The sequence below is a fragment of the Leifsonia sp. Leaf336 genome (assembly GCF_001423695.1).
Classification (GTDB): Bacteria; Actinomycetota; Actinomycetes; order Actinomycetales; family Microbacteriaceae; genus Leifsonia.
In genome coordinates this window covers 108709-164089 of record NZ_LMOZ01000003.1, presented here as the reverse complement: position 1 = coordinate 164089, position 55381 = coordinate 108709, and the positions used below count along the sequence as shown (strand labels likewise).

Sequence of the window (55381 nt, the reverse complement as noted above, 5' to 3'; positions counted from 1 at the left end):
ATTCGCATGCATTCGACTTGATCGTCCGGCGAAGAGGCATCTTCACGTATTTCCGGACGGATCAGGCAACCGCACAGCTGTGTGCGGCTGAAATTGCTTCGAGCCGGCCAGCAACTCACGAATCCTGAAGGCCTTTTCCCGTGACGAGCGACTACGACATGAACGCGAGCATGCGCCGAAAGTCCGAGCGTCGCAGTTGTGCTGTGCGAAGGAACGTTCGCATTACGAATAGTCCGGTAGATATGAACATTGATACATGGGATTCGGACCGTCGGTCGTCGCGCGTAGTCTCCCCGCATGAGCGACGACGACGTGCGGCTCCAGCCGTGGACCGACGACGATCTGGCCGTCGAGCTGCGCAACAACGCGCCGGAGATGACCACGTACCTGGGCGGCCCGCTGGATGAGGAGGTCGTGCGCCGGCGTCACGAGCGCTTCCTTCGGGGCCAGGCCGACGGGACCGTGTCGCCGTTCACGGTGTGGACGGACAGCGTGGCCGAGCCGGTCGGCACGGCCGGCTACTGGCAGATCGAGCACCACGGCCTCCCGGTGCTCGAGTGCGGGTGGTTCGTGTTCGTGCCGTACCAGCACCGCGGGTACGCGCGACGTGCGATCCGGTTGCTGCTCGAAGAGGCCGCCGCGCACGGAGGTCGCGACACGATGTTGGCCTTCCCGCGCGTGGACAACCCCGCGTCGAACGCGCTCGCGCGCTCGGTCGGCTTCGTGAACACCGGCGAGGAGGACGGCGAGTACCCGAAGGGCGTCCCGATCCGGGTGAACGCCTGGGCGTTCGACCTGCGGACACTCCGGTGAGGGGCGCCGAAGGGTCCGGTGCGACCGCAGCCTCCGTGTAGCGTTGCCCCATGTTCTCGACCACCCTCCCGTCCGGCGCGACCCTCCGACCCTTGGAGCCGTGGCGGGCGGAGGAGTTCGCGGCGCATCTCGACCGCGCCCGGGAGCACATCCGCCCGTGGGTGGGGCCGTCGTTCGTCACCACCGACGTCGATGGTGCGCGCGCCACGCTCGGCCGCTACGCCGAGCGCGCGGCTCGGGAGGGTGCGGGCATCTACGGCATCTGGGCTAGCGACGTGCTCGTCGGCGGCGTCATGTTCGTCGAGTTCTCGACGGCGACAGGCTCGTTCGAGGTCGGCTGCTGGCTCGAGCCCGGCGCCGAGGGGCACGGCCACATCACGGGCGCCGTCCGCGAGCTGCTCGCCTACGCCTTCGACGAGCGCGGCATGCACCGGGCCGAGTGGAGGTGCCGCGCCGACAACGAACGCAGCTCCGCCGTCGCCCGGCGCCTCGGGATGACGCTCGACGGCGTCCTCCGGGAAGCGTGGCCGGTCGGCGGCGTGTTCCACGACAAGCAGGTGTGGTCGCTGCTGGCGGAGGAGTGGGCGGCGAGCCGCAGCTGACGCGCGCCCCGCGGCCCTACCTCCCGACCCGGCTGTCGCTCGCGAGCCGGCCGTCCACCACGGTCACGATCTCGTCGAGGGTCGGCGAGTGGACGAGGTCGTGCGTCACGAGCAGCGTCGCGGTCTCCTGCGTGTGCGTGAGCCGGGCGATCAGGTCCATGATCGCCGCACCGCGTTCCTGATCGAGCGCGCTGGTGGGCTCGTCGACCAGGAGGACGGACGGCTGCCGCACGAGCGCGCGAGCGATCGCCACCCGCTGGCGCTGACCTCCCGAGAGCTGGGCCGGCCGCTTGTCGGCGTGGCCGGTGAGCCCGACCGCGTCGAGGAGGTCGTCGACCCGGTCGCGGACGGCGGTGCGCACGGGACTCCGCCGGGCGCCACCGAGCTCGCCCATCACCTGCAACTGCTCGCGGGCCGTCAGCGAGGGCAGCAGGTTCGACTGCTGGAAGACGATGCCGATCTTCTCGCGGCGCAGGCGGGTGGCCTGCTCGGCGGACAGCCGGGTGGCGTCCTCCCCGTCGATCAGCACCCGCCCGGAGTCCGGACGGATCAGGGTCGCGGCGAGGGCGAGGATGCTCGACTTGCCGGAGCCGGACGGCCCGGTGATGCCGGTGACCACGCCGGGGCGGCCGTGGAGGGTGACCTGGTCGACCGCGGTGATGCGGCCGGCGCCGTCGGGAAAGGTCAGAGTTACGTCGTCGAGGGTGATCATCGGTTGCTCCCGAGTGCGGTGAGAGGGTCGGCATGGGTGACGGTGCGGAGGGCGACGGCGGCGCCGGCGAGCCCGAGGACGGTCATGGCCGCCGCGGGCACCAGGGTGGTGATCGGCGCGACGAGGAACGGCAGGGCGCCTCCGGCGAGGGCGCCGAGCCCGAGGACGATCAGCATCCCGAGCCCGATGCCGCCGACCAACACGACGAGCGCCTGGCCGAGCGCGTCGAGCACGAGCGATCGCTGCGTCGCGCCGAGCGCCTTCAGCACAGCGATGTCGGCGGAGCGCTGCATCGTCCAGACGGTGAAGAACGCGCCGACGACGAGGGCGGAGATCCCGAACAGCATCGCGACCATGAGGCCGAGCGACCCGATCTCGCTCTTGAAGGCCTCCAGGGCCGTCAGGCTGAGCAGGGTCGGCTGCGCGCTCGTGCTGGTCGCCGCGGCGACGGCGTCCCAGTCGGGCGTGCCGGTCACCGCGAGCACCGTCGGGCGGCCGTCGCCGCCCATCCGCTCGTCCGCCTGCGCCCAGGCGGCGGGTGTCAGCGCGACGACCGGGGTGTGGCTGTACCAGGCGTCGCCGCCGACGGTCGCCACCCGGTAGTCGCCGCCGAGGATCGTGACGGTGTCACCGGCGGAGGCGTGCAGCTCTTTGGCGGCACCGGCCGAGAGGCCGACGGTGTCGTCGGCGCGGGGCGCGAGGGCGGTCAGGTCGGTGTCCGTCGACGCGCCGGCATCGGGGAGGCCGAAGAGCGCGACGCCGGTCGAGCTCGAGCCGGACTGGGCGCGCGTCTGGGCGATGCCGACAGGCAGGACCGTGTCGACGCCGGTGGCGTCACGCCAGTGTTCGACGGTCGAGGGTGACAGCGACGACTCGCTGAAGCTCGCGGCTCCGTCGGCCGGCTTCTCGAGCACGAGGCGGTCGCCCGGCAGCCCGAGCACGGCGGAGATGTTCTGGGCGGCGAGGCCGCCGGTGAGGCCGGACAAGAAGCCGACCAGCACGGTGATGAGGGCGACGACGGTCCCGATGAGGAGGAACCGGCCGCGGGCGTGACGCAGATCCCGCCAGGCGACGAACACGAGGAGTCCTTTCCGGGGCGAAGCGGTTCCGCCTCCGTTCCTCCAGCCTTCTCGGGTCGCGCGACTGTCACATCGTCAGCACGATCCAACCTCCTCTCCGACTTTCCATTGATGCCGCCGCCGCGATCGGTCCCTAGGCTGGAGGCGTCATGTCCCACAGCGCCCTCACCCCGGTCTTCGTCGGACTGCGCGTCGGGCTGCACGCGCTCATCGCCGCGCTGCTCGTCCTGGTGGTCGTCCGGCTGCCCGGGCTCGGGCAGGGCGCGGCCCTCGCGGGGCTGATCCTCGTGGTGCTGTTCGCGCTGGTGTACGTGGCGAGCCTGTTCATCCGGGTCGTCCCTCCGCAGAGCAGGAGGTGGGCGGGCATCCTCTGGATGTGCGCGCTCGGGCTGGTCTGGGTGGGGCTGGTGATCGTCGTCCCTGAGGCCGCCTACCTGGCGTTCCCGCTGTTCTTCCTGTGCCTCCACCTGCTGCCGCGGTGGGTCGGCCCCGTCGCGGTCGTGCTGCTCACGGTCGTCGCGATCGTCGCCCTCAGCCTGCACCAGGGCTTCTCGGCGGGCGTCGTGATCGGGCCAGTGATCGGTGCGGCGGTCGCGATCCTCCTCGGGCTCGGCTACCGCGCGCTGGCCCGGGAGGCGGTGGAGCGGGAGGCCCTGCTCACCGAGCTGATGGCGACCCGCGACCGGCTCGCCGCGACCGAGCGGGAGCAAGGCGCCCTGGCCGAGCGCGGCCGGCTCGCCCGCGACATCCACGACACCGTCGCGCAAGGGCTCTCCAGCATCCAGCTGCTCCTCCACGCCGCCGAGCGCGCCGACCCGAACGGTCCCGGCATCGAGCAGATCCGGCTGGCCCGGTCGACCGCGGCCGACAGCCTCGCCGAGACCCGGCACATCATCCGGGAGCTGACGCCTCCGTCGCTCGACGGCGGCCTCGGCGAGGCCCTCCGGCGTCTCGGCGCAGCGCAGGCCGTGCCCGGATCGCTGCGCGTCGACGTCGAGACGCCGCAGGCGATCGACCTGCCGATGGACGTCCAGACGGCCTTCCTGCGGATTGCGCAGGGAGCGATGGCGAACGTCCGCACGCACTCCGGGGCGACCCACGCGCGCATTCTGCTGCGGCAGGGCGACGACGAGACGGTGCTGCGCATCGCCGACGACGGGGTGGGGTTCGACCCCGGCTCCGTCGCAGCCGGCGCCGGCGGCAGCGACTCGTTCGGGCTCCGCGCCATCGCCGAGCGCGTGGCCCAGCTGGGTGGCGACCTCGCCGTCGAGAGCGCGCCGGGGGAGGGGGCCTCCGTGACGGTGACGCTTCGGGCGCGCAAGGAGGCCTCGTGATCCGCATCCTCATCGCCGACGACCATCCTGTGGTCCGCGCGGGCATCCGCGCCCTCCTCGACGGGGAGGCCGACCTCGAGGTCGTCGGAGAGGCACCGACCGCCGACGATGCGGTCGCCCTCGCGACGGCAGCCGCCCCCGACCTCGTGCTGATGGACCTCCAGTTCGCCGACGGCCCGCGCGGCGTGGAGGCCACCCGCCGCATCCGCGCCCTCCCGTCGGCGCCGCACGTGCTCGTGCTGACGAACTACGACACCGACACCGACATCCTGTCGGCGATCGAGGCGGGCGCGAGCGGCTACCTCCTCAAGGACGCGCCCCCCGACGAGCTCGTCGCCGCCGTGCGGGCCGCAGCCGCCGGCGAGAGCGCGCTCGCGCCGGTGATCGCGAGCCGGTTGATGGCCCGGATGCGCTCGCCGCAGGTGACCCTCTCGGCCCGTGAGCTCGAAGTGCTGGAGCTGGTGGCGCGGGGGGCAGGCAACGCCGAGATCGCGCGCCGGCTGCATATCGCGGACGCGACGGTGAAGTCGCACCTGGTGCACGTGTTCACGAAGCTCGGGGTGGCCTCCCGCACCGCCGCCGTCAACGCGGCGCGGTCGCAGGGGATGCTGCGCTAGCGCCCTGCGACCGCGAGCCGAGATTCGTCACGAATCCCGACATTCGTGCCACGAAACACGACATTCGTGACGAAGGTCGTGCCTCCCGCACGCTCACCGCCGCCGCATCGGCCTCACGGTGAGCGACTCCACGGTGCCCGTGCTCGGGAGGTCGACGGCGACACGCACGGTCGCGGCGACCATCTCCGGGGTGATCGTGTACGCCGCGTCGTAGTCGTGCCCTTCGCGGGCGACGAGAGCGCGCTGCATGTCCGTGTCGACGCGGCCCGGGTGGATGCTGGTGACGCGTACGCCGTGGGGACGCTCCTCCTCGCGCAGCGCGTCGGTGAGGGCGCGCAGCGCGAACTTGGAACCGGAGTACACGCCGCCGCCCGCTCCGCTCGTCAGGCCCGAGCCGCTGTTGATCGCGACGACGAGACCCTGCGCGGCCCGCAGCGCGGGAAGAGCCTGCCGGAGCAGCGCCGCGATCGAGAACACGTTCACCTCGAACACATGCCGCCAGGTCGCGTCGTCGGTGTCGGCGATGGTGCCGCCGTCCTCCACGCCGGCCGAGAGCACGATCGCGTCGAGGCGGTCGGGCAGGGGAGGGAGGTCATGCCCGGTCAAGTCGCCGACGAACGGCTCGGCGGAGGGCAGCGCGGCGACCACGCCGGCGACCGCGTCGGCGGCGCGGCCGCCGACCAGCACATGGTGCGTGCGGCCGAGCTCCTCCGCGATGGCGCGCCCGATGCCGCGGGAGGCTCCGGTGACGAGGACGACGGGGCGAGGGGAGGGATCACTGCTGGCCATACTCCGACCCTACGACCCGCACGGCTTGACGCCGACGCCCCCGCCGCGCGGTCCCCCGCTACTTCAGCGCCTGCCTGATCGTCTTCGCGTCCGACGCTGCCTTCTTGGCGGCGGTCCGGGCGGACTCCAGCGACGACTTCACCGACGACAGCGCGGAGTGGTTCGAGTCGTACGCGCTGGGTGTCACAGCGAGAGCCGCCGACGCCTGCCCGCTCGCGTCGCGGGAGGCCGTCGCTATCTGCGCGCTCATGTCGCTCAGGTCGGACTGCAGCGCCGCGGTCGACGTGGCCTTGTCCTTTCCGGAGAGCAGCCCGGCCAGCGTCGAGTGCTCCTTCGTGAGCTTCGGGAGGGCCGTGCCGGTCAACCGGTCGGCGTCGGCGGCGAGCCGGGCCTGAGGGAGGGCGACGGCGTAGACCCGGTACTTCGAGTAGACGGCCTTCAGGTCGGTCGTGGCCTGGGTGATCGTGCTGTCGGCGGCGATGGCCGAGGCCGACGACTTCATCGCGGCGAGGTCGGCGTTCAACGTGCCGAGGATCGTGGAGCGGTCGTTCGACGTGAGGGACTTGTCGCCGGTGACCTTCGTGATCGCGGCGCTGAGCTTGGTCTCGCGGTCGCTGGTCGCCTTCGCGCCTGCTGCCTGGACCTCCGCGAGCGTGTGTGGCGCGTGCGCCTTCGCGGTCGAGCTCGGGGTGGGCGAGGGCGTCGGCGTCGGCGTGGTGTCCGCGAACGCGGGCGACCCGATCAGGGCAAGGCCGGTGACTCCCGCGGCCGCGGCGACGACGAGGCCGGTGATGCGTGTGGGCATGATTCTCCCGTTCAGAGGTGAGCGCCGGAGGTTCTTCCCCGGTCTCCCTCAGCGTCGCTCCCGAATGTTCGGGCCCTGTAAAGGGACCGTTCGGGGCGGGTATCGCGCGGCGCATGCGGCGTGGCGAGCCGGGGCACTAGGCTGCTTCCGCCATCCGGTCCGCCGAGTTCGCCGTGACCCTGACGCCATGGAGGACCTCGCATGCTGCTGACCCTCTCCTACCGGGGAGCCGATTCGGGCGATCTCGGCTACCTCCTGCACAAGCATCCCGGGCGCGTCCACGATTTCGACCTGCCGGTCGGGCAGGCGCATGTGTTCTACCCCGAGCTCGACGAACAGACCTGCACGGCCGCGCTGCTGCTGGAGGTCGACCCGGTCGAGCTGGTCCGCAGCAAGCGGTTCCGCGGTGACGCCGGGACGCTCGGTCACTACGTCAACGATCGTCCGTACGCATCGGGCTCGATGCTCGCGGTCGCGCTCGGCGCGGTGTTCCGCACGGCGATGACGGGCCGCTGCGATGCGCGACCCGAGCTGGCAGCGGCTGCGCTCGACCTTCGGATCGGCCTCCACGCGGTGCCGTTGCGCGGTGGGGCGGATCTCGCTCACCGTCTCTTCGAACCGCTGGGGTGGCGGCTGGAGGTCGCGACCGGGCTCCTCGACGAGCGGTTCCCCGAATGGGGAGCGGCGCCGTACGCAGCGATCACGCTCAGCGGCACGATGCGGCTCGGCGAGGCCCTGCGGCAGCTCTACGTGCTCCTCCCGGTGCTCGACGACGCCAAGCACTACTGGGTCGCCGACGCCGAGGTCGACAAGCTGCTGCGCAACGGGGAGGGCTGGCTTGCGCAGCATCCCGAGCGGGAGCTGATCTCGCGGCGGTACCTCGCGCACCAGCGCGAGTACGTCGACGCCGCGACGGCACGGCTCGCCGAACTCGACCAGGGCACCGCCGCGGCGGCCGCCGCCGCAGAGGGTCAGGAGCAGGAGGACGGTACGGAGGAGAAGGCGCGCCCGCTCAACCGACTGCGCGCCGACGCCGTCCTGGCCGCCCTCGACGACGTCGGCGCCCGCTCCGTCGCGGACGTCGGGTGCGGACCGGGAGCGCTCCTCGTCCGCCTTGCGGTCGACCCGCGCTACACCCGGATCGTCGGGACGGACGTCTCGCCCGCCGCCCTCGTGACCGCGGCCAAGCGACTCGACCTCGCGGAGCGCAGCGACGCCCAGCGCGAGCGCATCACCCTGCATCCCTCGTCCGTCACGTACCAGGACGACCGCATCGCCGGGCTCGACGCGATCGTGCTGATGGAGGTCGTCGAGCACGTCGAGCCGGAGCGCCTCGACGCCCTCGCCCGCTCGGTGTTCGGACTGGCGAAGCCCGGGTCCGTCGTGCTGACCACGCCGAACGCCGAGTACAACGTGCTGTACCCGACGCTCGCGGCCGGCGCTTTCCGGCATCCGGATCACCGCTTCGAGTGGACCAGGGCCGAGCTCCACGCGTGGGCCGGCGCGATCGCCGACCGCTACGGCTACCGGGTGGAGTTCCGCGCCGTGGGCGAGCCCGACCCCGTGCTCGGGCCGCCGACCCAACTGGCCCTGTTCACGAAGGAGGTCGCCGCATGACCGAGCTCACCGTCCCCGCCACCTCCCTCGTCGTGCTCGTCGGAGTCAGCGGATCCGGCAAGTCGACGTTCGCGCGGACCAAGTTCGGAGCGTGGGAGACGCTGTCCAGCGACGCCTTCCGCGGCCTGGTCTCCAACGACGAGAACAGCCAGAGCGCGACCGGCGACGCCTTCGACGCGCTGCGCTACATCGCCGCCACCCGGCTGCGCAACGGGCTGCTCACCGTCATCGACGCGACCAACGTGCAGCCGGCCGCGCGCAAGTCGATGGTCGCGCTGGCCAAGGAACACGACGTGCTGCCCGTCGCGATCGTGCTCGATGTGCCGGAGCGAGTCGCTGTCGAGCGCACGGAGGCCCGCGCCGACCGCGGCTTCGGCGCCGACGTCATCCGCCGGCAGGCCAAGCAACTGCGCAGCGGTCTGTCGAGCCTGCGCCGCGAGGGCTTCCGGACGGTGCACGTCCTCCGTGACCAGGCCGAGATCGACGCGGCGACGATCGTGCGCACCCGGCTGCTCAACGACCGCACGGACGAGCACGGACCGTTCGACGTCATCGGAGACGTGCACGGCTGCCGCTCCGAACTCGAGACCCTCCTCGAACGGCTCGGCTACGACCTCCGCCGCGACGCGCAGGGACGCCCGGTCGACGCCGTGCACCCGGAGGGCCGCCGTGCGCTCTTCCTCGGCGACCTGGTCGACCGCGGCCCGGACACCCCCGGTGTCCTGCGGCTGGCGATGGGCATGGTGGGCGCCGGGCACGCCATCGCCGTCCCCGGCAACCACGAGGACAAGCTCGCTCGTGCCCTGCGCGGCGACAAGGTGACGGTGGCGAACGGCCTGGAGGTGTCGCTCGCGCAGTTGGCGGCCGAGACGCCGGAGTTCCGCGACGAGGTGCAGACGTTCTGCCGCGAGCTGGTCTCGCACCTGGTCCTCGACGACGGAAGGCTGGTCGTGGCGCACGCCGGCCTCCCGGAGCACTACCACGGGAGGGCCTCGGGACGCGTCCGGGCGTTCGCGCTGTACGGTGACGTCACCGGCGAGAAGGACGAGTACGGCCTCCCGGTGCGTCTCGACTGGGCGCGCGACTACCGCGGTGCGGCCACCGTCCTGTACGGCCACACACCGGTCCCGCGGGCCGAATGGGTCAACAACACGATGTGCCTCGACACGGGATGCGTCTTCGGAGGAGCGCTGACCGCGCTGCGGTATCCGGAGAACGAGGTGGTGTCCGTGCCGGCGGAGCAGCTCTGGAGCGAGCCGGCGCGCCCGTTCGCGCTCGCCGTGGATACGTCGGCGGAGCGCGAGGACGACGTCCTCCGGATCGAGGACGTGCTGGAGACTCCGATCGTCGAGACGCGCACCTCCGGAGGGATCCGGCTGCGCCCGGAGTTCGCCCTCGGGGCGCTGGAGACCATGAGTCGCTGGGCCGTGGACCCGCGCTGGCTGCTGTACCTGCCGCCCACGATGTCGCCTCCCGCGCCGTCGTCGCGGCCCGGGATGCTGGAGCATCCCGACGAGGCGTTCGAGGCGTACCGCAAGAGCGGAGTGACCCGGCTCATCGCCGAGGAGAAGCACATGGGCTCGCGGGCGGTCGCTCTCGTGACGCGCGACGGATCCCGTTTCGGTGCGGAGGCGGAGTGGCGGGGCATCGTCCACACCCGCACCGGGCGGCGGTTCTTCCCGTCCCGCGACGATGAGGCCCGCTTCCTTTCGCGCCTGCACGACGCGGTCTCGCGCGCCGGGCTCTGGGACGAGCTGACGACCGACTGGCTGCTGCTCGATGGCGAGATCCTGCCCTGGTCTCTGAAGGCCGGCGCGCTCATCCGGGAGCAGTACGCGGCGGTCGGCGCGGCAGCCGCGTCGGCGCTTCCCGCGGCGGTGGCGACGCTGGAGCAGGCGGCCGCCCGCGGACTCGACGTCGCGTCGGTCCTGGAGCGGACACGCCGGCGGGAGGCCGACGCGGCGCTCTACACCGACGCGTACCGGCGCTACGTCCAGCGCACGGACGGAATCGACGGCGTCCAGCTCGCGCCGTTCCAGGTGCTCGCCGGGGAGGGCGGCGTGTACGCCGAGCGCGAGCACGCCTGGCATCTGGCGCTCGCCGACCGCCTCGTCGAGGCAGATCCGGCTCTCGTCCGCGCGACGCAGCGCATGGACATCGACCTCGACGACTCCGATTCGGTCGCCGCCGCGGTCGACTGGTGGACGACGCTCACGGATGCCGGCGGCGAGGGGATGGTCGTCAAACCCGCCGCCGGGCTGGTGCGGAACGAGCGCGGCCTGGCCCAGCCGGGCATCAAGGTGCGCGGGCGCGAGTACCTGCGCATCATCTACGGACCGGATTACACCGAGGAGTCCAGCCTGGAGCGGCTGCGCGACCGCAACGTCGGCCACAAGAGGTCGATGGCGTTGCGCGAGTACGCGCTCGGGCTCGAGTCGCTGCACCGGTTCGTGGAGGGCGACCCGTTGTGGCGTGTGCACGAAGCCGTATTCGCGGTGCTCGCGATGGAGTCCGAACCGGTCGACCCGCGGTTGTGAGCGCGGCCGCGGCGGGCCGCGGCAAGTATCCCTACCCCGCCCGGTACAGATCCGCCTCGAACCGGTAGGCGTCGCCGCGGTACGTGTTCAGCCCGAGCAGCACCGGGCCTCCACTGCGGTCGTAGGCGATCTCCCGGCCGACCAGTACGGGGCTTCCCGCCGAGATGTGCAGGAGGCCGGCCAGCTCGGTGGTGGCCGCGTCGGCCTGCACGCTGTAGGCGCTGCGGTAGATGTCGACCGCGCAGAGCGTCTGCAGCGACTCGTAGAGCGAAGCGTCGGTGAGGTCGGCCTCCACCAGTGCGGAGGCGACCGACACCGGGATGACGTTGGTGTCGACGCAGATCGGTGTCGAGTTCATGCCGCGCAGCCGCACGAGCACCAGCACGTCGGCGCCCGGGGCGATCCCGAGCCGTTCGGCCTCGTCGATCGTCGCCGAGCGGATGCTCTTCTCGAGCACCTGCGCGGTCGGCCGGTGTCCGCGCAGTCGCGCCATCTCGGTGAAGCTCTGCAGCGTGCTCGGCGGCTCGCCGACGGTGGGGCTCGGCACGAACCACCCGCGCTGGGCGGAGCGGGCGATGCGGCCCTGGCGCTCCAGGTCTTCGAGCGCGGTGCGGATGGTGCTCCGGCTGACATGGAGGCTCTCGGCGAGCTGCCGTTCGCCCGGCAGCCGCGTGCCGGGCGGGTACACGCCGTGATTGAGGGACGTGTTCAGGTCGCGGATGACGCGCTCTGCGATCGTCGGAGTCTTCACAGCAGTGACCATACCAGTTCGACCGTTGGCTGTTAATTCGTTCTCGAATGGACTATCTGGTTTGGTTATGGTTACGGTTGGTTCCGCGCCGGTCATCGGCGCCACCCTGGCTCACGAGTTAAAGGAGACTCGCATGAAAAAGAGGCACCTCGCCGGAGCGCTCGCGCTCACCGCTGGACTGGCCCTCGGCCTGACAGCGTGCGCCCCCGGAGGCTCCACTGCTGCGGGCACCTCGCACGCTGTCTCGAAAGACGTGTCCGGCAAGGCCGTCACCCTCAAGATCCTCGACTTCTGGCAGGGCGAAGAGGGCAAGTGGATGGACGCGGTCGTCAAGGACTTCGAGAAGCAGCACTCGAACATCACCATCAAGCGCACCACGCAGGACTGGGGTCAGGTGATGAACACCCTCAACCTGCGGCTCGCCGACCCGAACGGTCCTGACATCGCGCTCGTCAACAACGGCTGGCAGTCGATGGGCACCCTCGCCAAGGGCGGCCGCATCCTCAACCTGGACGCCTACTCCAACCTGTACGGCTGGAACAAGGAGATCCCCGACACCATCGCCCGCCAGCTGGAGTTCACGCCGGATGGCAAGCAGATGGGCACCGGCTCGCTCTATGCGACCCCCGCCGCACGTTCGTCGCTGATCGGCCTGTATTACAACAAGGCCATCCTCGACAAGCTCGGCCTCCCCGTGCCGAAGACGCTGGCCGACTTCGAGAAGGACGCCGCCGCGGTCAAGGCCGCCGGCATCACCCCGATCTCGTACGGCTCGCAAGACAAGGGCTCGGCGACCTCCATCCTGTTCGCGACGCAGGACTTGTACGCGTCGTCGAAGTCCATCGGCGACTTCGTCTACTCCAGCGGCAACGTCCCGATCACCTCCACCGGAATCGTCGACGCCGCCAAGGACGTCAAGAAGTGGGCGGACGCCGGCTGGTTCACGCCGAACTACGCGGGCATCCAGTACGCCGACGCCCAGAACGAGTTCCTGAGCGGCAAGTCGGCGTTCCGGTTCGAGTACACCGGCTCGCTCGGCTTCTCCGACGCGCAGAAGCAGACGTACGGCTACGTGCAGCTGCCGCAGGCGCAGGGCGACAAGGTGGTCGGCACCGGCTCCACCGCCGCCAACCTGTCCATCTCGGCCAAGTCGAAGAACCCGGACGCCGCGGCGGCCTTCCTCGACTTCATGGCGTCGAAGACGACGGCCCAGCTGGCGGTCGACCACGGCTTCCTCCCGCTGCTGCACTCCGACGTGACCGTGCCGGGAGGCAACCCCGAGCTCGCGAGCGAGATCACCGCGCAGCAGAAGCTCGACAAGGGCAACGGCTACGTGCCGTACTTCGACTGGTCGACGCCGACGATGATCGACACCATCGGCGGCCAGCTGCAGCAGCTCTACGCCGGCCAGGTCACGCCCGACCAGCTCGCGGCGGCCGGCCAGAAGGACTACGACGCCTTCCAGGCCCAGCGGAAGCAGGGCTGACGGGATGACCTCGTCCCAGGTGGTGCAGCGGCCGGCGACCCCGGCCGCTGCACCGGAGGCCGGCGGCGGTGGCCGTGGCCGCGTCAAGCGGCCGCGCGCCCCGCGGCGCACGCTCTCGCCACGGGCCCGGCGCCGACGCTGGCTCGGGCTGGCGTTCGCGGCCCCGGCCCTCCTGTTCTACGGCTTCGTGGTGATCGTCCCGATCCTGCAGAGCGTGAACTACTCGTTCTACAGCTGGGACGGCGTGAGCGCCGCCCGCTGGGTGGGCGTCAACAACTACGTCTCGTTCTTCACCGACCCGGCGCTGCTGGAGTCGCTCTGGCACGTGCTCGTGCTGGTCGTCTTCTTCGCGCTCCTGCCGATCGCACTCGGACTGCTCTCCGCCGCTCTGCTCGGCCGCGGCAAGCTCCGCGGCGGCGGGGTCTACCGCTGGCTGCTCTTCCTCCCGCAGGTGCTGACCAGCGTCGTCGTCGCGGTGATCTGGAAGCGCATCTACGGCCCCGACGGGCCGCTCAACTCGGCGCTCCGCGCTGTCGGTCTGGGCGACCTGGCCAAGAACTGGCTCGGCGACTTCACCTGGGCGCTTCCGGCGCTCGGCGTGATCGGAACCTGGACCGCCCTCGGTCTCTGCATGGTGCTGTTCGTCGCCGGTGTCGCGGCCATCCCGACCGAGCTCTACGAGCAGGCCCGCATCGACGGAGCCGGCCCGATCCGGGAGTTCTTCTCGATCACCCTCCCGAGCCTCAAGGGCCAGGTGGCAGTCGCGCTGACGCTCACGGTGACGGGAGCGCTGCGAGCCTTCGACCTGGTCTGGATCACCACACAGGGTGGCCCGGGAACCTCAACGACCACGCCGGCGCTGCTGCTGTACCGCAAGGCGTTCCTCAACCCGGACGTCGGCATGGCCGCCGCCATCGGCATCATCATCGCGGTCGTCTGCCTCGGCGTCGCGCTCATCATCACCCGGCTCTCCGAGGAGAAGGACGCATGATCTCGCGCACCGAGCGCCTCCTCAACCACACCATCCTGGCTTTCGTCACGATCCTCGTGCTGTTCCCGGTGGTCTGGTTCCTGTTCACCGCGCTCAGCCCGAGCCGGAGCGGCCAGCTCGACCTCCTGAACCCGCACTTCGACAACTTCATCACGGCGTGGAACGAGGGCAACTTCGGGTCGGCGATGCTCGCGTCGGCCGTCATCACGATCGGCGCCGTCCTCGGCCAGACCGTGCTGGCCATCCTCTCCGGGTTCGCGTTCGGCGTGCTCGGGGTGGCGGGTCAGAAAGTCATCTTCCCGCTGATCCTGTTCGGGCTGATGATCTCGGCCGAGGTCTTCATCATCCCGCTGTACTACACGTTCCAGTCGATCGGGCTGACGAACTCGTGGCTCGGCCTGATCATCATCCAGATCGGCATGGGCGTGCCGTTCGGCGCGTTCTGGATGCGCGCCACCTTCCGCGCGGTGCCTCCGTCGCTGATCGAGGCGGCAGAGATGGACGGCGCGCGCAGCTGGAGAGTGCTCTTCCAGATCCTCCTGCCGATCTCCCGCCCGGCCGTGCTCACGCTCGCGCTGCTGTCGTTCATGTGGACCTGGAACGACTTCTTCCTCTCGCTGGTCTTCATCGCCGACCCGTCGATCCAGCCCGCGACCCTCGCCCTCGGCGTCTTCCAGGGCCAGCACACGCTCGACGTGAACCTGCTCGCCGCAGGCTCCCTGATCGTCGCGCTGCCGGTGCTGATCCTCTATGCGTTCTTCCAGCGTCACTTCATCCGTGGCGTGCTCAACGGCGCCCTCAAGGAGTGATCCCGCGCCCACCGCCATTTTTCGCACCACCAGAAGCACCCTAAGGAGTCACCCATGCGCATCGCGCCCGAAATCCTCGACACGGCCGACGACGTCGGGCGGGAGGCCGCTGCGGAGATCGCCGACGCGATCGCCGAGGCGGCGGCGCACGGACGCACGTTCGTCCTCGGCTGCCCGAGCGGACGCAGCCCGATCGCCACGTACGCCCACCTCGCCGCGCTGGTGGCCGAGCGCGACCTCGACCTCAGCCGCGTCGTCGTAGCGCTGATGGACGAGTACGTGGAGGAGGCCGAAGGCGGCTTCCGCGCGATCGACCCCGACCTCCCGCACAGCTGCGTCGGTTTCGGGAGGCGTGAGATCCTCGGTCTGCTGAACGCCGCTGCGACGCCGGAGCACCGGATCCCGGAGGAGAACCTCTGGTATCCGGACGCGGCCGCTCCGGCCGGACAGTACGACCGCGCGCTCGCCGAGGCCGGCGGGATCGACGTCTTCCTGCTCGCCTCCGGCGCGTCCGACGGGCACGTCGCGCTGAACCCGGTGGGCGCCGGCGCCGACACCGTCACCCGCGTCGTGCCGCTGGGCGAGGACACCCGCCGGGACAACCTGGGCACCTTCCCCACGCTGCGCAGCCTCGACGAGGCGCCCCGGTTCGGCGTGACCGTCGGGATCGCGACGATCCGCGAGCTGTCGCGGCGCGCTCTCATGGTCGTCACCGGCGAGCACAAGCGCGAGACCGTCCAGCGGCTCGCGGCGGCCGACGCCTACGAGCCCGACTGGCCGGCCACCGTGCTCTCCGAGTGCTCCGACGCGCGCTTCCTCGTCGACCGCAGCGCCGCTGGCCTCCTCCAGACCACCCGCTGACCAGACCATCCTCCGAGCCCAGCCGGACCCCGACAGAAAGGCAACACCCACACCCATGGCTTCCATCAAGCTCGTCTACATCGGCGGGGGATCGTCCCGCGGCGCCGGGACCATCGCGTCCATCCTCGAACACGGCGAAGAGTTCGACGGTTCGGAGATCGTGATCCAGGACGTCGACCCGGCCCGGCTGGAGGCCGTTGAGACGATCGGCGCGAAGATCGCGCGGGCGAAGGGGCTGGACATCCGCATCACGTCCACGACCGACCGCCGTGCGGCGCTGAAGGATGCCGACGCCGTGCTCTCGAGCTTCCGTCCCGGCAACTTCGCGGCTCGCGCGCTCGACGAGCGCATCCCGCTGAAGCACGGCGTGATCGGCCAGGAGACGCAGGGACCCGGCGGGTTCTTCATGTCGCTGCGTTCCATCCACATCTACGAGGACATCATCCGCGACCTCGACGCCGTGGCGCCGAACGCGATCCTCTTCAACTACACCAACCCCGTCAACATCGTCTCGCAGGCGGTCACCCGCTTCACCGACCGCACGATCTGGTCGATGTGCGAGGGGCCGATCGTCTTCCCGAAGACGGTGCTGCGTGCCGCCGGGCTCGACCCGGAGCGGGCGAACGTGGTCATGGCCGGCGTCAACCACAACTGCTGGTCGACCGAGCACACCTACGACGGCCAGGACCTGATGCCGCTCCTCGACGCCGCCTGGGAGGCCCGCAAGGACGACCCGACGCTCGGCACCCTCGAGAAGCGGATGCTGCAGCTGGCCGTCACCATGCGCTCGGTGCCCGCGGACTACTTCCAGTACTACTACTTCCGCGAGGAGATCCTGCGCGAGCTTCAGGGGGCACGGACGACCCGTGCGGAGGACCTGCTCGCGGCGCTCCCCGGATACTGGGAGCACTACGACGAGCAGTCGCAGGCGGCGGTGCCCGAGCTCGACCCGCGCCGTTCGCGCGGCGGCATCCACGAGCTCGAGCTGGCGATCGACGTGATGAGCGCGTACTACAACGATGCTCCGGCCCGCCTCCCCGTGAACCTCCCGAACACCGGTGGCGTGCTGCCCGGCTTCGACGAGGATGTCGTCGTGGAGATGTGGTGCGATGTCGACGGTAGCGGTGTGACGCCGCTGCCGCAGAAGCCGCTGCCGCACGCCGTCCGCGGACTCGTGCAGCAGCTCGCCGAATACCAGTACCTCGCGGCGGAGGCCGCCTGGAAGGGGACGCGCGCCGACGGGATCCGCGCGCTCGCCGCCAACCCGATGGTGCCCACCCTGCGGGTCGCCGAGGAGCTGTACGACGAGATGGCGTACGCGCACCGCGCGTACCTGCCCGAGCGGCTGCTGCGCTGAGCATGGCGGAGCGCGCGGAGTCGGGTCCGTTCTTCCTCGCCGTCGATGCGGGCAACTCCAAGACGGTCGCCCTCGTCGTCGACGGCGAGGGCGCCGTCCTCGGTCGTGGCCGCGGCGGACGCGGCGACATCTACGGAGCGGCGAGCATCGAGGTCGCCGAGCAGGCGGTGTTCGGCGCCACGGCCTCCGCACTTCAGGAGGCGGGCGCCACGGCCGCGGACGTCCGGTCGGCGGCCTTCCGCCTGGCCGGCGTCGACTACCCGGAGGACGCCGCGTTCTGGGACGAGCGGATCGCCGGCCAGTTGCCGGGGCTCGGTGGCTGGAGTGTCAAGAACGACGGCTTCGCGTCCCTGCGTCTCATCGACGGCAGCGGCGTCGGCGTGTCGATCACCGTCGGCACCGGCCCGGCCGTCGCAGCCCGCTCCGCCGACGGGCGCGAGCAGTGCTCGGGCTGGTACGTGTTCGACGATCTCGGCGGGCAGGGCCTCGGCAACAGCGCGATGAAGGCGGCCTGCCGCGAGTGGATGGGCATGGGGCCCGCCACGCGACTCACCGAGGCGCTGTGCGCGCACTACGGCGTCGCCGATGCGGGCGAGCTGCGGCACGTGTTCACCCGCCGCTTCGGGGCGCTGCCCGGCAGCGACCTCTGGCAGGCCTCCCGGCTCGTCCTCGCGCTCGCCGGCGAGGGCGACGCGGTCGCGCGCGCCATCGTCGACCACCAGGCGACCGCCTTCGTGGGGTACGCCGAGTGGTGCGCGCGGCGCGTCGGCGCCGACTTCGCCGCGGGGGAGCTGCCGGTGCTCCTCAATGGCTCGGTCGCGACCTCCGAGCACCCGGCGATGCGCGACGCGATCCTCGCCGAGCTGGGCCGGGTCGCGCCGGGCACGCGGGTCACGGTGGCGAACGCCTCCCCGTTGCACGGCGTGGTGCTGGACGCGCTCGCCGAGGGCGGTGTGGAGGTCACGCCCGAGCTCATGGCGCGCATCCGGCACGAGCACCCCGAGGAATTCCTCGCCACCTGATCCGCCCGATCCGCGTTCCCGCTTCTGAGACTCTGAAAGGCTCCACCCGCATGCATGTCCCGCCGTTCGCCGTGGACGACGTCCTCGCCGCTCTCACCCTGGAGGAGAAGGCGTCGCTGCTCTCCGGTGTCGACGATTGGTTCACGCAGGCGATCGACCGGCCCGGCCTGCCCGCGCCGGTGCCGGCGATCGAGGTCGGCGACGGCCCGCACGGGCTCCGCAAGGAGACCGGAGTGGACATGGTCTGGGTGCCCGCAACCGGGTTCCCGACGGCGTCCGCGATGGGGGCCTCCTGGGACCGCGACCTGACGAGGCGGGTGGCGGTCGCCATCGGCGAGGAGGCCCGCGCGGAGGGCGTTCAGGTCGTGCTCGGCCCGGGTGTGAACATGAAGCGCTCGCCGTTGTGCGGACGCAACTTCGAGTACTTCGCGGAGGATCCGCTGCTCGCGGGCGAGCTCGGCGCCGCCTACGTCGACGGCCTCCAATCGACGGGCGTCGGCGCATCGCTCAAGCACTTCGCGGCCAACAACCAGGAGATCGAGCGCACCAGGATCTCGGTCGTCGCGGACGAGCGCACCCTGCGGGAGATCTACCTCCCGGCCTTCGAGCGCGTCGTGAAGACCGCGACGCCGTGGACGGTGATGTGCTCGTACAACCGCCTCCTCGGCGTGCACGCGTCGCAGAACCGCTGGCTGCTGACCGAGGTGCTCCGCGACGACTGGGGCTACGAGGGCGCGGTGGTCTCCGACTGGGACGCCGTGCACGACAGGGTCGCCGCCCTCCGCGCCGGTCTCGATCTCGAGATGCCGGGCACGGCGGGCCGCACGGTCGCGGAGGTGGTGGAGGCCGTGCGCGCGGGCGAGCTGGACGAGACCGTCGTGGACGCCGCCGCCCGCCGCGTCCTCACCCTGGTCGCGCGCACCTATCCCGGAGCGGACGCGGTCGACGGGCCGGTCATGCGCCTCGGCCACGCCGCGGGCGACCGCCTCACCGCCGAGCAGCTCGGTCTGCTGCGCGCCGACGAGCACCATGAGCTGGCGCGGGAGGCCGCCGCCGCCTGCCTCACGCTGATGCGCAACGAGCCGACGCCAGCGGGAGGCGCCCCCGTCTTGCCTTTGGCGGAGACCGGAGGCACGGTCGCCGTCATCGGCGCGTTCGCCGAGAACGCGCGCATCCAGGGCGGAGGCTCCTCCGGCGTCGATGCGACCCGTGTCGACGTGCCGCTCGACGCGATCCGAGCGATCGCCGGAGACCGGGTCGCGTATGCGCCCGGCTACTTCGACTTCCCGCGGAACGCGTACCAGGACGACAACCTCGCCGTCCTGGCCGCCCACGGGGTCACGACGGAAGCGGACCGGCCGGCTGTCTCCCGGCACTCCGAGTACCTCCACGACGAGCTGCGGCTCGCCGAGGCTGTACAGCGCCTGCGTCAGAGGCCGCTCTCCGACGCGGCGCTCGGGCTGATCGACGAGGCGGTGGCGGTCGCGGAGGGGGCGGAGACGATCGTCGTCTTCGCCGGCCTCCCGCTCTCGCACGAGCAGGAGGCGAACGACCGCGACACGCTCGCGCTGCCCGCCGACCAGGTCGCGCTGATCGCGGCACTCGCCGATCTGCGGGAGCGGACGGGAGCCTCCCTCACCGTCGTGCTGTCGAACGGGTCGCCGGTGACGATGGATCCCTGGCACGACCGCGTCGACGGCATCCTCGAATCGTGGCTGGGAGGCCAGGGTGTCGGTGCGGCGGTCGCGGACGCGCTCTTCGGGCGCACCAACCCGTCGGGACGCGTCGCCGAGACCTTCCCGCTGGCTCTCGAGGACACCCCCGGGTTCCCGAACTGGACGGGCGAGCGCGGCACCGTGCTGTACGGCGAGGGCGTCTTCATCGGCTACCGCTGGTACGACGCGCTCCGACGCGCGGTGCGGTACCCGTTCGGGCACGGGCTCTCGTACACGGAGTTCGCGTACAGCGACCTCGAGGTGACGGTCGTCGACGCGGCGGCCGGTCGTGCGCGCGTCTCCTGCACCGTGACGAATGCAGGCACGGTCGCGGGCGCGGAGGTCGTGCAGCTGTACGTCGGCGATCCGGACGCAGAGGTGCGCCGACCGGTCCGTGAGCTGCGCGGTTTCGAGAAGCTCCGGCTCGAACCGGGGGCCTCGGCGCGCGCCGTATTCGAGCTGGAGAGCCGGGACTTCGCCTACTGGGACTCGGCCGCCACGCGGGCCGACGGCCGCGTGGGTCTCTGGCGTCGGGAGGGCGGCACGTTCACGATCGACGTCGGCGCGTCATCGCGCGACCTCCGGCTCAGCGCGACCATCGACCTGCCGAACGACCCCACCATCCCGCCGCTCGTGCGGGACGCCGACCTGCGCGGAGCGGCTGCCTCGCGGTTCGTCGACGGCCACGCGGGCTGAGGCGCGGGCCGGGCAGGCCGGCCAGTGCCTAGCCCGGCTCCTCCTCCGACTCCAGCGTCTCGTCCGCGTCGATGAAGTCGTCGTCCGTCTCGGTGGCCTCCACCGCTTCCGCCGCCTGGGCGCGGGCCTCGGCGTCGGCCTCCCGCTGTCGCTTCTCCCTGTTCATTCCTCCAGTCTCTCCCCGTCCGGCCGCTTGCGCCTAGGTTGGAGTCGTGGATGCAGAGACGACCCCCGATGCCTATTTCGTTCCCCTCGGCGGCGGGAGGTACGCCCCGACCCGGCACGCCGGCGGCGCCTGGGCCGACGACGAGATGCACTTCAGTCCGCTGGGCGGCCTGATCACGCACGAGATCCTGCGCTTCGCCGCGAACCCCGACGGGCCGGCGCTGCAGCTCGCGCGGATCAGCTTCGACATCCTGGGCTTCCTCGCCCTCGACGAGGTGGAGGTCGCGGTCGCGACCATCCGGCCGGGGCGCACCATCGAGCTCGTCGAGGCGACGGTCGTCATCCACGGGCGAACGGCGGTGCGGGCGCGAGCCTGGCTGCTCTCGGCGTTCGACACCGCGGAGGTCGCCGGCGGCGCTCCTGCGTCGTTGCCCGCGCCGGAGAGCGCGCTGCCGTGGTCGATGACCGACGACTGGATCGGCGGCTATGTCGCCTCCCTCGACTCGCGCGCGGTGCGGCCTCCGCAGGCCGGTCGGGGAATCGCGTGGCTGTCGTCGAAGTGCACCCTCGTCGAGGGCGAGGAGATCGACCCGGTGGCCGCCTGGATCACCCTCGTCGACACCGCCAACGGCGTCGCCGTGCGCGAGCATCCGACCCGGTGGATGTTCCCGAACGTCGACCTGACCATCCACCTCCATCGGGCGCCGGGCGGAGGCTGGCTCGGCCTCGACACGGAGGTCGTGTTCGGCGCGACCGGCCTCGGTGTGACGCGCTCGGTCCTCCACGACCGCGACGGCGCGGTCGGCTTCGCGGAGCAAGCGCTGACGGTGCGGCGGCTGACCGAGTAGGGCGCGCGGTCGGGAAATCCTGCCTCTTGACGCCCCACTTGTTTTTTGCAAGTATGGGTTTCATCAACCCACCAGAACAAGGGAGCCAACAATGGCCGCGATGATGTTCGTCAACCTGCCGGTGACCGACCTGGAGCGCGCGAAGGCGTTCTACACGGCGGTCGGTTTCACCATCAACCCGCTCTTCACCGACCACAACGCCGCCTGCGTCGTCGTCGACGAAGACCACAACTACTTCATGATCGTCACGCGCGAGTTCTTCTCGACGTTCTCCGACCGCCCGGTCGGCGAGCCCTCGAAGACCGTGTCGGCGTCGACCTCGATCATGCTCGACAGCCGCGAGATCGTCGACAAGACGATCGCCGCGGGCACCGCCGCAGGCGGCGTCGAGGAGCGCCCGGCCGCCGACTACGGCTTCATGTACCAGCGACAGCTGGCCGACCCCGACGGCAACATCCTCGAGTTCGGCTGGATGGACCCGGTCGCCGCGCAGCAGGGCCCTGAGGCCTACATGAACCAGCAGGCCTGAGGCCGATGGTCGCGCGAGACTACGGCCAGTACGACGGCATCACGCGCGGCCTGGAGCTGGTGGGGGAGCGCTGGGCCCTGCTCATCGTCCGTGACCTGCTCGTCGGGCCGCGCCGCTACGGCGAGCTCGCGGCGGGATTGCCCCGCATCCCGAGCAACATCCTGGCGGCGCGGCTCAAGGAGCTGCAGGCGGCCGGCATCATCCGCCGGGCGCCGCGCTCCCGCATCATCCTCTACGAGCTGACGCCGTACGGCCGCGAGCTCGAGCCGGTCGTGCTCGCGCTCGGAGCCTGGGGGTTCAAGGCGATGGAGGACCCGCGCCAGGAGCAGATCGTCACCCCGGACTCGATGGCGATCTCGCTGCGCACCGCGTTCCAGCCGCAGGTCGCGGCAGCATTACCGTCGACCGCGTACGGCGCCCGGTTCGGGGAGGGCGGCCTCCTCATCCGGGTGGACGGCCCCACGCTCGCGGTCTCCCGCGGGGACGGCCCGGTCGACCTCGCCTTCGCGAGCGGCCCGGGCCTCCACCGGCTCATCTCGGGCGAGCTCGCTCCGGCGCACGCGATCGAGACGGGTGTCGTGGAGGTGCTCCGCGGTTCCGGCGACCTCCTCTCGCGGTTCGCGAGCACCTTCCACCTCGCCGCCTGACGCGCGGCCGCTCCGAAGGGTCAGCGCAGGATGCGGAAGTCGACCAGCAGGTAGCCGGTCGCGGAGGTGACGTTCCTGATCGTCTCCAGCCGCAGCGGCGGGAGGTCGTCGAGCAGCCGGCGGCCCTTCCCCGCGATCCGCGGCGCGATCACGAGCCGCAGCTCGTCGACGACGCCGGCCGCCAGCAGGGTCCGCGCGACCGAGATGCTCGCGTGCACGCCGATGTCGCCGCCGTCGCCCTCTTTCAAACGTCGGGCGAACGCGACCGGGTCGCCCTCGACGGCCGCGGCGTTCGCCCAGTCCCCGTCGAGCGGCGACGACGTGACGATGTGCTTCTCGACCCCGTTGATGAACGTCGCGAACGGCTCGATCGTGCTCGTCGGCCAGAACCGCGACCACTCGTCGTAGCTGCGCCGGCCGAGGATCACGGCGTCCTGCGACGCGATCACGGCGCCGAGCTCGGCGTCCATCGCGTCGTCCCAGTCGGCGATGAACTCGTCGGGGTCCTCCGCCACCCCGTCGAGCGAGAGCAACTCGTACACCACGATCTTGCGCATGCGCACCTCCTCGGCCGAGCCCACTTTACGCGGCCGCCCGCAGACGCGGACGTGCCCGGAGGGCGGGGCCTCCGGGCACGTCGCGCGGGTTACCGCTAGGAGAGCAGCTTCCAGGCGCTGTTCTTCGTGCCGGGCGCGGTGCCGGCCGAGTACCACTGGGCCTGGTACGTGTGGCCCTGGTAGGTGACCTTCTCGCCGCCCTTGTAGACAGTGGCGCTGCTCCAGGCGGGGATGCCGCCGGGGGTGGTCGGCGCGACGATCTCGCTCCAGGGGCCTCCGACGCCGCCGGGAGTGGTGCCGCGGGTGTACCAGAGGGCCGTGAACGTCCGGCCCTGGTAGACGACGACGTCACCGGTGTTGAAGGGCCGGGTGACCGTCCAGAGCGTCCTGCCGTCCGCGGTGGTCGCGAGTTCCGACCAGGCGCCGTTCTTCTGCGACCCGGGGGTCTCGCCCGAGGTGTACCAGAGGGCCTGGAACACCGAGCCGTTGTAGCTCACCTTGTCGCCGTTGAAGTAGACCTTCTTCTTGTCCCAGGCGTCCGGCTTCGGCACACCCTGCGAGCCGAGGTGGAGGTCGCAGTCGATCCGCCCGCTGTCGAGGGCGTGGCCCTCGGTCGCGCTGCCCGCTCCGGTGCCGTAGACGCCGTCATCGGACCAGACGGCCTCCTTCGTGCCGTCGACGCAGGTCGAGCTCGGCGCGAGTGCGAAGCCCTCCAGGTTGTCGACCGGGAGGCCGGCCGGCTTGGCGTAGGCGACGTCGGGGACGATCGCGCCGGTCGTGCCGACCTTCAGCACGGTCGAGACGACGCCGCACGTGTTGTCGCACAGCGCCCAGATGCGCTGGGTGTCGGCGTTGAACTGCACGTCCATGACGTGGCCCATGCCGGTGTCGACGACGGCCACGCGGTGGAACGAGTGGTCGCTGTTGAGCGCGTAGGCGTAAAGCTTGCCGTCGTTCTCGAGCGCCGCGAAGTACAGGCCGGTGCCGTGCTGCGGGTAGTCGGCGGCCTTGTACGTCGTGCCGGTGGACTGGTCGACGAACCCGTTCGACGTGAGGTAGCTGTCGGGCACGAAGGTGACGCCCTCGAAGCCGAGGTTGGCCTCCGTCTTGTTGCCGGCATGCAGCTCGGGGAACTCGGCGGTCAGGTTCCACTGGTCGGTCGCGACGAGTTGCGTTCCCGACTGGGTCGGGTCGAACCGGAGGATCGAGTTCAGCGGGTTGGTGTTGGCCGCGTTGTTGCGCTCGGTGGTGACATAGAGCGCGCCGTCGGGTCCGATGGTCAGGCCCTCGGAGTCGGGCTGGTTGGTGGCGGTGTCGGTGCTGCCTGGGAAGAAGATCTGCTTGCCTGCGCCCCAGCCGTTGCTCGTGTCGGCCACCCACAGGCCGCCCTGCTTCACCATGCGGAAGACCCAGCTCTTGTTCTTGACGCTGTAGAGCACGTTCGCGTTGTTGGGGTCGAAGACCAGGCCGCTGACGTCGCGACCCTCGGGGCCGGTGGTCGTCTTCCAGGCGCACTGCGCGTCGGAAACGGTGACGTCGGCGCTGCCGGGCCACGTGGCCGGAGCGAGCGCGCCGGCCGGGAGGGTGCCGGTGCCCGACGGGGCCTCCGGCTGGCAGTTCAGGGTGGGGCCGCCGCCGGGGTTGCCTCCGCCGGTGGTCGGGTCGGTGAGGACGTTCTGGCAGGCGGCGGCGTTGGAGGCGCCGAAGCTCTTGTCCTTGACCGACACGAAGGCGCCCGTGCCGTCGGGGCAGCGCGCGATCGCGCCGGCGCCGAAGTTGTTGGTCTCGTCGGTTCCTGCCTGGCCCGCGGTGTACGTCACGGAGTCGACCAGCGTGCCCGCGGTGCCGTTCGCGCCGTCCGGGAGGTACAGCTTCACCCCGTCGCCGCCGCTGCCGAGCCCCTTGGTGGACGCGAAGTACACGTAGCCGTGGGCCGGGACGACGGTGGTCGCGGTTCCGTCCGCGAGCCTCGCCGAGAACGTCGTGGCCGCGGTCGCGGCGCCGCTGTCGATCTGCAGCCAGCCCGCGATGCTCACGTCGGCCGATCCGCTGTTGAACAGCTCGATCGCGTCTCCGACCGGGGTGCTGGTGTTGTCGGACGACACCTCGTTGATGTGGATGTTCGCCCAGGCCGGCGTCGGAGTGGTGTCCGCCGGAGCGAAGCGGCTCTTCCCCGGCGAGCCGATGTCGCCCGCGGTCGACTTCCACGACGCCTCGGCGTCGCCCACAGCGGAGAGCTGCCACTGCGACGCGTCGTTGGCGCCGAGCGCGGCCTCCGTCGTGGGGATGCCCGCGACGCCCTGCGTGCGCGGGCCCTTCACCGAGCCGGTGCCCTGGTCGTTGTAGGTGAGGCGGTCGACCAGGTTCGCGACGGGATCGGGTCCGTCGAAGATGTTGATCTCATCCGCACGGCCGAGGTTGGTGGTGTTGCCCGCGAGGATCTTCACGTCGGCCCCGAGGCCCCACTCGCTGCGGAAGGTCGCGTCGGCCGACTCGGTGACGATCGCGGACTGCCCGACGGCGAGAGTGCCGAGGCTGTCCAGCGGAACGGTGCCCGGGGTCTCGCTGTCGTCGTCGAACGACCAGCCCGCCAGGCTGACCGGCGCGGAGCCCAGATTGGTGATCTCGAAGTACTCGCCGGAGGACGCGACCGGGTTGTACATCCACTCGGTGATGCGCACCGAGGGTGCGTCCGCGGCGTTCGCCGCGGTGGGCAGCGCGACCGCGAGCGCGCCCGCGACGGCCGTGAGTGCCAGCGCGCCGACAGCGCGGGACATGTGAAGTCTCATAAGAACGGAAACTAGTGACGCCCGCGGTACGCGAAGGGAAGCGCACGTGAACAGCAGGCGAACGGCCAAGCCGGACGCGAACTCGCGCGCCCGGCCTGACCTCCGGATGCTCACATGTCGACGGTCTCGTGGATCTCGATCCGTCCGCCGTCGGTCAGATGCGGGTGCCCGACGAGCAGGCCCTCCACGGCGGCGGTGGAGGCCGCCTGCACGACCGAGTATCCGGTGGCTCCGCTCGCGGGCAGGTCGGCCCCCGCGGCGGTCGAGGCGCCGAACGCGTTGCCCGGGTCGAGGATGGCGTCACCGGCCGTGCCGAACCACTCCATCCACGCCTTCGTCAGCTGTTCGCCCTCTTCGGGGCTCTGGGGTGCCGTACCGCCCTGGTACAGCAGAACGTATTTCGTCATCGTCGTCCTCCTCGTCTCGTGCTGCCGGTCGGCAGCTGTTCACCGGTACGACGCGGCGGTGGGGCCGAAATCGACAGCCCTAGCCGTCGGTCGACGAATCCGGTTCTATGGAGGCTGACCCCAGCGAGAGGATTCCCATGACCGACAGCCCTTCCGTCGCGTTCGACCTGCTCACCACGCAGCTGCTCGACGACCCCGACCTGGACGTCTCGGTGACGGTCACCGGCCTCCACGTGCGCGGCCGTCTGTTCGCCTACCTCGACGACGACGCGCTCGTGGTCGACCTGCCGCGGTCGCGCGCCGCCGACCTCGTCGAACGGGGCGTCGCAGCCCCCGTCGTTGCGGGGCGCGCCGAGCCGAAGGGTTCGTGGGTCTCGATCGCCGACGCGGAGGACTGGCCCGAGCTCGCCTCGGAGGCCCACCAGTTCGTCGGCGAGCCTGCAGTCGGCATGGACTCCTGAGCCGGGGGCGCCTCCCTCAGCGCAGGAAGTCGGCGATCCGTTCCGGCCAGGTGTCGGCGTCCACGGCGTGCTCGGCGACGAAGAGCCGGGAGTCGGGAAGCAGGCCATCGAGGCGCTCGGCCGTCGACAGCGGATGACCCGGGTCGCCCGCCCACGGCAGGAGCAGCACCGGCATCCCCAGGGTCGCGAGCGCATCGGGCGCCGGGAGATCGGACCGCGCTGCGCCGCGCAGCACCGACGGGGCGGTCTCCGGCCGAAGCTCGAAGTGCGGCACGAGCTCCCGTTCGGCCATCACCGGGGGCAGCGCCAGGGGAGAGGACGCCATGAGCCCCTCCAGTGCGTCCCAGCCCTGCGTCTCGATGACCTCCGCCATCTGGAGGTAGATCGCGGCCTGTGCCGGGCGGGTGTCCCAGGCGGTCGGCGGGAGGGCCAGCACCAGCCGGCGGAATCGTTCGGGGTGCCGCACCGCCGCCGTCAGGATCGTGCCGGTCCCCATCGAGACGCCGATGGCGTCCACCGGCTCGTCCGCACCGAGCTCGTCGAGGAGGGCGATCAGGTCGTCCGCGAGCGTCGTCCAGAGGTAGAGCTCGGGGTCGTCGGAGCCCGGCGACCGGCCGTGCCCCGCGGCGTCGTAGCGGACCAGCCTGTGGCCTCCCGCCGCCAGCGAACGGACGTCGAGCAGTTCGACCTCCGCGTCGCGGCTCGAGGTCAGCCCGTGCGCCTGCACCACCAGGGGTCCGTCGCCGGAGATGTCGTAGGCGAGGGTCGCATCGGGCCGAGTGAGCGTGAGATCGTCCATGTCGCGTCATGCTAGCCCCGGAGAGCCGCCGCAGAAGACGGCATCGCCGCGCCGACCGTCCGCGGCCACAATGGAGCCATGCAGCAGCGGATCAGCCGGCTGACAACGACGGACGGCACCGAGCTGGCGTTCGCGACCGTTGGCGACGGGCGTCCGCTGCTCTACGTCTCGGGCTGGGTGAGCCATCTGCAGCTGAGCTGGGAGGTTCCGGAGGAGCGCGCCTACTTCGAGAGCCTGGCGCAGGGTTGCCTGCTGGTCCGATACGACCGGGCGGGCTGCGGGTTGTCGGCGCCGTCGACCCGGCCTCCCTCGCTCGAGTTCGAACTGGAGCAGCTCGACGCCGTGGCCGACACTCTCGGACGCCAGCCGTTCGACCTGATGGGCGCCTCGATGGGCGCGTCGATCGCGGCTGCGTGGGCGGCGGCGCACCCGGAACGCGTTCGCCGCCTCGTGCTCTACGGCGGCTGGAGGTCGGGGTCGGAGCTCTCGCCGCCGGCGGTGCGCGACCACGTCCTCGGCCTGGTCGAGTCGCACTGGGGCCTCGGCTCCGACGTGTTGACCGACATCTTCGCGCCCGACGCGCACCCCACGACGCGCGAGCTCTTCGGCCGCTACCAGCGCGCCTCCTCCGATGCGACTAACGCCCGCGCGCTGCTTGCGCTGAGCTATGCGCTCGACGTCGGCGACCTCCTCGACGGAGTGCGGGCGCCGACCCTCGTGGTGCATCGCGACCACGATCGCGCTGCGCCGCTCGCGCAGGCGGAGGCGCTAGCCGCGGGCATCCCCGACTCGAGCCTGGTGGTGCTGCCCGGCCGTTCGCACCTTCCGTACGTCGGCGACGCGCACCAGCTGGTCGCGACGATCCGGAGGTTCCTCGGACTGCGCGCCGCCCGCCGCGGCGCCGGCACGCTGACCGCACGCCAGGACGAGGTCGCGGCGCTGATCGCGGAGGGCCGCACCAACCGCGAGATCGCCGACCGCCTCGGCATCGACGAGCGCTCGGCCGAAGGCCACGTGGAGCGCATCCGGCTGCGGCTGGGCTTCCGTTCCCGCGCCCAGGTCGCCGCCTGGTACGCGGCCCAGCGCGACCGGCCGACGCCGGCGAAGTGAGGTAGTTCCCCGCCTGCGTCGCCGGGAGACGGCGGCGAGGCTTGGGGCATGACTCATCCCGCCTCCACCTCGACCGACCCGGCTGCTGCCGTCTTCGAGCAGCATCCCGCCCGCGGCCGCTTCAACGCCGCGTTCTTCCGGATCATGGACGGCTACATCGACCATTCCCTGCGCCGGCACAAGCAGCGGGTCTTCGCCGACCTCCCCACCGAGGTCGTGGAGCTGGGATCGGGGGTGGGTGCGAACCTCCGCCACCTCCGGCCGGGCACGACGCTCGTCGCGATCGAGCCCAACCGGTATATGCACGCCCGGCTGCGCACGGCCGCCGCTCGCCGCGGAGTGAGCCTTCAACTGCACGAGAGCATGGCCGAGAGCACAGGCCTCCCGTCCGCCAGCGTGGACGCGGTGATCTCCTCACTCGTGCTCTGCACCGTCGGCGACCCGGACGCCGTGCTCGCCGAGGTGCGCCGAATCCTCCGCCCAGGAGGCTCCTTCCGCTTCGTCGAGCACGTCTGCGCTCCCTCCGGCACGGCGACCCGCCTCGCCCAGCGCGTGCTCCGCCGCCCCTGGGCGTGGACCTTCGAGGGCTGCTCATGCGAACGCGACCTGGAGGGCGCGGTGCGCCGCGCGGGATTCGCGCGCGTCGAGGTGGAGCGCTACCGGCTGCACACGCCGTTCGTCCCGTTCAACACGCAGGTGGCTGGGGTGGCGTGGGTGTGAGCGGACCCGACCGGTGCCTTCACGCGCTGCGCCTGCTCCATTAGCCCCTACGCCACGCGCGCCCGCCGCCGCATCGAGACCCCCGAGGTGATCGCGAGCACGACGATCCCGATCGACTCGATGATGACGGTCTCGGGCACGAGGGTGAAGCTCCACACCTCGGTGATGCCGAAGAGGCCGACAGTGAGGGCGAGCAGCAGGGCTGCCAGGCTCGCGATGAGGAAGAGCAGCGAGAGGATGGTGGCGATGCGCAGCCAGGTGCCGCGGAGCACCAGCATCCCGACGGCCAGCACGAATGCCGCGATGGCGTTGAGGACGAACATCGTGCCCAGCAGGCCGCCGACGCCGTCGAAGATGAGGAACAGGTGGATGCCGCCCACGGCGGCGAGGATGATCGCACTGAGGATGCGCAGGAGCCACAGGGGACCCTGTCGGTTTTCGGTCATGGTGCTACCCGCTTCCGGTCCGGGCCTCCCGCGTGAAGGCCTCATCGGGAACACGAACGAACCCCAGAATAGGTTCAATCGCGTCGGGACTAGCATCTCAACCGTGCCTCCCGCCTCCGCCTGGACCCCTGCCACCGTCCGGGATGCCGCGGGCGGCCTGGTCGCGCTGACGCTGGCCACGTTCCTCGCTGTGACGACCGAGATGCTCCCGGTCGGGCTGCTTCCGGCCATCGGCCACGACATGGGCGTGACCGACTCGGTCGCCGGGCTGCTCGTCACGGTCTACGCGTTCATGGTGGCGGTGCTGGCCGTGCCGCTGACGCTCTCGACCGCGCGGTTGTCGCGCAAGGGTCTGCTGGTGGCCACCCTCGTCGCGTACACCCTTGGCAACGCCGTCGTCGCCGTCGCGCCGAACTTCGCCGTGCTCGCGGCCGGCCGGGCGTTCGGCGGCATCGCGCACGCGCTCTTCTTCTCCGTCAGCATCGGGTACGCCTCTCGTTTGGTGCGCACGGAGTTCACGGGCCGCGCGCTGGCACTGGTCACGGCGGGGGCCTCGGCCGGATTCGTGCTGGGCGTCCCTCTGGCGACCTCCCTCGGCACCGCTCTCGGCTGGCGTGCCGCGTTCGGCGTCCTCGCCGGGGTGTGCGCGCTCGCCGTCGTGATCGTCGGCGTGCTGCTGCCGCCGGTTCCGGGAGGCGGCACTGCGCACCGCGGGGAGGGCGTGGGAGCGCGCCGCACTCGGCTCGGCATCGTGTCGACCGCCAACGCCGTGGTCTATCTCGGGCAGTTCACCGTCTACACGTTCGTGTCGGTTCTGCTGCTGGCGACCGGCCTCCCACCCGCTGCCGTCGGTCCGGTGCTGCTCGGGATGGGCGCGGTCGGCCTGGTGGGCACCTGGTTCGCCGCGGCGACCCTCGACCGACGGCCGCGCGCGACCGTGCTCATCCTGCTCACGGCCGTGACGGCCGGCCTGATCGGAGTGGGCGTGACCTTCCCCGCGCTGGCCGGCATCCTGGCCGCCGCGGTGCTGTGGGGCGCGGGCTTCGGAGGTGTGGCCTCGGTGTTCCAGACGGCGGCGATCCGCACCCGCGGCGCGACTCCGGAGGTGATCGGCGCGCTCATCAACTCCACGGCGAACATCGGTATCGGCGCCGGAGCGGCGGTGGGTGCGGCGGTCCTCGCCGGGCCGGGGCTCGGCTGGCTGCCGTTCGTCGGCGCGGCGCTCGTGATCGCCGGCCTTGTCGTCGTGCTCGTCGCGCGGCGCTCGTTCCCCGCCGAGCCGTGACGAGCTGTGGGCAGCGGGAGTCGAGAGGCTCCGCAGGACTCCCGATGCGGCCCGCGTATGTTTCGGTATGTTTCCGGCGGGGCGGGTGGACCTAGACGCTGCGTTCTACCGTGAGCGCATGACTTCTTCCTCCACCTCACCCCCGGCCCGGCCGACGCGCCGGGGACCACGCTGGCTGCGCTCGTTCGGCGTCCAGGTCACGGCCGCACTCGTGCTCGGCATCGTCGCCGGGCTGATCGCGCGGCAACTCGGCGAGCCCGGCGGGCAGCCGAACGGACTCACGGCGACGCTCAACACCATCGGGCAGTCGTACGTTTCACTGCTGAAGGCTGCGGTGATCCCTCTGGTCTTTCTCGCCATCGTCTCCAGCATCGGCAACCTGCGCCGTGTGTCGAACGCCGCGCGGCTCGCCGGCCGCACGCTTCTGTGGTTCGCGATCACAGCGTTCATCGCGGTCAGCATCGGCATCGCGCTCGGTGTCGTCATCCAACCCGGCAGCCGTGCCTCGCACGGTGAGCTGGCTGCGTCCGACCCGGGCGTCACCGCGACGTGGTGGAACTTCCTCATCGGCCTGGTGCCGTCGAACTTCGTCGGCGCCCAGGTGAACACCCACGTGGACGTGGCGAACGGCACCGCGACGGCCACCTCCGCGGTCAGCTTCAACGTGCTGCAGGTGATCGTCGTGGCGGCGGCTATCGGCATCGCGGCGGTGAAAGTGGGCAGGAAGGCGGAGCCCTTCCTGACTTTCACCGACTCGGCGCTCAAGATCGTGCAGCGGGTGCTCTGGTGGATCATCCGGCTCGCGCCGCTCGGCACGTTCGCGTTGATCGCCAATGCCGTCGCCACCTACGGCTGGACCACGATCGGCTCGCTCGCCTGGTTCGTCTTCGCGGTCTACCTGGGGCTCGCGATCGTGCTGTTCGTCGTCTACCCGATCATCGTGCGCAGCAACGGGCTGTCGATCCGTCAGTATTACTCCGGCGTCTGGCCCGCGGTGCAGCTGGGCTTCGTCAGCCGGTCGTCGATCGGGACCCTGCCGCTCACGCAGCGGGTCGTGGAGCGCAACCTGGGCGTCCCGAGTGGGTACGCGTCCTTCGCGGCTCCGCTCGGCGCGACCACCAAGATGGACGGTTGCGCCGCGATCTACCCGGCGATCGCCGCGATCTTCGTCGCGCAGTTCTACGGCATCCACCTGGATCTGCTCCAGTACCTGCTGATCGTCGTCGTCTCGGTAGTCGGGTCGGCGGCGACCGCGGGCACGACCGGAGCGATCGTCATGCTGACGCTGACGCTGTCCACCCTCGGTCTGCCGCTCGACGGCGTCGGCCTGCTGCTCGCCATCGACGCGATCCTCGACATGGGCCGCACCGCGGTCAACGTCGCCGGCCAGGCACTGGTGCCGACGATCGTCGCCAAGCGGGAGGGCATCCTCGACCTCGACCTCTACAACGCTCCGCGCAGCGGTGAGCCGTTCTCCGACGACGTGGCGGACGCCGAGCGCGCCGAGCCGGACGCGACGGTCGACGGCGGGGAGCTGGAGGAGAAGACGTCGCGGGACACGGTGCCGCAGTCGGCCTGAGCGCGCCGACGAAGGGGCCGCTCCCGCGCGGGGCGGCCCCTTCGCCTTCCCTCGCTCACGGCCCGTACGCCGACAGGAACCGATTGCGGAACGTGTCCATCTTCCACACCGGCGCGCTCGCCGAGGGGAGCATCCCGGGCTGCCACTTCCACGAGCCGATCCGGTCGATCACGGTCGGGTCCTTCGCGATGATGCTGATCGGCACGTCGTGGTTCGCGCCGACCCCGCTGACGACAGTGGCGGGCTGGTGGTCGCCCAGCACGACGAGCACCAGGTTCGGGTCGTCGAACGTCGTCAGGAACGAGAACAGCGCGCCCATCGTGTACTGGATCGACTGCCCGTAGAGCTGCTGGACGTGCTCCGGGCTCTGCCAGACCACACTCGGCGGGAGGCCCTCGGCCGGCTGCGGGTCGTAGACCGAGCCGTCGCCGATGGCGCTCCAGGGCAGCAGGTGCGGCAGCGGCGTCCACGGGGTGTGCGACGACACGAGGTCGATCTCGCCCATCAGCGGCTGGTGCGGCACGCCGAGCTCGTGCTGCTGGAGGTACGACCAGGTGTACTGGTCGGGCACGCGCGCGTAGCTGAAGGTCGGACCGTTGTAGCCGACGTTCTTCGCGTTCAGCTGCTTGCCCCAGTGGTAGAACGAGCTCCCGATGGGCCACGGCTTGGTGTCCGACGGCACATCGCTGAAGGTCTGCCAGCCGGCTTTGCGGAACGCGTCGCTGAGGGTGAAGCGCGTGGTGGCCGTGATCTGGTCGTACTTCTGCTGCGAGTCGACCCAGAGCCCGGTCTGCAGGGTCGAGTGCGCGAGCCAGCTGATCCCGCCGAACGTCGAGGAGGTGAGGAAGGCGCTGCGCTCCGAGTACCCGTGCGCCGCGAGCCCCGCCTCCCCGCTGCGGAGAACGCCATCCACCCCGGGAGAGAACGACGTGCCCTGCACAGCGACCTGCCCGTAGCTCTCGACGAACACCACGAGCACGTCCTTGCCCTTCAGACCGGTGAGGAGGTCGGAGGCGGGCAGCCGCACATACGGATCGCTCGCCGCCGAGCGATCGAAGATGGCCTGGTCGCGGGCGGCGACCTCCACCTGGTCGACGCTGGAGGTCGCCGCCGCGACAGAGTCCGCTGCCGCGACCGGCTCACCGGCGACGAGCTGCGTGCCGACCAGCGCCAGTACCAGCCAGCCGGCCGTCAGCGCCGACGCCCCGATCAGGCTCGCACGCCGACGGCGGCGGAGCACGTGCGCCAGGTGCAGCAGGGAGGCCGCGATCGCGGCGACGGCCGCGGCGGCGAGCAGCCCCACGAGCGCAAGGAGGGCCGCAGCCCCGAGCGTGCCGGCGGAGTCGCTGACGACGCCGTAACCGTCGACGAGCTCCGACCAGCCGGAGACGACATCGAACGGCTTGCCCACCGTCGCGACGAAGACGCGGTCGAGGGCGGCGAGCAGCGTCGCCGCCATGAGCAGCACGGCCAGCATGATCGCGACGGTGCGGCGCGCCCAGCGCCACGGCAGCAGGATCAGCACGACCAGGCCGAGCAGGCACTCGATCGGCACGCGGGCGAGCGCGAGCGGCGAGCCGGAGTCGACCAGGCCGGGAGCGACGGCGGCGACGAACACCGTGACGGCGGAGAGGACCGTCAGGATGGTGGACCACGTCCGCGATCTCGGTCGACGGGTGCGCGTCCTGCTCACGGCGACTCCCCGAACCGCTCCGAGAGCGCATAGCGCAGCAGCACCACGTCGCCGATCGGCTGCGCCTCCGCGAGCCGAGCCCGCCGGTCGCTCGTCCAGGGGAAGTCCCCGGCTCCGACGAACCGCGGGGCGGCGGGGTCTCCCACGAAGAACGGAGCGATCGCGACCTGCAGCTCGTCGACGAGCTCGTCGACGAGGAACTCCGTGATCGTCGTGCCCCCGCCCTCCACCATCAGCCGCTGCACGCCGCGCTCGCCGAGGTCGGTGAGGAGGTCGGCCATCCGCAGCTCGTCGCCGAGTGCGACGACAGTCGCCAGCCCTCCGAGGCGGCGGCGCAGACCCGGTGCAGCGTCGCGCGGGCAGTAGACGAGCTTCGGGGTGTCGCCCAGCGTGAAGAACCGGGCCGTCGGGTCGAGGTCGCCCGACAGCGTGACGGTCGCCTTCCACGGCGTGCGCGACCTCCCGGAGGCCTCCCTGCGGTCCTGCCGCTCGCCGCTGCGCACCAGGAGCCGCGGGTTGTCGCGCCTGACGGTCCGGGCGCCCACGAGGATGACGTCGTTCTGGGCGCGGACCTCGTCCACCCTGTCGAAGTCGGCGGCGTTCGACAGCGTGAGCTTCGGAGGCCGCGCGGTGTCCAGGTAGCCGTCGAGGGAGACGCAGCAGCTGAGGGTGACGTACGGCAGGTCGCTCATACGGCGAGTCTCCTCCGCTCTCGCGGCGAGGTCGACGCGTGCATCGGCAATGGCGAGGCCCATTCCGCTCATCGGGTCCTCCTCCTCGCGACGAGCGGCGCCACCCACGCGACGATCGCGCCCGGCGCCACCGCGATGAGGGCGAGCACCCCGTACAGCGTCGCGGACGAGACGCCGGCCGCCGCACCGAACCCGGCGACGGCGAACGCCCATCCGGCGGCGCCCTCGCGGGGCCCCCAGCCGCCGACGTTCACGGGGACGGAGGCCGCGAGCAGCACGACGACCGCGAGGGCGAGCAGGCGAGCGGGCGGCACGGCCGCGCCGACCGCGGACGCCGCGACGGCGAACATCGCCAGGTGGCAGCCGCAGACGATGAGGGAGGCTACGACCGCCTGCACGCCGACGCGCAGCGAGCCGAGCCCCGCCCGCAGTTCCGCGGCCTCCCGGCGCAGCGCGCGCCGCACCCGGCCGCTGCCGAGCGTCGCGGCGGCGACGGCGACCGCGACCACGGCCAGGCCGATGCCGAGCGCTGGGAGCAGCACGCTCTCGAACTCCATGCCGACGACCGCCAGCACGGCGATCGAGAGGACCACCTGCACGCCCTGGCCGAGCACGCGCTCGATCGCCACCGCCCGCGCGGCCGCACCGATTCCGGCGGCTCCGGCGCGCTCCGAGGCGCGGCCGTGGTCGACCGCGCGCTGCACGTCGCCGACCACGCCGCCCGGGAGCACCGTGTTGACGAACTGCGAGCGGTAGTACATGCCGACCGCCCTCCACCAGTGCAGGGAGGCGCCGAGCCGGCGGGCGATGATCGTCCAGCGCCACGCGGCCGCCGCGGTCGCAGCCGCGAACAGGGCGAGGGAGGCCGCGATGGCGGGCACGTTGACGCTCGCGAGGCCGTGCAGGAAGGGCTCGCCGCCGACGCGCACGACGATCGCCACGAGCACCGCGGCGCCCAGGATCATCCGCGCCGCGATGCGGAACCCGCTCGACGAGAGCAGCCGGCGCACGCGCGCCTTAGTCGGAGCGCCGGCCTCTTCTGGCGCGTGCAATCGTCGCGGCGGCGCCGCCGTCCGGATCGTCATCGCGGCCACGCGAGCAGATCCAGGTGGTACACCGTCGCGGAGAGCTCGCCGCGCGCCTGCTGCGCCCACCGCAACTCCCGATACCCTCGGCTCTCGCGGAGCAGACCCGGCTCCTGTTCCACGGCGGCGGCGGTCCAGCCGTCGAACCATTCCGCGAGCAGGAGGCGGTCGCCCGCGTCCAGCTGCCAGGTCGTGATCGCCTTGCGAACGTTCCAGCCGGCCAGCCGGAACAGGCCGCCGACCAGGGTGGCGCCGTAGCGACCGAGGAGGCGGCGTCCGGCGACCTCCCGCCGCTGGTGCGCGTTGAACGCGCGCGCGAAACGGATGTCGCGCGGGTCCCACGGCGTCAGGGCGACATCGCCGGTGACGCTGAGCGACAGGAGGACGGGCACGGCCGCTGCCACGCACGCCTCCACGATGGCGTGCGCCTCGGCCGCGGTCAGCACGTCGAGCAGCGCGGAGGCGGTGACGAGCGAGGCCCCGCGCAGCGCGGAGGCGTCGAGCCGGTCGAGTTCGCCGATGCGCGAGCGGATCCCGACCGGCCGCCCCGCACGGTCGCGCGGAGGTCGCCCCTCCGACGCGCGCGCCGTGAGGCTCGCGTTCCAGTCGTGCAGCACCCAGGTCTGCGGCCCGGGGAGGCGCGGCGCGAGCCAGCGCATCATCGAACCCGTGCCGCTGCCGAGGTCGTGCACGGTGAACGGGCCTGCGCCGAGGAGCCCGGGCAGTGCGGACGCCAGCGTCGCCGAGCGTGCGCGGGCGTCCTCCGCCTCGCGCAGGGCGAGCCAGTCGACGCTGACCTCCAGGAGCCCGCTCATGACGGCACGACCTCCGTTCGGCCGGCCGTACGTCCCTCGTCCGCGAGCGCCGCGTCGAGCGCCGACTCGACGATCGACGTCGTCGTGCGCCACGACCGCCCGGCCGCGCGGGCCTCCAGCGCCGCAGCCGTGAGGGCCCGCCGCCGCTCCGGGTCGGCCCACCACTGCTGCAGCACGACATGCAGCGCCCACACGTCGTCGGGCGGCACGAGCACGGCGGCCTGCGGCACGGCGATCGCTTCGGGGAGGCCGCCGACCGCCGTCGCGAGCACGGGGACCCCGTGCGCGAGCGCCTCCGCGACCGCCATGCCGTAGCTCTCGGTGCGGGAGGGCAGGACCATGAGGTCCGCTCCCGCGTAAGCCGCCTCGAGGGCGCTCCCGTGGAGCACACCGGCGAACCGGACCCGGTCGGCCAATCCGACGGTGTCGAGCTGCGTCCGCAGCGCCTCCACGAAGTCGGGATCGACGTGCAGCGAGCCGACGAGGGTGCACGTCCAGTCGTCACGGTCGGCGAAGCCGATCAGCGCGCGGACGAGGAGGTCGTGGCCCTTGTGCGGCGCGACAGCCGCGACGCAGAGCAGCCGGCCTCCCGACGCGGAGGCCTCGGTCGCGGGCGCCGGATCGGTCCCGGGGTGCGCGACGACGATGCGGTGGGCGTCGGCGGCGTCCTGCTCCAGCAGCTCCGCGCGGGTCCAGCCGCTGGTCGCGATGATGCGGTGTGCGACACGGAGCGCCGCGGTCTGATCGTCGGTCAGCAGGCCGTCGACCATGTGCACGACTGCGACGAGACGGAGGCGCGACGCGTGCGCGATCAGGGCCTCCGGCTCACGCGCGGCGAGCAGGCCGTCGACCAGGGCGAGCGCGCCCTCGGGTAACTGCGCCAGCGCGCGCCCTGTCCAGCCGGCGCCGCGGCCGGTGACGAGCACCATCCGCACCTCCCAGCCGTCGGCACGCAGCCCGTCGCGCACGCGCTGGTCGTAGAGGTTCCCGCCGCTGACGCGCTCGGGATCGTCGATCGCGTCCGGCACGACGAAGAAGACCCGTCGCCCCGTGACCTCCCCGTTCACAACGGCCTCGAATAGGTCGCCCAGGCGATGTGCGATTCGTGCAGGGTGACAGCGATGGAGGTCAGCCCGGTGGCGCGGCCGAGCTCACCGGCCGCGGCGCGTTCCGCCAGCCGGTCGGCGATCACCCGGCAGAGCACCTCCGTCGTCGTGTTCGTCCCCGCGAACTCCGGTTCGTCGTCGAGGTTGCGGTAGGTCAGCGCGCCCGTGATCTCGGCGAGTGCTGCAGTCGCACGTCCGATGTCGACGACGACCCCGTCGGCGTCGAGCTCGTCGGCGCCGAAGCTCGCGTCCACGACGAACGTCGCACCGTGGAGGCGCTGGGCCGGCCCGAAGACCTCGCCGGTGAAGCTGTGCGCCACCATCAGGTGATCGCGTACGGTCACGGTGAACGGCATCAGGCGTCCCTCCAGTCGATCGTGTGGCAGAGTTCGTCGCCGGGGCCCGCCGCTATCCGCGCGAGCACGTCGGGCAGGTCCCGCCACGCGGACTCCCCGGTCAGCAGCCGGTCGAACGCGTCGTCGCGCAACAGGTCGAGGGCCAGCGCCAGTCGATCGGTCGTGCTGCGGCGGTCGCGGCGCGCGGGCGGCACGACGCCGACCTGGCTGGAGCGGATCGTGAGCCGGCGCGAGTGGAAGTCCTCGCCCAGCGGGATGCTCACCCCGCGGTCGCCGAACCAGCTCGCCTCGACGACCTCGCCCTCGGTCACGACGGTCTCGAGCGCGAGCCGCAGCCCGGCCTCCGACCCGCTCGTGTCGACGACCAGATCGCGGTCGCGGGGGGCGGCCTCCGGCTCACTGAAGTTCACGCCCAGGTCGTCGGCGATCCGCCGTCGCGACGGGTCGATGTCGACCAGCGTCACCTCCGCGCCGGGGATGCCGTGCGCCAGCCGCGCGACGCAGCAGCCGATCATGCCGGCGCCTACGATCGTGATGCGGTCGCCGACGAGCGGCGCCGCGTCCCAGAGGATGTTCACCGCGGTCTCGACGGCTCCCGCGAGCACTGCGCGGCGCGCGGGCACCCCCTCCGGCACCGGCACGACCGCGGAGGCCGGGACGACGAACGCCGACTGGTGCGGGAACAGCGTGAACACCGTGCGGCCGGCGAGCTCGCCTGGCCCCTGCTCCACGACGCCGACGTTCAGGTACCCGTACTTCACCGGACCGGGGAAGTCGCCCTCCTGGAACGGCGCGCGCATCCGCTCCCGCTGGCTGTCGGGGACGCGCCCCGAGAACACCGTGGACTCCGTGCCGCGGCTGACGCCCGTGTACAGCGTGCGCACGAGCACCTCCTCGGCGCCCGCGCCGGCGAGGGGGTGGCGTCGCAGGGCGCCGACCCCCGGTTCCTCGACCCAGAATGCGGTGGCTTCGAGCACGTCATCACCCCTCTCTGAACCATCCGTCCACATGCAGCGTGTTAAGACAAGGCCGCTCGGCACAAGGGTTGACAGTGCAGCGGCGTTCACAGACGAGACACGAGGCGCACGTGAAAAGGGTTCAACTCGCCGCGATCGGCTGGGCCGGGGCGGGCGCGATGGTGGTGCTGCTGGCCGGAGGGCTCGAGCTGGTGTGGTGGATGACGCCGTTGCCGGCCTCCGGATGGTTCGCCGTCGTGGCCTACCTGGCGGTGTCGAACGCGCTGCTGGTCCGCGGCCTCCAGCGCCGCCGGTCGGAGCGGTTTGGCCCGGCGAACATGGTGACCTCGATGCGCTCGGCGCTGGTGGGGGTGATCACCGGGCTGGTCGTGGCGTCGTTCAGCGACCCGATCCCGGTCGCGCTGCTGGTCGGTCTCGTGGTGCCGGCGCTGGCCCTCGACGCGGTGGACGGCTGGGTCGCCCGGCGCACCGGGTCGACGAGCGAGCTCGGCGCCCGGTTCGACATGGAGGTGGACGCGTTCCTGCTGCTGGTGCTGAGCGTGTACGTCGCGCCGGCGCTGGGGCTCTGGGTGGTCGCGATCGGCGGGCTGCGCTACGCGTTCGTCGTGGCCGGCTGGATGCTGCCCCGGATGCGGGCGACGCTTCCGTTCCGGTACTGGCGCAAGGTCGTCACCGCGTACGCGGGAATCGCGCTGGCGGTCGCGGCCAGCGGTCTCCTGCCCGGTCTCGACAGCCTGCTGGTGGGTGTCGCGCTCCTTCTGCTGGTGGAGTCGTTCACCCGCGACACCGTCTGGCTGATCCGCCGGGGACGTGCCCCTCGACCGGTGCTGGTGGCAGGGCGAGAATACGGGCATGGACAATCTGGAGACGGCTGAAGAGGCCATCCGAGCCGCCCGCGCGAAGCTCGCCGCCGCGGCCGGAGCGACCGCCGCGGCGCCCGACGCCTGGGCCGAGCCGATACGCCTCGCGCTCGACGCGATCGAGAGTGCGGTCGCCGAGCTCAGCGAGCTGCGCGACCAGCCGCGCGAGAACACGGGGGAGACCGGGCCGGATGCGTCCTACATCCGCTAGCGCGTCGTAGAGTCGGGAGGTCCCGCTCCCGACCGAGAGGCGCCTCACCATGCCGAATCCCATCGGACGCGCACTGCGCGACCGCCGAGCCGGTCACGAGAAGGTCGTCTGGGAGCGCACCGACCTCCGGGCGCCCGAATCGTTCGCCTTGACGAGCCGAGCCTTCGCGCAGGGCGCCCCCATCCCGTCGGCATACAAGGGGAGGCTTTTCGGGCAGGACCTGTCGCCCGCGCTGGAGTGGACGCCGCCGCCGGTCGCGACCGAGGAGCTCGTGCTCATCGTCGAAGACCCCGACGCCCCCGCGCGCAGCCCGCCGTGCACACGATCGCGCGCGGCATCGATCCGGCGCTCGGCGGCCTCCCCGAGGGCGCGCTCGCCCGCCGCACCCCGCCGCCCGGGGTCGTGTACGGCCGCGGCTCGCTCGGCTCCCGCGGCTGGCACGGCCCGATGCCGGTGCCGTCCCACGGGCCGCACTTCTACGTCTTCCAGCTCTTCGCCGTGGACCGGCGGCTCGACCTCCCCGCGTCCTTCGGCCTGGAGGACGCGGTACGCGCGATGAGCGGTCACGTCATCGCCCGAGCTCGACTCGACGGCACCTACGAGAACCCCTGAGCGGGCGCGGGGAGTAGGCTCGCCGCGTCCTCATCCTGAGTCCTCATCCTGACGCTGGAGGTCCGATGACCGTCTTCCGCACCGTGCTCGAGTCCACCGGCGGCAACAACGTCGGCATCGTCGTCCCCGAGGAGGTCGTGCTCGCTTTCGACCGCGGCAAGCGCGTGCCCGTCGTGGTGACCATCGACGGCGGTTACACGTACAAGACGACGATCGGCGTGATGGGAGGCCGCTACCTGGTCTCGTTCAACGCCGAGACCCGCAAGAACACGGGCCGCGGAGCAGGCGACGAGATCGAGGTAGAGCTCGTCTCCGACCCCGACCGCTGAGAACCGCCGAAGGGCACGTTGTTGTCGCTTTTCCTCGCGGAAAGCGACAACAACGTGCCCTTCGAGCGTCGAGATCACGCGGTGGCGAGGGCCGCCTCGGCCTGGGCGGCGGCCTCGGGGGAGGGCGCGGCGAGCGCTCGCCGCGAGCGGGCGAAGAGCGCGGCGGCGACGGCGAAGCAGATCGCCTCCGTGACGGTCATCGACCAGATCACGCCGCCCATCCCGAACAGCGCGTTGGCCAGCAGCACGATCGGGATGAAGAGCACGCCCTGCGCGACCGACATGATGGTGGCGTTGCGCATCTGCTCCGTCGCCTGGAAGACCGCGATGATCAGCCCGGTGAACCCGTTGAACAGCGTCGAGACGAGCATCGCGGTTAGGATGAGCGTTCCGTCGGCGATGACCGACGGGTCGGCGCTGAACAGCGCGAACACCTGGTCGCGGAACAGGAACACGATGGTCGAGAACACCGCGGTGACCCCCGCGATGGCGATCGCGCTCCCGGTGATCGCCTTCTTCAGCCGACCGTGGTCGCGCGCCCCGAAGGCGTAGGCGAACAGCGGGATCGCGCCCATGAAGACGCCCATGCAGATCATCTCGGGCAGCTGCGAGATCCGCAGGGCCACGCCCATCGCGGCCAGAAGGGAGGCGCCGTAGCCGATGGCGATCCAGTTCATGACGAGTGTGGTGACGATGAGGAACGACGACATCAGCAGCTCGGAGGCGCCCACGCCGAACACGGTGGCGAGCATCGTGCGGTCGGCGCGGAAGTGCCGCGGCGCGAGCGAGATCGTCTCGCTGCGGCGGGTCAGGTACCAGACGTAGTAGCCGACAGTGACCAGGTTCGAGAGCCCGAGCGCGATGCCCGCGCCGAGCACGCCCCAGCCCAGCACCAGGATGAAGAGCACGTCGAACAGCAGGTTGGCGATGGTGGAGGCGATGAGCCCGGTCATGGAGGCCACGGCCGCGCCCTCCGAGCGCACCAGCTGTTCGAGCGCGAACGCGGCGACGTACACCGGCGTGAAGGCGCACATCGCGCCGATGTAGAGCGCGGTCGGGGCGACGGAGGCTCCGGTCGCGCCGACGACGATGGCCAGCGGCGTGGCGAAGATCAGTCCGACGACGCCGATCACCGCGCCGGCGATGAGGGCGCCCCAGAGGGTGAACGACGAGACCTGCTTGATGCGCTCGGCGGCGGCCGCACTGTCGGTGCCCTCCTGCTCCTGCGATCCGAGCAGGCGGGACACGTACGTGCCGCCGCCGACGCCGAAGACGCCGCCGATCGCCATGAGCAGGGCGAACACCGGCAGTGAGAAGGTGAGCGCCGCGAGCAGCGGGGTGGAGTGCAGCGAGCCGATGAAGCCGGCGTTGATGATGTTGTAGACGCTGCCGACCGAGAAGCCGGCGATCATGGGCACGCACAGGTGCACCAGGGAGCGCCAGATCGGCGCGGACGAGAGATAGTGGCGGTTCGAGGACATGACGGGACCTCCGTTCCGTGAACGGTTTCGAGTAGGAAGAAGTGTGCGGAGTGCGCCGGTGGGCCGGCCGCGGTCAGCGGCGGCGGCCCGACGGGGGCGCTGTGCGGGACGGACCCGTGCGGGACGGGTCGGCGATCGATGGATCGGCCTCGACCACCCGCTCGAGCAGCGCGATCAGCTGATCCTGCTCCGACTCGTCGAGGGCGTCGAACAGCTTGCGCTGCTCGGCCGCCATCGACTCGTCGAACCCGGCGACGACCTGCGCGCCGTCCGCGGTCACGCGGACGATCTTGACGCGGGCGTCGTTCGGCGACGACGTGCGGGTGATGTAGCCGCGCTCCTCCAGCCCCTGCAGGAGGCTGGTGACGCTGGCGGCGGTGGTGCCGGACATCTCGGCCAGCTCGCGGGCGATCACGTCGCGATGCTGGTTCTGCTCGAGGTAGCCGAGCGTGAACGCCTGCTGACGGGTGAGCCCGCTGTCGCGCACCCACTCCTCGGCCGCTGCGCGCCCCGCGAAGGCGACGCTGCGGACGAGCTCGGTCAACCGGTCGATCCTCGATGTCATAGTTAGAACTCTAATAGTTCGAACTCAAACTGTCAACAGTGGACGTGAGGGATAGCGTGTGCCCATGGGTTCTCCGGCCACCGACTACAGCGATCTGCGCGCGCTTTTCATCAACACGACCCTCACCCGGTCGCCCGGCCGCAGTCACACGCAGTCGCTGATCGACGCGAGTGCGTCGATCATGTCCGCGAACGGCGTGGAGGTGGATCAGTTCCGGTCCGTCGACCACCCGATCGCTACGGGCGTCTACCCGGACATGCGCGAGTACGGCTGGGAGGTGGATGCCTGGCCGGATCTCTTCCCGCGCGTGCTCGCCGCGGACATCCTCGTCATCGCCGGCCCGATCTGGCTCGGCGACAACAGCAGCGAGACCAAGAAGGTCATCGAACGCCTCTATTCGCACTCGGGCGAGCTGAACGAGAAGGGCCAGTGGCTCTACTACGGGCGCACGGGCGGCTGCCTCATCACCGGCAACGAGGACGGCATCAAGCACTGCGCCTCCAACATCCTCTACAGCCTCCAGCACATCGGCTACGCGGTGCCGCCGCAGGCCGACGCGGGATGGATCGGCGAGGCCGGCCCCGGACCGAGCTACGGCGACGACCTGGGCGACGGACGACGCGTCGGATTCGGCAACGACTTCACCAACAGGAACACGACGTTCCTCACCTGGAACCTCCTCCACCTCGCTCGCCTCCTGAAGGATGCGGGCGGCTTCCCCGCGTACGGCAACCAGCGGCGCGAGTGGGACGCTGGAACGCGGTTCGACTTCCCGAACCCCGAGTACCGGTCCTGACCCCCGGCATGATGAGCGCATGACTGTCCGCCCTCCCGCCGTGGTCGTCCGCGGCCTCCGCAAGTCGTACGGCTCGTTCGAAGCCGTGCGCGGAGTCGACTTCGAGATCGCCGACGGTGAGACGTTCGCGCTGCTCGGGCCGAACGGCGCGGGCAAGAGCACGACGATCGAGATCCTCGAGGGGTACCGCGACCGCGACGGCGGCGACGTGACGGTGCTCGGCGAGGACCCCGGCAAGGCGGGCACGGCGTGGAAGGCGCGGCTGGGCATCGTGCTGCAGTCCGGCTCGGAGGCCGCGAACGTGACGGTGCGCGAACAGCTCACCCAGTTCGCCCGCTACTACCCGAACAGCCGCGACGTCGAGGAGATCATCCTCTCGGTGGGCCTGGAGGAGAAGGCGAAGACCCGCATCCGCAACCTGTCCGGCGGCCAGCGTCGCCGGCTGGATGTCGCGCTCGGGGTGATCGGACGGCCGGAGCTGCTGTTCCTCGACGAGCCGACCACCGGTTTCGATCCCGAGGCGCGCCGGCAGTTCTGGGAGCTGGTGCGCTCGCTCAAACGGGAGGGGACGACCATCCTGCTCACCACCCACTATCTCGATGAGGCGGCGCAGCTGAGCGATCGGGCGGCGGTGATCGCCCACGGCGCGCTGCTCGACATCGGCGCGGTGGACGAGATCGGCGGATCCGCGTCGCGCGTCCCGATCGTCCGCTGGCGCGACGCGACGGGTGCGCAGCACGAGGAGCGCACCGAGGCGCCGGGAGCGCTGGTCGCCCGGCTCACGGTCGAGCTCGGCGGCGAGCCGCGCGACCTGGAGGTGATCCGACCGAGCCTGGAGGACATCTACCTCGGATTGGTGCGGGAGGCCGACGAACAGGCCGGCGCCGAGGAGGTCGCTGCATGACCGCCGTGGCGCTGGGCTGGTCCCGCATCCGCTACGAAGTGCTCGTCTACTTCCGGCAGTCGGACACGATCTTCTTCACTTTCCTGTTCCCGGTCGTCATGCTCGGCATCTTCTCCGTCGCCTTCCAGGGCCTCGGCAAGGTGGGCGCCGCACCCGACGGCAGTGGAGGCATCACCCAGGCCGCGTACTACCTCCCGGGGATGATCGCCGCCGGCATCCTCCTCAGCGGTGTGCAGAACCTCGCCGTCGACATCGCTGTGGAGAAGAGCGACGGGACGCTGAAGCGGCTGGGCGGGACACCGCTGCCCGTCGTCTCGTACTTCCTCGGCAAGATGGGCCAGGTCATCGCGACGAGCATCCTCCAGATCGGCCTGCTGCTGCTGATGGCCCGCGTCGCGTTCGGCGTCGCACTGCCGACCGACCCCGCGCTCTGGCTACGATTCGCCTGGATCTACGCGCTCGGGATCGTCACCTCCGCCGTGCTCGGAATCGCGCTCTCGGCCGTCCCGCGCACGGGCAAGAGCGCTACGGCGGTCATCATCCCGATCGTGCTCGTGCTGCAATTCATCTCCGGCGTGTACCTGGCGTTCAACCTGCTGCCCAAATGGCTGCAGAACATCGCGAGCCTGTTCCCGCTCAAGTGGATCGCGCAGGGCATGCGCAGCGTGTTCCTCCCGGCGAGCTTCGAGGCGGCGGAGCCGAGCGGCAGCTGGCAGCTCGGCTGGATCGCCGTCGTGCTCCTGATCTGGCTCGTCGTCGGCCTCGTCGCGTGCCGGCTCACGTTCCGCTGGATTCGCAAAGACGGCCGCTGAGCCCGCCAGCGAAGGGCACGTTGTTGTCCCTTTCGGCCCTCGAAGGGGACAACAACGTGCCCCTCGGCGGCCGCCAGCCGCTCCGGCGTATGCTGAGGGCGTCCCGAGGGGGACTCGCCTATCGGGGCGACCTGTCTGGTTCGATTTCCAGAGTCCTCCACGATGTCAGACCTGATCGCCGTGGTCGGCGCGACCGGCAAGCAGGGCGGCGCGGTCGTCGACGCGCTGCTCGAGCGAGGTGCGGCCGTGCGCGCGCTGACGCGGGACGCGAACTCGGAACGGGCACGTGCGCTCGCCGCACGCGGGGTGGAGGTCGTGGTCGCCGACGCCGAGGATCCCGACGCCGCCCGCACGGCCCTCGACGGCGTCGCTGCCCTGTCGCTCATGACGACCTTCGCGGGGGAGGACGGCCCCCGCGGCGAGACCCGCCGAGGCATCCTCCTCGTGGAGGCCGCCCGCGACGCGGGAGTCCCGTTCGTCGTGCACTCGTCGGTAGGAGGCGCGGACCGCGAGACCGGCATCCCGCACTTCGAGAGCAAGCGCCGGGTGGAGGAGGCACTGGAGGCGAGCGGCGTCGCGCACGCGTTCGTGCGACCCGTGTTCTTCATGGAGAACCTCGCGTACCAGCTGCCGGCCGGCGAGACCGTCGAAGCGGTCGTGCGCTTGCCGATGCCGGGGGACGTGCCCCTGCAGCTGATCGCCGTCGTCGACATCGGCCGCGTCGTCGCCGCGCTCGCGACCGATCCCGGACGCGCGTCCGGTATGGCCGTCGAGATCGCGGGCGACGAGCTCACGCTCGAGCAGATCGTCGCCGAGATCAGCGCCGCGACCGGCGTGCCAACCCGGTTCGAGCGGGTTCCGCTCGACGCGATGGACGACGACCGCGCCTCGATGTTCCGCTGGTTCTCCACGCTCCCGGCGTATCAGGCCGACTTCGCGGCGACCCGGGCGCTCGATCCGCAGGTGCTCGGCTTCGCCGAGTGGCTGGTCGCCCGGCGCTGACCGCGGCAAAGGGCCGACGATCCTTCGCCGCGGCACAGGGTTGTCAGTTTGATAGAACATAGATGTAGGCTTGAGCTGCGACACGACGACCGCGACGAAGGAGTTCCACGCCATGACGAGCGAGACCGCGGCTCTGCATTCCGAGCAGGGGGAGCCGTTCGATCTGATCACCATCGGGCGCATCGGGGTCGACCTCTACCCCCTTCAAGACGGTGTGGGCCTGGAGGACGTCGACACGTTCGGCAAGTTCCTCGGAGGCAGTGCGACGAACGTCTCGATCGCGGCCGCGCGGCATGGCCTCCGCTCGGCGGTGGTCACAGCGACCGGCGACGACCCCTTCGGCCGCTATGCCCACCGTGAGCTGCGCCGGCTCGGCGTCGACGACCGCTTCGTCGGCACCGTCGGCACGCTCAAGACGCCGATCACGTTCTGCGAGATCTTCCCGCCGGACGACTTCCCGCTGTACTTCTACCGCGATCCGATCGCGCCCGACCTCGCGATCACGGCGAACGACCTCGACCTCGACGCGATCAGCCGCGCGCGCATCTACTGGTCGACGGTCACCGGCCTCTCGCGCGACCCCAGCCGCACCGCGCACCACGCGGCATGGGGGGCCAGGGGCCGGCGGCCGCTGACCGTCCTCGATCTCGACTACCGGCCGATGTTCTGGCCGAGCGGCGCCGCGGCGACCGCCGAGGTCAAGAGGGCGCTCGGTCAGGTCACCGTGGCCGTCGGCAACCGCGAGGAGTGCGAGATCGCGGTCGGTGAGACCGAGCCGCTGCGCGCTGCCGACGCCTTGCTCGAACGCGGCGTCGAACTCGCGATCGTCAAGCAGGGGCCGCGCGGCGTGCTCGCGAAGACCCGCGACGAGACCGTCGAGGTTCCGCCCTACTTCGTGGAGGTCGTCAACGGGCTCGGCGCCGGCGACGGCTTCGGCGGCGCGCTCTGCTACGGGCTGCTTCAGGACTGGTCGCTCGAGAGGGTCATCCGCTTCGCCAACATCGCCGGAGCGATCGTGGCTACGCGTCGCGAGTGCTCCACCGCCATGCCGACGACGGACGAGGTCGAATCCGTGCTGAAGGAGCTCCAGAATGTCCGCAGCTGACCTCGTCGCCGGCTCCGCACCGCTCATCGACGCCGACGCCTTCGCCCGTCTCCGCGCCCGTCGGCACTCGAGCCCGGGCGACGTCGAGACGGCGCTCGCCTCGCGCGTCCGCCGACCGCTCGTGCGCGGCGACGGCCGGCTGTTCATCGTGGCCGCCGATCACCCGGCCCGCGGCGCGCTCGGGGTCGGCGGCGACCCGATCGCCATGGCCGACCGTTACGACCTCCTGCGGCGCCTCGCGCTCGCGCTCTCGCGCCCCGGCGTCGACGGCGTGCTGGGCACCCCCGACATCATCGACGATCTGGCCCTGCTGGGCGTGCTCGACGACAAGATCGCCGTCGGCTCGATGAACCGTGGAGGCCTGCGCGGCGCGGTCTTCGAGATGGACGACCGGTACACCGGCTACGACGTCGACGCCATGGTGCGCGGCAACCTCGACGCCGCCAAGCTACTCGTGCGCATCAACCACGAAGACGCCGCAACCGCACGCACGCTGGAGGCCACGGCCGACGCCGTCACGGCCGCCGCGCAGGCGCGCCTCCCGATCCTGCTCGAGCCCTTCCTCAGCCGGTGGAAGGACGAACGGATCGTCAACGACCTGACTCCCGACGCCGTCATCCAGTCGGTCGCGATCGCGTCAGGGCTGGGAGCGTCGTCGGCCTACACCTGGCTCAAGCTGCCGGTCGTGCCCGAGATGGAGCGCGTGATGGCCGCGACCACCCTGCCCACGCTGCTGCTCGGCGGCGACTCGGAGGCCGCGCCGGAGGAGACGTTCGCCGCGTGGGAGTCCGCTCTCGCGCTGCCCGGCGTCCACGGCCTCGTCGTCGGCCGCACGCTCCTCTATCCGCAGGACGGCGACGTCGGCGGGGCCGTCGACATCGCCGCCGCTCTCGTCCACGGCCGCTGATCCGGCCTCCCGCATCGCTAAGGAACATCATGACCAGCACCGACACCACCACCGCCTCCGACGCGGCCGCAGCGCGCGACCTCCCCACCATCCCGCACTGGATCGACGGTGCCGAGCGCCCCTCGACGAGTGGTCGCACCGCACCGGTCTACAACCCGGCCCTCGGAGTCGCGACGTCGAACGTCGCGTTGGCCGACCAGGCCGAGGTCGACGAGGCGATCGCATCGGCCCAGCGCGGCTACGACGTGTGGAGCCAGTACTCGATCGCCAAGCGGCAATCGGTGCTGTTCGCCTTCCGGGAGCTGCTGAACGCCCGCAAGGGCGAGCTCGCTGCGATCATCACGGCCGAGCACGGCAAGGTGCTCTCCGACGCGATGGGCGAGATCCTGCGCGGCCAGGAGGTCGTGGAGCTGGCGACCGGGTTCCCGCACCTCATCAAGGGCGCCTATTCGGAGAACGCTTCGAGCGGCATCGACGTCTACTCCCTCAAGCAGCCGCTCGGCGTGGTGGGCATCATCTCGCCGTTCAACTTCCCGGCGATGGTGCCGATGTGGTTCTTCCCCGTCGCGATCGCCGCGGGCAACGCCGTCGTGCTCAAGCCCAGCGAGAAGGACCCGTCCGCGGCGCTGTGGCTGGCGCGCCTGTGGCAGGAGGCCGGCCTCCCGGACGGCGTGTTCACGGTGCTGCAGGGCGACAAGCTCGCTGTCGACGGCCTCCTGAACAGCCCGGTGGTCCAGTCGATCTCGTTCGTGGGCTCGACCCCGATCGCGCAGTACATCTACGAGACGGCGTCGAAGAACGGCAAGCGCGTGCAGGCGCTCGGCGGCGCGAAGAACCACATGCTGGTGCTGCCGGACGCCGACCTCGACCTGGTCGCCGACCAGGCCGTGAACGCCGGGTACGGCGCCGCGGGGGAGCGGTGCATGGCCGTCTCGGTCGTGCTGGCCGTCGAGCCGGTCGCCGACGAGCTGATCGCCAAGGTGAAGGAGCGGATCGGGAAGCTCCGTGTCGGCAACGGCGCCGGCGACGGTCAGGGCGAGCCCGACATGGGTCCGCTGATCACCGGGGTGCACCGCGACAAGGTCTCCGGCTACGTCGACATCGCTGAGGCCGATGGCGCGGACATCGTGGTCGACGGCCGCGGCTTCACGGTCGACGGCCACGAGAGCGGCTTCTTCTTCGGCCCGACCCTGATCGACAACATCCCGATCACCTCCGCCGCCTACCGCGAGGAGATCTTCGGGCCCGTTCTCTCCGTGGTGCGGGTGCAGACGTTCCAGGAGGGGCTCGACCTGATCAACTCCGGCCGGTTCGGCAACGGCACCGCGATCTTCACCAACGACGGCGGCGCCGCCAGGCGGTTCCAGAACGAGGTGCAGGTCGGCATGATCGGCATCAACGTGCCGATCCCCGTGCCGGTCGCATACCACTCGTTCGGAGGCTGGAAGGCCTCCCTGTTCGGCGACGCCAAGGCCTACGGTGTGCACGGCTTCGACTTCTTCACGCGGGAGAAGGCGATCACCAGCCGCTGGCTCGACCCCGCGACGCACGGCGGCATCAACCTCGGCTTCCCCCAGAACACCTGAGGACACGGCACATGGCAGAGCACAATGAATGGTTCTTCCCGCGCGGCGCCCTCAGCGACGGCTCGTGGGAGTCGGTGGTCGACGCGCGTCTCGACGGCTGGCAGCACACCGGCATGCGGGTCGCGGAGCTCGCCGGCGACACGGTCGAGCTGCCCGCCGGTGACGTGGAGCGCATCGTCGTGCCGCTGAGCGGGGCGTTCTCGGTCGGGCACGAGGGGGCGACGACGCACCTGGCCGGCCGGTCGAGCGTGTTCGACGGGCCGACCGACGTGGTCTACGTCGGCGCCGGGAACGCGCTGGCGATCAGCGGGTTCGGCCGGGTCGCCGTGGCGGAGGCGCCGACACGGGTCCGCAAGCCGTCGGTGCACATCGCCCGCGACGAGGTGCCGGTCGAGCTGCGCGGCGCGGGCCGAGACAGCCGGCAGGTGCACAACTTCGCCGTTCCGGGAAACGAGACCAGTCCGGGAACGCTGGATGCCGCCGCCCTGATCGTGTGCGAGGTCATCACGCCGGCGGGCAACTGGTCGTCCCACCCCGCGCACAAGCACGACGAGGACGTCCCCGGCCACGAGTCGCAGCTGGAAGAGATCTACTACTTCGAGTCGGCTCCCGTGCGCGGCGCGAACGCCCCGCAGAACGCGGACGCCTTCGGGAGCTTCGCCACTTATCGCTCGGCGGCCGGCGACATCGAGACCAATGCGCTCGTCCGCACCGGCGACATCGCCCTGGTGCCGTTCGGCTACCACGGGCCGGCGGTCGCCGCCCCCGAGTACGACCTCTACTACCTCAACGTCATGGCGGGACCGGGGGAGGAGCGGGCCTGGCTGATCAGCGACGACCCGCGCCAGGCGTGGCTGCGCGACACCTGGACCGCCCAGGAGACCGACCCCCGACTTCCCTACGTCCCGACCACGCAAGGAGCCGCTCGATGACGACCCGCAGGACGACGACCCGCAGGATGACGGTGGCCCAGGCACTCGTCGAGTTCCTCGCCAACCAGTGGACCGTCGACGGCGACCTGCGTGAGCGCACCATCCCGGGCATGTTCGGAATCTTCGGACACGGCAACGTGGCCGGTCTCGGCCAGGCGCTCAAGCAGGCCAACGTGCAGGACCCTGCGCTGATGCCCTACTACCAGGCCCGCAACGAGCAGGCCATGGTGCACCAGGCCGTCGGCTTCGCGCGCATCCACCGGCGCCGGGCCACGTTCGCGTCGACCGCCTCCGTCGGCCCCGGGGCGGCCAACCTGATCACGGGAGCCGCGCTGGCCACCGCCAACCGCCTCCCGGCCCTGCTGCTGCCATCGGACACCTTCGCGACACGCGTCGCCGACCCGGTGCTGCAGCAGCTGGAGCACCCCCACGACCTCGGCATGCAGGTCACCGACGCCTTCCGACCGGTCTCGCGGTTCTTCGACCGCGTGCAGCGGCCGGAGCAGCTGTTCTCGATCGCGCTCGCCGCGATGCGCGTCCTCACCGACCCGGCCGAGACCGGCGCGGTGACGATCGCCCTCCCGGAGGACGTCCAGGCCGAGGCGCTGGAGGTCCCGGAGGAGTTCCTCGCTCCGCGCGAGTGGCACCTCCGCCGACCGGCGCCGGAGGGCTGGGCGCTCGCCGCGGCCGTCGACGCGATCCGCGCGGCAGAGCGTCCGGTGATCGTCGCAGGCGGCGGCGTGCTCTACTCGGGCGCGGAGGACGTGCTCCGGGCGTTCGTGGAGGCCACCGGCATCCCGGTCGGCACGACGCAGGCCGGTGGCGGCTCCCTGAACTGGGACCAGCGGCAGTACCTCGGCGGCGTCGGCGCGACGGGCACGACCGCCGCGAACCGGCTCACCGGCGAGGCCGACCTCGTGATCGGGATCGGCACCCGCTACAGCGACTTCACGACCGCCAGCCGCACGGTGTTCCAGAACCCGGAGGTCCGGTTCCTGAACATCAACGTGGCCTCCTTCGACGCCTACAAGCACGGTTCGCAGCTGCCGGTGATCGCGGACGCACGCGAGACCCTCACGGCGCTGACCGACGCCCTCACCGGTCACCGGGTCGATCCGGCGTACGCGACGCGCATCGCGGACGAGAAGGCGGCGTGGGACGCGGTGGCCGACGCGGCGCTGGCGCCGGCCGAGCCCGAACAGCGCGATCATCCCGAACAACGCGATCAGCCCGCCCTGATCGGTCAGCCGGCACTGATCGGCGCCGTGCAGCGCGCGTCCGACCCGCGCGACGTCGTCGTGCAGGCGGCAGGATCGCTGCCGGGCGACCTCCACAAGCTGTGGCGCGTGCGCGACCCGCTCGGGTACCACGTCGAGTACGCCTTCTCGACGATGGGCTACGAGATCGCCGGAGGCCTGGGCGTCAAGCGAGGGCTGGAGGCGCTGGGCGACGACCGCGACGTGATCGTCCTCGTCGGCGACGGCTCGTACCTGATGCTGCACACCGAACTCGCCACCGCGGTCGCGGAGGGCATCAAGATCGTCGTCGTGCTCATCCAGAACCAGGGCTACGCCTCCATCGGGCACCTCTCCGAGACGGTCGGATCGCAGCGCTACGGCACCCGCTACCGCTACCGCGACGATGCCGAGCGCAACTTCGAGCGCGGCGACTTCCTCCCCGTCGACCTCGCGGCGAACGCCCGCAGCTTCGGCATCGAGGTCATCGAACTGGCGCCGGGGGCGGACGCCGCCGCTCGGCTCGAGGAGGCCGTGAGGGCGGCCAAGGCGAGCAGCACCTCCACGCTCATCCACATCGAATCCGACCCGTTCGTCTACGGGCCGGACGGCGGAGGCTGGTGGGATGTGCCCGTCGCGGAGGTGTCCGAGCTGGAGAGCACGCAGACCGCCCGCGCCGAGTACGTCGAGCAGCGGGAGAAGCAGCGGCCGCTGCTGGGTTGAGCCGACGCGACGAAACCACCGAAGCCGATCCACCCAAGCCGATCCACCGAATCCGACCCACCGCGAAGGACGACGATGACCGACACCGCAACCTCCACCGACGCCGAGCGCGGCGCTGACAGCCCGGGCCTCCGTATCGGCACGGCCCCCGACTCCTGGGGAGTCTGGTTCCCCGACGACCCGCGGCAGACGCCGTGGCACCGCTTCCTCGACGAGGTCCAGGCCGCCGGCTACCACTGGATCGAGCTCGGGCCGTACGGCTATCTGCCGACCGACCCGGCGCAGCTCCTCGACGAGCTCGCCCAGCGTGACCTGCGGATCAGCGGTGGGACGGTGTTCACCGGCTTCCACAAGGGAGCGGACCAGTGGGATCGCGCGCTGGAGCAGGTCGAGAAGGTCGCGGCGCTGACCCGCGCGGTCGGAGGAGAGCACATCGTCGTCATCCCCGACCTGTGGAGGTCCGACGCCACGGGAGAGACGCTGGAGCCACGCACGCTGACCGACGAGCAATGGGCGTCGCTGGCCGCGGGCCACGACCGCCTCGGTCGTATGCTGCTGGAGGAATATGGACTTCGTCAGCAGTTCCACTCGCACGCCGACTCGCATGTCGGCACCCACCGGGAGGTCGAGCGCCTGCTCGCCGAGACCGACCCGCGCTTCGTGAACCTGTGCCTCGACACCGGTCACCTCGCCTACTACGGCGGCGACAGCCTGAAGCTCATCCACGACCATCCGGAGCGCATCGGCTACCTGCACCTCAAGCAGATCGATCCCGAGGTGCGCTTCGACGTGCTCAAGAACGACATCCCGTTCGCCGACGCCGCCATCGATGTGATGGTCGAGCCGCCGGCCGGCATCCCCGACTTCGCCCCGATCATCGAGGCCGTCGCCGCGATCGATCCCGAGATCTTCGCGATCGTCGAGCAGGACATGCCCGGCATCGACATCGAGGTGCCGCTCGGGATCGCGACGCGCACCCGCCAGCACATCTTCGGCTGCACTCCGCTGACCCGATCGCGCTGACTGACATGACTCCGCTCCTCCGCACAGAAACGAGCCGCACCGTATGAGCAGCACCTCCACCCAGGACCTCCGGGTCGGCGTCGTCGGCGCCGGCCAGATGGGCGCCGACCATATCCGCCGCATCACGCGCACGATCAGCGGGGCGGTCGTCTCCGCCATCGTCGAGCCGGACCCCGGGCGCGCCGAGGCGGCGGTCGCCGCTGCTCCCGGAGCCCGGCCCTTCGCGAGCATCAAGGACGCCCTCGCCGCCGACGCCCTCGACGCCGTGATCATCGCGACCCCGGGCCCGTTCCACGAGCCCGTGTTGGTGCCCGCGTTGGAGGCCGGGATGCCGATCCTGTGCGAGAAGCCGCTGACCCCCGACAGCGCCTCGGCGCTGCGCATCGTGGAGCTCGAGCAGGAGCTCGACCGCCCGCACATCCAGCTCGGGTTCATGCGGCGCTTCGACGAGGAGTATCGCGCCCTGCGTGAACTGATCGCGGGCGGCGACGCCGGCGAGCTGCTGATGCTGCGCGGCGTGCACCGCAACCCGTCGGTGCCCGAGAACTACACCCAGTCGATGCTGATCACCGACTCGGTGGTGCACGAGTTCGACGTCATGCCGTGGCTCGCCGGGTCACCTGTCCGCAGCGTCGAGGT

General features: G+C 71.2%; 56 protein-coding genes and 1 pseudogene (2 of these 57 running past the window's edge). 37 read left to right on the top strand and 20 right to left on the bottom strand.

The genetic code is table 11. The annotated features are described in order from the left end of the window. From ASF88_RS16120 to ASF88_RS16110, 3 genes are all read left to right on the top strand, one after another. Positions 1-128 carry the end of a hypothetical protein gene (locus ASF88_RS16120; protein ID WP_157498404.1) on the top strand. Its footprint begins 460 nt before the window's first position, so 128 of the gene's 588 nt are visible here — the last part of the coding sequence; the start codon falls outside the window, past its left edge; the stop codon is at positions 126-128. A gap of 169 nt (positions 129-297) precedes the next feature. After that, entirely contained in the window at positions 298-813 is a 516-nt protein-coding gene (locus ASF88_RS16115; protein ID WP_055921059.1) for a GNAT family N-acetyltransferase, read from the top strand. A 50-nt stretch (positions 814-863) separates the two neighbouring features. Further along, on the top strand, positions 864-1415 hold the full coding sequence (locus ASF88_RS16110) for a GNAT family N-acetyltransferase (protein WP_055921056.1): 552 nt from the start codon (positions 864-866) through the stop codon (positions 1413-1415). Between the two features lie 16 nt (positions 1416-1431). On the opposite strand, the gene ASF88_RS16105 is transcribed toward ASF88_RS16110, so the two are convergent. Together ASF88_RS16105 and ASF88_RS16100 are read right to left on the bottom strand one after the other, a co-directional pair. Continuing rightward, positions 1432-2127: an ABC transporter ATP-binding protein gene (locus ASF88_RS16105; protein ID WP_055921053.1), complete on the bottom strand. Its 696-nt coding sequence runs from the start codon at positions 2125-2127 to the stop codon at positions 1432-1434. Continuing rightward, entirely contained in the window at positions 2124-3206 is a 1083-nt protein-coding gene (locus tag ASF88_RS16100; RefSeq protein WP_055921050.1) for an ABC transporter permease, read from the bottom strand. Before ASF88_RS16100 ends, ASF88_RS16105 begins: the two co-directional genes overlap by 4 nt. Positions 3207-3355: 149 nt before the next feature. Here ASF88_RS16100 and ASF88_RS16095 point away from each other — a divergent pair, with 149 nt between their 5' ends. Together ASF88_RS16095 and ASF88_RS16090 are read left to right on the top strand one after the other, a co-directional pair. After that, entirely contained in the window at positions 3356-4540 is a 1185-nt protein-coding gene (locus ASF88_RS16095) for a sensor histidine kinase (RefSeq protein ID WP_055921047.1), read from the top strand. Next, a complete protein-coding gene (locus ASF88_RS16090; protein WP_055921044.1) occupies positions 4537-5157 on the top strand; it encodes a response regulator in 621 nt (206 codons plus the stop codon). The genes ASF88_RS16095 and ASF88_RS16090 overlap by 4 nt, the downstream gene beginning before the upstream one ends. A gap of 93 nt (positions 5158-5250) precedes the next feature. Here the strand turns inward: ASF88_RS16090 and ASF88_RS16085 are convergent, their stop codons facing one another. Next, positions 5251-5946, bottom strand: coding sequence for an SDR family oxidoreductase (locus tag ASF88_RS16085; RefSeq protein ID WP_055921041.1), 696 nt, complete (start codon positions 5944-5946; stop codon positions 5251-5253). 58 nt (positions 5947-6004) lie between these two features. After that, on the bottom strand, positions 6005-6751 hold the full coding sequence (locus ASF88_RS16080) for a hypothetical protein (protein WP_055921038.1): 747 nt from the start codon (positions 6749-6751) through the stop codon (positions 6005-6007). Positions 6752-6952: 201 nt separating this feature from the next. Between ASF88_RS16080 and ASF88_RS16075 the strand changes: the two genes are divergently transcribed. Beyond that, the gene (locus ASF88_RS16075) at positions 6953-8368 is read left to right on the top strand and encodes a 3' terminal RNA ribose 2'-O-methyltransferase Hen1 (protein ID WP_055921035.1); all 1416 of its coding nucleotides are present in this window, start codon (positions 6953-6955) and stop codon (positions 8366-8368) included. After that, the gene (locus ASF88_RS16070) at positions 8365-10905 is read left to right on the top strand and encodes a polynucleotide kinase-phosphatase (RefSeq protein ID WP_055921032.1); all 2541 of its coding nucleotides are present in this window, start codon (positions 8365-8367) and stop codon (positions 10903-10905) included. Before ASF88_RS16075 ends, ASF88_RS16070 begins: the two co-directional genes overlap by 4 nt. Positions 10906-10936: 31 nt before the next feature. Here the strand turns inward: ASF88_RS16070 and ASF88_RS16065 are convergent, their stop codons facing one another. Beyond that, the gene (locus ASF88_RS16065; protein ID WP_200935311.1) at positions 10937-11656 is read right to left on the bottom strand and encodes a GntR family transcriptional regulator; all 720 of its coding nucleotides are present in this window, start codon (positions 11654-11656) and stop codon (positions 10937-10939) included. A 133-nt stretch (positions 11657-11789) separates the two neighbouring features. Between ASF88_RS16065 and ASF88_RS16060 the strand changes: the two genes are divergently transcribed. From ASF88_RS16060 to ASF88_RS16030, 7 genes are read left to right on the top strand one after another with little or no spacing between them, the layout of a single operon-like run. After that, positions 11790-13142: an ABC transporter substrate-binding protein gene (locus tag ASF88_RS16060; RefSeq protein WP_055921026.1), complete on the top strand. Its 1353-nt coding sequence runs from the start codon at positions 11790-11792 to the stop codon at positions 13140-13142. A 4-nt stretch (positions 13143-13146) separates the two neighbouring features. Then, positions 13147-14133, top strand: a complete 987-nt coding sequence (locus ASF88_RS16055) for a carbohydrate ABC transporter permease (protein WP_082519025.1) — start codon at positions 13147-13149, stop codon at positions 14131-14133. After that, entirely contained in the window at positions 14130-14942 is an 813-nt protein-coding gene (locus ASF88_RS16050; protein WP_055921023.1) for a carbohydrate ABC transporter permease, read from the top strand. Before ASF88_RS16055 ends, ASF88_RS16050 begins: the two co-directional genes overlap by 4 nt. Positions 14943-14996: 54 nt before the next feature. Further along, positions 14997-15803: a 6-phosphogluconolactonase gene (locus ASF88_RS16045; protein WP_055921019.1), complete on the top strand. Its 807-nt coding sequence runs from the start codon at positions 14997-14999 to the stop codon at positions 15801-15803. Positions 15804-15858: 55 nt separating this feature from the next. Beyond that, entirely contained in the window at positions 15859-17160 is a 1302-nt protein-coding gene (locus ASF88_RS16040; protein WP_055921016.1) for a family 4 glycosyl hydrolase, read from the top strand. Positions 17161-17162: 2 nt separating this feature from the next. Beyond that, on the top strand, positions 17163-18182 hold the full coding sequence (locus ASF88_RS16035; RefSeq protein WP_055921013.1) for an N-acetylglucosamine kinase: 1020 nt from the start codon (positions 17163-17165) through the stop codon (positions 18180-18182). A 50-nt stretch (positions 18183-18232) separates the two neighbouring features. Next, complete coding sequence (locus tag ASF88_RS16030) at positions 18233-20593, top strand: beta-glucosidase family protein (protein ID WP_055921010.1); 2361 nt, start codon at positions 18233-18235, stop codon at positions 20591-20593. 28 nt (positions 20594-20621) lie between these two features. Here ASF88_RS16030 and ASF88_RS20840 read toward each other — a convergent pair whose 3' ends face one another. Beyond that, entirely contained in the window at positions 20622-20759 is a 138-nt protein-coding gene (locus ASF88_RS20840; protein WP_200935310.1) for a hypothetical protein, read from the bottom strand. Between the two features lie 46 nt (positions 20760-20805). Here ASF88_RS20840 and ASF88_RS16025 point away from each other — a divergent pair, with 46 nt between their 5' ends. The 3 genes from ASF88_RS16025 (at position 20806) to ASF88_RS16015 (ending at position 22782) form a co-directional block, all read left to right on the top strand. Beyond that, the gene (locus ASF88_RS16025) at positions 20806-21606 is read left to right on the top strand and encodes a thioesterase family protein (protein WP_055921007.1); all 801 of its coding nucleotides are present in this window, start codon (positions 20806-20808) and stop codon (positions 21604-21606) included. Between the two features lie 91 nt (positions 21607-21697). Next, the gene (locus ASF88_RS16020) at positions 21698-22135 is read left to right on the top strand and encodes a VOC family protein (protein WP_200935309.1); all 438 of its coding nucleotides are present in this window, start codon (positions 21698-21700) and stop codon (positions 22133-22135) included. Positions 22136-22140: 5 nt separating this feature from the next. Beyond that, positions 22141-22782 carry a winged helix-turn-helix transcriptional regulator gene (locus tag ASF88_RS16015; RefSeq protein WP_055921004.1) on the top strand — a complete coding sequence of 214 codons (642 nt, stop codon included), beginning with the start codon at positions 22141-22143 and terminating at the stop codon, positions 22780-22782. A gap of 20 nt (positions 22783-22802) precedes the next feature. Here the strand turns inward: ASF88_RS16015 and ASF88_RS16010 are convergent, their stop codons facing one another. The 3 genes from ASF88_RS16010 to ASF88_RS16000 all read right to left on the bottom strand — a co-directional run bounded on the left by ASF88_RS16010 (position 22803) and on the right by ASF88_RS16000 (position 26535). Continuing rightward, complete coding sequence (locus ASF88_RS16010; protein ID WP_055921001.1) at positions 22803-23339, bottom strand: dihydrofolate reductase family protein; 537 nt, start codon at positions 23337-23339, stop codon at positions 22803-22805. A 95-nt stretch (positions 23340-23434) separates the two neighbouring features. Next, positions 23435-26116 (bottom strand): lamin tail domain-containing protein, encoded by a 2682-nt coding sequence (locus ASF88_RS20180; protein ID WP_082519024.1) that lies wholly within the window; start codon positions 26114-26116, stop codon positions 23435-23437. A 122-nt stretch (positions 26117-26238) separates the two neighbouring features. Beyond that, complete coding sequence (locus ASF88_RS16000; RefSeq protein ID WP_055920997.1) at positions 26239-26535, bottom strand: hypothetical protein; 297 nt, start codon at positions 26533-26535, stop codon at positions 26239-26241. Positions 26536-26672: 137 nt separating this feature from the next. Here ASF88_RS16000 and ASF88_RS15995 point away from each other — a divergent pair, with 137 nt between their 5' ends. Continuing rightward, entirely contained in the window at positions 26673-26996 is a 324-nt protein-coding gene (locus ASF88_RS15995) for an MmcQ/YjbR family DNA-binding protein (protein ID WP_055920995.1), read from the top strand. Positions 26997-27012: 16 nt separating this feature from the next. Here the strand turns inward: ASF88_RS15995 and ASF88_RS15990 are convergent, their stop codons facing one another. Beyond that, positions 27013-27795 carry an alpha/beta fold hydrolase gene (locus ASF88_RS15990; protein WP_055920992.1) on the bottom strand — a complete coding sequence of 261 codons (783 nt, stop codon included), beginning with the start codon at positions 27793-27795 and terminating at the stop codon, positions 27013-27015. 78 nt (positions 27796-27873) lie between these two features. On the opposite strand from ASF88_RS15990, the gene ASF88_RS15985 reads away from it, so the two are divergent. Continuing rightward, positions 27874-28905: an alpha/beta fold hydrolase gene (locus tag ASF88_RS15985; protein ID WP_055920989.1), complete on the top strand. Its 1032-nt coding sequence runs from the start codon at positions 27874-27876 to the stop codon at positions 28903-28905. Positions 28906-28953: 48 nt separating this feature from the next. Then, positions 28954-29625 (top strand): class I SAM-dependent methyltransferase, encoded by a 672-nt coding sequence (locus tag ASF88_RS15980; RefSeq protein ID WP_055920986.1) that lies wholly within the window; start codon positions 28954-28956, stop codon positions 29623-29625. A gap of 47 nt (positions 29626-29672) precedes the next feature. On the opposite strand, the gene ASF88_RS15975 is transcribed toward ASF88_RS15980, so the two are convergent. Then, entirely contained in the window at positions 29673-30071 is a 399-nt protein-coding gene (locus tag ASF88_RS15975; RefSeq protein ID WP_055920984.1) for a hypothetical protein, read from the bottom strand. Positions 30072-30174: 103 nt separating this feature from the next. On the opposite strand from ASF88_RS15975, the gene ASF88_RS15970 reads away from it, so the two are divergent. Both ASF88_RS15970 and ASF88_RS15965 read left to right on the top strand, forming a co-directional pair. After that, positions 30175-31356, top strand: coding sequence for an MFS transporter (locus ASF88_RS15970; protein ID WP_055920981.1), 1182 nt, complete (start codon positions 30175-30177; stop codon positions 31354-31356). A gap of 118 nt (positions 31357-31474) precedes the next feature. Beyond that, positions 31475-32935 carry a dicarboxylate/amino acid:cation symporter gene (locus ASF88_RS15965; protein WP_235493518.1) on the top strand — a complete coding sequence of 487 codons (1461 nt, stop codon included), beginning with the start codon at positions 31475-31477 and terminating at the stop codon, positions 32933-32935. Positions 32936-32990: 55 nt separating this feature from the next. Here ASF88_RS15965 and ASF88_RS15960 read toward each other — a convergent pair whose 3' ends face one another. From ASF88_RS15960 to ASF88_RS15930, 7 genes are all read right to left on the bottom strand, one after another. Then, a complete protein-coding gene (locus ASF88_RS15960; RefSeq protein ID WP_055920977.1) occupies positions 32991-34628 on the bottom strand; it encodes a hypothetical protein in 1638 nt (545 codons plus the stop codon). Continuing rightward, positions 34625-35320: a RibD family protein gene (locus ASF88_RS15955; RefSeq protein WP_055920974.1), complete on the bottom strand. Its 696-nt coding sequence runs from the start codon at positions 35318-35320 to the stop codon at positions 34625-34627. Before ASF88_RS15955 ends, ASF88_RS15960 begins: the two co-directional genes overlap by 4 nt. Before the next feature lie 68 nt (positions 35321-35388). After that, on the bottom strand, positions 35389-36405 hold the full coding sequence (locus tag ASF88_RS15950; protein ID WP_157498403.1) for a lysylphosphatidylglycerol synthase domain-containing protein: 1017 nt from the start codon (positions 36403-36405) through the stop codon (positions 35389-35391). Next, positions 36402-37220 carry a hypothetical protein gene (locus tag ASF88_RS15945; RefSeq protein WP_055920968.1) on the bottom strand — a complete coding sequence of 273 codons (819 nt, stop codon included), beginning with the start codon at positions 37218-37220 and terminating at the stop codon, positions 36402-36404. The genes ASF88_RS15950 and ASF88_RS15945 overlap by 4 nt, the downstream gene beginning before the upstream one ends. Continuing rightward, positions 37217-38287: a glycosyltransferase family 4 protein gene (locus tag ASF88_RS15940; RefSeq protein ID WP_055920964.1), complete on the bottom strand. Its 1071-nt coding sequence runs from the start codon at positions 38285-38287 to the stop codon at positions 37217-37219. Before ASF88_RS15940 ends, ASF88_RS15945 begins: the two co-directional genes overlap by 4 nt. Next, positions 38284-38682 (bottom strand): 6-pyruvoyl trahydropterin synthase family protein, encoded by a 399-nt coding sequence (locus tag ASF88_RS15935; RefSeq protein WP_055920961.1) that lies wholly within the window; start codon positions 38680-38682, stop codon positions 38284-38286. Before ASF88_RS15935 ends, ASF88_RS15940 begins: the two co-directional genes overlap by 4 nt. Next, a complete protein-coding gene (locus ASF88_RS15930; RefSeq protein WP_235493517.1) occupies positions 38682-39659 on the bottom strand; it encodes a zinc-dependent alcohol dehydrogenase in 978 nt (325 codons plus the stop codon). The genes ASF88_RS15935 and ASF88_RS15930 overlap by 1 nt, the downstream gene beginning before the upstream one ends. A gap of 110 nt (positions 39660-39769) precedes the next feature. On the opposite strand from ASF88_RS15930, the gene ASF88_RS15925 reads away from it, so the two are divergent. The 4 genes and pseudogenes from ASF88_RS15925 to ASF88_RS15905 all read left to right on the top strand — a co-directional run bounded on the left by ASF88_RS15925 (position 39770) and on the right by ASF88_RS15905 (position 41671). After that, positions 39770-40534 (top strand): CDP-alcohol phosphatidyltransferase family protein, encoded by a 765-nt coding sequence (locus ASF88_RS15925; protein ID WP_055920956.1) that lies wholly within the window; start codon positions 39770-39772, stop codon positions 40532-40534. Then, positions 40512-40730: a hypothetical protein gene (locus tag ASF88_RS15920; RefSeq protein WP_055920952.1), complete on the top strand. Its 219-nt coding sequence runs from the start codon at positions 40512-40514 to the stop codon at positions 40728-40730. The genes ASF88_RS15925 and ASF88_RS15920 overlap by 23 nt, the downstream gene beginning before the upstream one ends. Before the next feature lie 49 nt (positions 40731-40779). Continuing rightward, positions 40780-41342, top strand: a pseudogene (locus ASF88_RS21010) (YbhB/YbcL family Raf kinase inhibitor-like protein). 65 nt (positions 41343-41407) lie between these two features. Continuing rightward, positions 41408-41671: a DUF1905 domain-containing protein gene (locus ASF88_RS15905; protein WP_082519020.1), complete on the top strand. Its 264-nt coding sequence runs from the start codon at positions 41408-41410 to the stop codon at positions 41669-41671. Positions 41672-41745: 74 nt separating this feature from the next. Here ASF88_RS15905 and ASF88_RS15900 read toward each other — a convergent pair whose 3' ends face one another. Beyond that, positions 41746-43152, bottom strand: coding sequence for an MATE family efflux transporter (locus tag ASF88_RS15900; RefSeq protein WP_157498401.1), 1407 nt, complete (start codon positions 43150-43152; stop codon positions 41746-41748). 73 nt (positions 43153-43225) lie between these two features. After that, complete coding sequence (locus tag ASF88_RS20170; RefSeq protein ID WP_082519019.1) at positions 43226-43717, bottom strand: MarR family winged helix-turn-helix transcriptional regulator; 492 nt, start codon at positions 43715-43717, stop codon at positions 43226-43228. A gap of 64 nt (positions 43718-43781) precedes the next feature. Between ASF88_RS20170 and ASF88_RS15895 the strand changes: the two genes are divergently transcribed. From ASF88_RS15895 to ASF88_RS15845, 11 genes are all read left to right on the top strand, one after another. Next, entirely contained in the window at positions 43782-44513 is a 732-nt protein-coding gene (locus tag ASF88_RS15895; protein ID WP_055920943.1) for a flavodoxin family protein, read from the top strand. Between the two features lie 19 nt (positions 44514-44532). Continuing rightward, positions 44533-45417 (top strand): ABC transporter ATP-binding protein, encoded by an 885-nt coding sequence (locus tag ASF88_RS15890; protein WP_055920940.1) that lies wholly within the window; start codon positions 44533-44535, stop codon positions 45415-45417. After that, complete coding sequence (locus ASF88_RS15885) at positions 45414-46229, top strand: ABC transporter permease (RefSeq protein WP_055920936.1); 816 nt, start codon at positions 45414-45416, stop codon at positions 46227-46229. The genes ASF88_RS15890 and ASF88_RS15885 overlap by 4 nt, the downstream gene beginning before the upstream one ends. Before the next feature lie 162 nt (positions 46230-46391). Beyond that, positions 46392-47231, top strand: coding sequence for an NmrA/HSCARG family protein (locus tag ASF88_RS15880; protein WP_055920933.1), 840 nt, complete (start codon positions 46392-46394; stop codon positions 47229-47231). A gap of 112 nt (positions 47232-47343) precedes the next feature. Next, positions 47344-48336: a 5-dehydro-2-deoxygluconokinase gene (gene iolC, locus ASF88_RS15875; RefSeq protein ID WP_055922990.1), complete on the top strand. Its 993-nt coding sequence runs from the start codon at positions 47344-47346 to the stop codon at positions 48334-48336. Continuing rightward, complete coding sequence (locus ASF88_RS15870) at positions 48323-49243, top strand: class I fructose-bisphosphate aldolase (RefSeq protein WP_055920930.1); 921 nt, start codon at positions 48323-48325, stop codon at positions 49241-49243. The genes iolC and ASF88_RS15870 overlap by 14 nt, the downstream gene beginning before the upstream one ends. A 29-nt stretch (positions 49244-49272) precedes the next feature. Continuing rightward, entirely contained in the window at positions 49273-50829 is a 1557-nt protein-coding gene (locus ASF88_RS15865; protein WP_055920927.1) for a CoA-acylating methylmalonate-semialdehyde dehydrogenase, read from the top strand. Between the two features lie 11 nt (positions 50830-50840). Next, positions 50841-51761 carry a 5-deoxy-glucuronate isomerase gene (iolB, locus tag ASF88_RS15860; protein WP_055920924.1) on the top strand — a complete coding sequence of 307 codons (921 nt, stop codon included), beginning with the start codon at positions 50841-50843 and terminating at the stop codon, positions 51759-51761. Next, the gene (iolD, locus tag ASF88_RS15855; protein WP_055920921.1) at positions 51758-53719 is read left to right on the top strand and encodes a 3D-(3,5/4)-trihydroxycyclohexane-1,2-dione acylhydrolase (decyclizing); all 1962 of its coding nucleotides are present in this window, start codon (positions 51758-51760) and stop codon (positions 53717-53719) included. Before iolB ends, iolD begins: the two co-directional genes overlap by 4 nt. Before the next feature lie 75 nt (positions 53720-53794). Beyond that, on the top strand, positions 53795-54742 hold the full coding sequence (locus ASF88_RS15850) for a sugar phosphate isomerase/epimerase family protein (RefSeq protein WP_055920920.1): 948 nt from the start codon (positions 53795-53797) through the stop codon (positions 54740-54742). A 43-nt stretch (positions 54743-54785) separates the two neighbouring features. Then, positions 54786-55381 carry the 5' portion of a Gfo/Idh/MocA family protein gene (locus ASF88_RS15845; protein WP_055920917.1) on the top strand. Its footprint extends 433 nt past the window's final position, so only the first 596 of its 1029 coding nucleotides appear in the window; the start codon lies at positions 54786-54788; its stop codon lies beyond the right edge, outside the window.

What these genes read in the sequence shown, in the direction of transcription:
- ASF88_RS15995 (WP_055920995.1), top strand. Translation starts at nt 26,673, where the DNA reads ATGACCGACAGCCCTTCCGTCGCGTTCGACCTGCTCACCACGCAGCTG.
- ASF88_RS20180 (WP_082519024.1), bottom strand. Translation starts at nt 26,116, where the DNA reads ATGTCCCGCGCTGTCGGCGCGCTGGCACTCACGGCCGTCGCGGGCGCG.
- ASF88_RS16045 (WP_055921019.1), top strand. Translation starts at nt 14,997, where the DNA reads ATGCGCATCGCGCCCGAAATCCTCGACACGGCCGACGACGTCGGGCGG.
- ASF88_RS16030 (WP_055921010.1), top strand. Translation starts at nt 18,233, where the DNA reads ATGCATGTCCCGCCGTTCGCCGTGGACGACGTCCTCGCCGCTCTCACC.
- ASF88_RS16060 (WP_055921026.1), top strand. Translation starts at nt 11,790, where the DNA reads ATGAAAAAGAGGCACCTCGCCGGAGCGCTCGCGCTCACCGCTGGACTG.
- ASF88_RS16015 (WP_055921004.1), top strand. Translation starts at nt 22,141, where the DNA reads ATGGTCGCGCGAGACTACGGCCAGTACGACGGCATCACGCGCGGCCTG.
- ASF88_RS15890 (WP_055920940.1), top strand. Translation starts at nt 44,533, where the DNA reads ATGACTGTCCGCCCTCCCGCCGTGGTCGTCCGCGGCCTCCGCAAGTCG.
- ASF88_RS15985 (WP_055920989.1), top strand. Translation starts at nt 27,874, where the DNA reads ATGCAGCAGCGGATCAGCCGGCTGACAACGACGGACGGCACCGAGCTG.
- ASF88_RS16000 (WP_055920997.1), bottom strand. Translation starts at nt 26,535, where the DNA reads ATGACGAAATACGTTCTGCTGTACCAGGGCGGTACGGCACCCCAGAGC.
- ASF88_RS15870 (WP_055920930.1), top strand. Translation starts at nt 48,323, where the DNA reads ATGTCCGCAGCTGACCTCGTCGCCGGCTCCGCACCGCTCATCGACGCC.
- iolB (WP_055920924.1), top strand. Translation starts at nt 50,841, where the DNA reads ATGGCAGAGCACAATGAATGGTTCTTCCCGCGCGGCGCCCTCAGCGAC.
- ASF88_RS15905 (WP_082519020.1), top strand. Translation starts at nt 41,408, where the DNA reads ATGACCGTCTTCCGCACCGTGCTCGAGTCCACCGGCGGCAACAACGTC.
- ASF88_RS15950 (WP_157498403.1), bottom strand. Translation starts at nt 36,405, where the DNA reads ATGACGATCCGGACGGCGGCGCCGCCGCGACGATTGCACGCGCCAGAA.
- iolD (WP_055920921.1), top strand. Translation starts at nt 51,758, where the DNA reads ATGACGACCCGCAGGACGACGACCCGCAGGATGACGGTGGCCCAGGCA.
- ASF88_RS15955 (WP_055920974.1), bottom strand. Translation starts at nt 35,320, where the DNA reads ATGAGCGACCTGCCGTACGTCACCCTCAGCTGCTGCGTCTCCCTCGAC.
- ASF88_RS15865 (WP_055920927.1), top strand. Translation starts at nt 49,273, where the DNA reads ATGACCAGCACCGACACCACCACCGCCTCCGACGCGGCCGCAGCGCGC.
- ASF88_RS15945 (WP_055920968.1), bottom strand. Translation starts at nt 37,220, where the DNA reads ATGAGCGGGCTCCTGGAGGTCAGCGTCGACTGGCTCGCCCTGCGCGAG.
- ASF88_RS16105 (WP_055921053.1), bottom strand. Translation starts at nt 2,127, where the DNA reads ATGATCACCCTCGACGACGTAACTCTGACCTTTCCCGACGGCGCCGGC.
- ASF88_RS16095 (WP_055921047.1), top strand. Translation starts at nt 3,356, where the DNA reads ATGTCCCACAGCGCCCTCACCCCGGTCTTCGTCGGACTGCGCGTCGGG.
- ASF88_RS16110 (WP_055921056.1), top strand. Translation starts at nt 864, where the DNA reads ATGTTCTCGACCACCCTCCCGTCCGGCGCGACCCTCCGACCCTTGGAG.
- ASF88_RS16055 (WP_082519025.1), top strand. Translation starts at nt 13,147, where the DNA reads ATGACCTCGTCCCAGGTGGTGCAGCGGCCGGCGACCCCGGCCGCTGCA.
- ASF88_RS16085 (WP_055921041.1), bottom strand. Translation starts at nt 5,946, where the DNA reads ATGGCCAGCAGTGATCCCTCCCCTCGCCCCGTCGTCCTCGTCACCGGA.
- ASF88_RS16075 (WP_055921035.1), top strand. Translation starts at nt 6,953, where the DNA reads ATGCTGCTGACCCTCTCCTACCGGGGAGCCGATTCGGGCGATCTCGGC.
- ASF88_RS15920 (WP_055920952.1), top strand. Translation starts at nt 40,512, where the DNA reads ATGGACAATCTGGAGACGGCTGAAGAGGCCATCCGAGCCGCCCGCGCG.
- ASF88_RS15965 (WP_235493518.1), top strand. Translation starts at nt 31,475, where the DNA reads ATGACTTCTTCCTCCACCTCACCCCCGGCCCGGCCGACGCGCCGGGGA.
- ASF88_RS16040 (WP_055921016.1), top strand. Translation starts at nt 15,859, where the DNA reads ATGGCTTCCATCAAGCTCGTCTACATCGGCGGGGGATCGTCCCGCGGC.
- ASF88_RS20840 (WP_200935310.1), bottom strand. Translation starts at nt 20,759, where the DNA reads ATGAACAGGGAGAAGCGACAGCGGGAGGCCGACGCCGAGGCCCGCGCC.
- ASF88_RS15895 (WP_055920943.1), top strand. Translation starts at nt 43,782, where the DNA reads ATGGGTTCTCCGGCCACCGACTACAGCGATCTGCGCGCGCTTTTCATC.
- ASF88_RS15990 (WP_055920992.1), bottom strand. Translation starts at nt 27,795, where the DNA reads ATGGACGATCTCACGCTCACTCGGCCCGATGCGACCCTCGCCTACGAC.
- ASF88_RS16115 (WP_055921059.1), top strand. Translation starts at nt 298, where the DNA reads ATGAGCGACGACGACGTGCGGCTCCAGCCGTGGACCGACGACGATCTG.
- iolC (WP_055922990.1), top strand. Translation starts at nt 47,344, where the DNA reads ATGACGAGCGAGACCGCGGCTCTGCATTCCGAGCAGGGGGAGCCGTTC.
- ASF88_RS16070 (WP_055921032.1), top strand. Translation starts at nt 8,365, where the DNA reads ATGACCGAGCTCACCGTCCCCGCCACCTCCCTCGTCGTGCTCGTCGGA.
- ASF88_RS16080 (WP_055921038.1), bottom strand. Translation starts at nt 6,751, where the DNA reads ATGCCCACACGCATCACCGGCCTCGTCGTCGCCGCGGCCGCGGGAGTC.
- ASF88_RS16050 (WP_055921023.1), top strand. Translation starts at nt 14,130, where the DNA reads ATGATCTCGCGCACCGAGCGCCTCCTCAACCACACCATCCTGGCTTTC.
- ASF88_RS15850 (WP_055920920.1), top strand. Translation starts at nt 53,795, where the DNA reads ATGACCGACACCGCAACCTCCACCGACGCCGAGCGCGGCGCTGACAGC.
- ASF88_RS15975 (WP_055920984.1), bottom strand. Translation starts at nt 30,071, where the DNA reads ATGACCGAAAACCGACAGGGTCCCCTGTGGCTCCTGCGCATCCTCAGT.
- ASF88_RS16035 (WP_055921013.1), top strand. Translation starts at nt 17,163, where the DNA reads ATGGCGGAGCGCGCGGAGTCGGGTCCGTTCTTCCTCGCCGTCGATGCG.
- ASF88_RS16010 (WP_055921001.1), bottom strand. Translation starts at nt 23,339, where the DNA reads ATGCGCAAGATCGTGGTGTACGAGTTGCTCTCGCTCGACGGGGTGGCG.
- ASF88_RS15880 (WP_055920933.1), top strand. Translation starts at nt 46,392, where the DNA reads ATGTCAGACCTGATCGCCGTGGTCGGCGCGACCGGCAAGCAGGGCGGC.
- ASF88_RS20170 (WP_082519019.1), bottom strand. Translation starts at nt 43,717, where the DNA reads ATGACATCGAGGATCGACCGGTTGACCGAGCTCGTCCGCAGCGTCGCC.
- ASF88_RS15935 (WP_055920961.1), bottom strand. Translation starts at nt 38,682, where the DNA reads ATGCCGTTCACCGTGACCGTACGCGATCACCTGATGGTGGCGCACAGC.
- ASF88_RS15980 (WP_055920986.1), top strand. Translation starts at nt 28,954, where the DNA reads ATGACTCATCCCGCCTCCACCTCGACCGACCCGGCTGCTGCCGTCTTC.
- ASF88_RS16020 (WP_200935309.1), top strand. Translation starts at nt 21,698, where the DNA reads ATGGCCGCGATGATGTTCGTCAACCTGCCGGTGACCGACCTGGAGCGC.
- ASF88_RS15885 (WP_055920936.1), top strand. Translation starts at nt 45,414, where the DNA reads ATGACCGCCGTGGCGCTGGGCTGGTCCCGCATCCGCTACGAAGTGCTC.
- ASF88_RS15900 (WP_157498401.1), bottom strand. Translation starts at nt 43,152, where the DNA reads ATGTCCTCGAACCGCCACTATCTCTCGTCCGCGCCGATCTGGCGCTCC.